This window comes from Streptomyces sp. WAC04114, assembly GCF_019733245.1.
In the GTDB taxonomy this organism is placed as follows: domain Bacteria; phylum Actinomycetota; class Actinomycetes; order Streptomycetales; family Streptomycetaceae; genus Streptomyces; species Streptomyces massasporeus_A.
The window spans coordinates 1-45,913 of the sequence record NZ_JAIGQA010000046.1 but is presented as its reverse complement, the minus strand read 5'-3'; the positions used below and the strand labels follow the sequence as shown (position 1 = coordinate 45,913).

Genomic DNA, 45,913 nt, shown 5'->3' with positions numbered 1-45,913 from the left:
CCACGCGCGCGTGCCGCCGTCGCCTCCCTCGCCCCCGGCGTGAGCGCCCCCTGGATCGCCCAGGCCGCGAGCAACGGCACCCGGGTGTTCGGCGACGTCGGCTGGGACGACACCGGGGCGTGGGACCTGGCGGCGCTGCCCGACCTGCGGCACTGCGAGGCTTTCCTGCCCAACGCACAGGAGGCGATGCGGTACACGGGCACGGACTGCCCCCGGACCGCCGCGCACGCCCTGACCGAGTACGTGCCACTCGCGGTGGTCACCCTCGGCGCGGACGGGGCCTACGCGGTGGACCGGCGCACGGGGGAGACGGCGGAGGTGCCGGCCATCGCGGTCGAGGCGCTCGACCCGACCGGGGCCGGTGACGTGTTCGTGGCCGGGTTCGTCGCCGGGACGCTGGCGGACTGGCCGCTCGCCGACCGGCTGGCCTTCGCCGGGCTCACCGCGGCGCTGTCGGTGCAGGAGTTCGGCGGATCGCTGTCGGCGCCGGGCTGGTCGGAGATCGCGGCGTGGTGGCGCAGGGTCCAGTCGGTCGAGGGGCAGTCGCCGGTGGCGCTGGAGAGATACGGGTTCCTCGCGGAGCTGGTGTCGGAGGAACTGGTCAGGCCCTGGCCGCTGCGCAGGGCCGTGCCGACGATCGGCTTCCGGCGCTCGGCGTGATCCTCCCACGGGGCCCGGGTGACAACCCGGCCCCCAAAACCCCTACGGCGTTGTCACTCCCCCGTCGTACCCTGGGAGTCGCGAGGCCGCCCTCAGCTGTGCGGCCGTGACGAGGAGGAACCGCAGGCCTTAAGCGCCGGCCCATGACTCAATCATCGACAGCTCACACCCCCGCGCAGGAGCAGGCGAGAGCGCGGCTCACCGTCCCCGCCCAGCACCCCATGGTGACCGTGCTGGGGTCCGGCGACTCCCTCCTGCGCGTGATCGAGAAGGCCTTCCCGGCGGCCGACATCCACGTCCGGGGCAACGAGATCAGCGCGGTCGGCGACCCGAACGACGTCGCCCTCATTTCGCGCGTGTTCGACGAGATGATGCTGGTGCTCCGCACCGGGCAGCCGATGACGGAGGACGCAGTGGAACGCTCGATCGCCATGCTGAAGGCGAGCGACAACGGCGAGAGCGACGGCCAGGAGACCCCGGCCGAGGTACTCACGCAGAACATCCTGTCCTCGCGCGGCCGCACGATCCGCCCCAAGACGCTCAACCAGAAGCGCTACGTCGACGCCATCGACAAGCACACGATCGTCTTCGGCATCGGCCCCGCGGGCACCGGCAAGACCTACCTGGCGATGGCCAAGGCGGTGCAGGCCCTGCAGTCCAAGCAGGTCAACCGCATCATCCTGACCCGCCCCGCGGTCGAGGCCGGCGAGCGCCTCGGCTTCCTCCCGGGCACGCTCTACGAGAAGATCGACCCGTACCTGCGCCCGCTCTACGACGCGCTGCACGACATGCTCGACCCGGACTCCATCCCGCGGCTGATGGCGGCGGGCACCATCGAGGTCGCGCCGCTCGCCTACATGCGCGGCCGCACCCTCAACGACGCCTTCATCATCCTGGACGAGGCCCAGAACACGAGCCCCGAGCAGATGAAGATGTTCCTCACCCGCCTCGGCTTCGACTCGAAGATCGTGATCACGGGTGACGTGACCCAGGTCGACCTCCCGGACGGGACGAAGAGCGGCCTGCGCCAGGTGCAGGACATCCTGGACGGCGTCGAGGACGTCCACTTCTCCCGGCTGTCGTCCCAGGACGTCGTCCGGCACCGGCTGGTGGGCCGTATCGTCGACGCGTACGAGAAGTACGACACCACGCACGGCACCCAGAACGGCGCGCACAAGAGCCGCGGCAAGTCCGGGCACAAGGGGAAGTAGACACACACAGCACCATGTCGATCGACGTCAACAACGAGTCCGGCACCGAGGTAGACGAGCAGGCGATCCTCGACATCGCCCGCTACGCGCTCGCGCGGATGCGCATCCACCCGCTCTCCGAGCTCTCGGTGATCGTCGTGGACGCCGACGCCATGGAGCAGCTCCACATCCAGTGGATGGACCTCCCCGGCCCCACGGATGTCATGTCCTTCCCGATGGACGAGCTGCGCCCGCCCTCCAAGGACGACGACGAGCCGCCGCAGGGCCTGCTCGGCGACATCGTGCTGTGCCCCGAGGTCGCCGAGAAGCAGGGCAAGGACGCGGAGACGCAGCACTCCATGGACGAGGAGCTCCAACTGCTCACCGTCCACGGCGTGCTGCACCTGCTGGGCTACGACCACGAGGAACCGGACGAGAAGGCCGAGATGTTCGGCCTGCAGGCGGCCATCGTGGACGGCTGGCGCGCGGAGCGGGGCCTGACCGGCCCGTCCCCGGCGCCGACGGTCTCGTAACGCCGCCGATGAGTCCGCAACTCGTCCTGGGCGCCATCGCCCTGGTCGTCGTGGCCTGGCTCGCCGCCTGCGCGGAGGCGGGCCTCGCCCGCGTCTCCAGCTTCCGCGCCGAGGAAGCCGTACGCTCCGGCCGCCGCGGCAGCGCCAAGCTCTCCCAGGTCGCCGCCGACCCGACCCGCTACCTCAACGTGGCGCTGCTGGTCCGCGTCGCCTGCGAGATGGCCGCCGCCGCGCTGATCACCTACGGCTGCCTGCAAGAGTTCGACGGCACCACCGAGGCCCTCCTGGTCGCCATCGCGGTCATGGTCCTCGTGTCCTACGTCGCCGTCGGCGTCTCCCCGCGCACCATCGGCCGCCAGCACCCGCTGAACACCGCCACGGTCTCCGCGTACGTCCTGGTGCCGCTGGCCCGGATCATGGGCCCGATCCCGTCGCTGCTGATCCTCATCGGCAACGCGCTCACCCCCGGCAAGGGCTTCCGCCGCGGCCCCTTCGCCTCGGAGGCGGAGCTGCGCGCCCTGGTCGACCTCGCCGAGAAGGAGTCCCTCATCGAGGACGAGGAGCGCCGCATGGTGCACTCCGTCTTCGAACTGGGCGACACCCTCGTCCGCGAGGTCATGGTCCCGCGCACGGACCTGGTCGTCATCGAACGCTTCAAGACCATCCGCCAGGCCCTCACCCTCGCCCTGCGCTCCGGCTTCTCGCGCATCCCCGTGACCGGGGAGAGCGAGGACGACATCGTCGGCATCGTGTATCTGAAGGACCTGGTCCGAAGGACGCACATCAGCCGCGACGCCGAGTCCGAGCAGGTGTCCACGGCCATGCGCCCGGCGTTCTTCGTGCCCGACACCAAGAACGCCGGCGACCTGCTGCGCGAGATGCAGAAGGAACGCAACCACGTCGCCGTCGTCATCGACGAGTACGGCGGCACCGCCGGCATCGTCACCATCGAGGACATCCTCGAGGAGATCGTCGGCGAGATCACCGACGAGTACGACCGCGAACTGCCGCCGATCGAGGAGCTCGGCGACGACCGCTTCCGCGTCACGGCCCGCCTGGACATCAGCGACCTGGGCGAGCTGTACGGCCTGGAGGAGTTCGACGACGAGGACGTCGAGACCGTCGGCGGCCTGCTGGCCAAGGCGTTGGGGCGCGTCCCCATCGCGGGAGCCTCGGCCGTCGTGGACCTCCCCGACGGCCGGGAACTGCGGCTGACCGCGGAGGCCGCGGCCGGCCGCCGGAACAAGATCGTGACCGTGCTGGCGGAGCCGGTGGGCCCGGCGGACCCGCCTTCCGAGGAGGAGAAGCCGGAGTGACACCGCAGGAACTTCGCGCGTTCTGCCTGTCGTTCAACGCGGCCGTCGAGGACTTCCCGTTCAGTCCGGAGATCTCGGTCTTCAAGGTGCAGGGCAAGCTGTTCGCCCTGTCGCACCTCGACGCGCGCCCCCTCAAGGCCAACCTCAAGTGCGACCCGGACGAGGCGGTCCGCCTCCGCGGTGAGTACGAGGGCCTCATCGTCCCGGGCTGGCACATGAACAAGCGCCACTGGAACACCGTCACGGTCGACGGCGAGCTCCCGGACCAGCTGGTCCGCGAGCTCATCGAGGACTCGTACGACCTGGTCGTCGCCGGACTGCCCCGAGCGGACCGCCTCCGCCTCGACCGGCCCTGAGACGGGGCCGGGGCGGCCGCTACGTATGCTCGGATCATGACCGACAGCAGCGCGCTCGACCCCGAGGACCGCAAGATCGTCACCCTGGCCCGCTCCGCGCGGGCCCGCAACGGCGTGCCCGAGGGCGCGGCCGTACGGGACGAGACCGGACGCACCTATGTCGCGGGCACCGTGGCCCTCGACTCCCTGAAGCTCAGTGCCCTGCAGACGGCGGTGGCGATGGCGGTGGCCTCGGGCGCGACGTCCCTGGAGGCGGCGGCGGTCGTGACGGAGGCGGAGACCGCGTCCGACGCGGACCGGGCGGCCGTACGGGACCTCGGTGGTGCGGGGACTCCGGTACTGGTGGCCGGGCCCGACGGAACGGTCCGGACCACCGTCACCGCCGGATGAACTCCGCTGTAACCGGCGGTAATTAGGCCAGTTTTCAACCTTGCCGCCACCTGCCCCGCACGCATCAATGGAACCGTCCATTCCGACGGACCGTCAGGTTCGAGACTCGGCGGTGTGCCCGCATCCATGCGCCGAGCGGTCCGCCCCCCACGGAAACGGAGCCGGAATCCCATGAGACACAAGCGCATCGGAGCAGGTGCGGCACTGGCGGCCGGGGCCCTCGCGGTCACCGGGCTCGCCTTCGCCCCCGCGGCCCTCGCCGTCACCCCCCAGACGGCGACGATCAGCGCGGACTGCGGCACCTTCGGCAGCGGCGAGGCCACCCTCACGGCCACGCAGGACGGCACCGCCGCCACACTCACCGTCAAGTCCTCCGCGATCACGGCGCCCATCGCGCTGGGAGAGGACTCGATCTCGTCCACCCTCACCCTGGTGAAGGCCGACGGCGGCACCGTCGACTTCGCCGGCACCGAGAACCCGGCGATGGCCGCCGGCGCCCCCGTCGAGGTCGGCCCGCTCAGCGGCACCGTGGCCTCCGGCGACAGCCTGGAGGCCTTCGGCGGCTCGCTGAGGATGACCGTCTTCGGCATCACCATCACCTGCACGGCGACCGGGCCGCAGTCGCCGGGCCCGTTCGTGTTCGACTAGGACCTGATTCACACGACAGGCCCTGGACCGAAGCGGCGCGGCCCCGGTGTCAGAGCGCGTCGGGGCCGCGCTCGCCCGTTCGCACCCGCACGACCGTCTCGACGGGCAGTGCCCACACCTTGCCGTCGCCGATCTTGCCGGTGTGCGCGGCCTTCACGACCGCGTCGATGACGTCCTCGGCCACCGCGTCCTCGACGACGACCTCGATACGGACCTTGGGCACCAGGTCGACCTGGTACTCGGCACCGCGGTACACCTCGGTGTGGCCGCGCTGCCGGCCGTAGCCGCTGGCCTCGCTCACGGTCAGGCCGTGCACGCCGAGTTCCTGCAGGGCGTTCTTGACCTCGTCGAGGCGGTACGGCTTGACGATCGCGGTGATGAGCTTCATGCCTGGGGGGTGACCTTCTGGGCGGGGGAGACGACGGAGGAGGAGACCGGGGCGCCGTGGCCCAGGACCCCGTGATCGTAGGCCGTCTCGGCGTGCACCGTAAGGTCCAGGCCGGTCTGCTCCTGCTCCTCGGTGGCGCGCAGGCCCATCGTGGCGTCGATCAGCCTGGCGATCCCGTAGGTCACGCCGAACGCGTACACCCCGACCACGATCACGGCCAGCAGCTGCTTGCCGAGCTGGGCGAGGCCGCCGCCGTAGAGGAGGCCCTCGGCGCCGCCCGTCATCGAGTCCACGGCGAAGACGCCGATGAGGAGCGTGCCGATGACACCGCCGACCAGGTGGACGCCGACGACGTCCAGGGAGTCGTCGTAGTTCAGCTTGAACTTCCAGCTCACGGCGTACGAGCAGACGACACCGGCGGCGAGGCCGACGACCAGCGCGCCGAGCAGCGAGACGGACCCGCAGGACGGGGTGATGGCGACCAGACCGGCGACCGCGCCGGACGCGGCGCCCAGGGTCGTGGGATGGCCGTCGCGCTTCTGCTCCACGAAGAGCCAGCCGAGCAGGCCGGTGCAGCCCGCGGCCAGGGTGTTGAGGAAGGCGGCGGCCGCGAGGCCGTTGGCGCCGAGCGCCGAGCCGGCGTTGAAGCCGAACCAGCCGAACCAGAGCAGACCGGCGCCCAGCATCACCATGGGCAGGTTGTGCGGGCGCATGGCGTCCTTCTTGAAGCCCATCCGCGGGCCCAGGACCAGGCACAACGCCAGCCCCGAGGCACCGGAGACGATCTCCACGGGCAGCCCGCCCGCGAAGTCCAGGGCGCCCAGCCGCTCCAGGATCCAGCCGCCCGGCCCCCACACCCAGTGCGCGACCGGAACGTATACGAGCAGCGCCCACACCGGCACGAAGACCAGCCACGCGGCGAACTTCGCCCGGTCCGCGACGGCCCCGCTGACCAGGGCGGCGGTGATGATCGCGAAGGTGAGCTGGAAGGTGGCGAACAGGACCGTGGGGACCGTGCCCTGGACGCTGTCCGGGCCGAGGCCGCTCATACCGACGTGGTCGAGCCCGCCGATGAGTCCCCCCGCCGCGTCCTCGCCGAAGGTGAGCGAGTAACCGGCCGCCAGCCACACCACCGTCACCAGGGCGATCGACACGAAGCTCATCATCAGCATGTTGAGCACGCTCTTCGTACGGACCATGCCGCCGTAGAAGAGGGCCAGGCCCGGGGTCATCAGCAGCACGAGGGCGGTGGCGGCGAGCAGCCAGGCGGTGTCACCGGTGTCGGCGCTTGCGGCGGCGAGGGTCACGGTTGTCTCCAACGGTGCGGGGGCTCGTCAGAGATTCACCGCCCCTCGTTTCCGGTTGCGTACGGGTGTGTTTCCGTGACGTTTCGTTGCGTGAGGGTTTCGGGAAGCTCTCCGGGGACGTCCGGTACGGGGCGGCTCCGGGGATCAGGGAGAATGGGCGGCATGAGCGTTCGTACCCAGTCATCCGAAGAGCCGGCCGGAGCTGTCCACAGGGCCGGTTTCGCCTGCTTCGTGGGCCGTCCCAACGCGGGCAAGTCCACCCTCACGAATGCTCTGGTCGGCCAGAAGGTGGCGATCACGGCGAACCAGCCGCAGACGACGCGGCACACGGTGCGGGGCATCGTGCACCGCCCGGACGCCCAGCTGATCCTGGTCGACACCCCGGGGCTGCACAAGCCGCGCACGCTGCTGGGCGAGCGGCTCAACGACGTCGTGCGCACCACGTGGGCCGAGGTCGACGTGATCGGCTTCTGTCTGCCGGCGAACGAGAAGCTCGGCCCCGGAGACCGGTTCATCGCGAAGGAACTGGCGGCCATCAAGAAGACGCCGAAGATCGCGATCGTCACCAAGACCGACCTCGTGGACAGCAAGACGCTCGCCGAGCAGCTGATCGCCATCGACCAGCTCGGCAAGGAGCTGGGCTTCGAGTGGGCCGAGATCGTGCCGGTGTCGGCGGTCGGCGACCAGCAAGTGGGTCTGCTGGCCGACCTGATCGTGCCACTGCTGCCCGAGGGCCCGGCGCTCTACCCCGAGGGCGACCTGACCGACGAGCCCGAGCAGGTCATGATCGCGGAGCTGATCCGCGAGGCCGCACTGGAGGGCGTGCGCGACGAGCTGCCGCACTCCATCGCCGTCGTCGTCGAGGAGATGCTCCCCCGCGAGGACCGCCCCGCCGACAAACCGCTCCTCGACATCCATGCCTTCGTCTACATCGAGCGCCCCAGTCAGAAGGGCATCATCATCGGCCCCAAGGGCAAGCGCCTGAAAGAGGTCGGCATCAAGTCCCGCAAGCAGATCGAGGCGCTGCTGGGTACCCCGGTCTTCCTGGACCTTCACGTGAAGGTCGCGAAGGACTGGCAGCGGGATCCGAGGCAGCTGCGCAAGCTGGGGTTCTGAGGCGTCGTCGGGGTCTGTGGCTGGTCGGCTCGCGTTGTGCTGGTGGTTCGGGGCGTTGCTGGGTGCGCCGGCCGCGCGGCGGTAGCCGCATGTCGATACAGCCTTGACCTTCACGTGAAGGTCGCGAAGGACTGGCAGCGGGATCCGAGGCAGCTGCGCAAGCTGGGGTTCTGAGGTTCCGCGAGGCCGTGGCGCGAGCCTCGGCCTTCTCGAGTCCCCTCGCCGCGCTATAACGCCCGCCCCAGGCTCGCCCACACCGCGTTCCCGCCCGTCAGGGTCGAGCGGGTGATGCCCCAGTTGTCGGCCATCTCTCGGACGAGCAGCAGGCCGCGGCCCCCCTCGTCGTCGGGGCCGGGGCAGCGGTCGGGGATGCCGCGGCCCGTGAGGTCGCCGTCGTGGACCTCCAGCCGGAAGCGCGCGTCCGTCATCAGCTGGACGCCGCACAGGATCCGTTCGCTGAGCGTGTGCAGCACGGCGTTGGTGACCAGCTCGGACACGAGCAGCACGGCGTTCGCGCACGCCTCCTCGGGCACCTGCCACGAGGCCAGCCGCGCGCGCATGGCATGGCGGGCGACTCTGACGCTGGTCCGCTGTGGGGGCAGCTCCAGCCAGTCGGTGCGGTCCGGGCGCACCGCGTCCAGGAACCGGGGAGTGGATGTCGTGTGGGGGGACACGGCGATCGCCTTCCGTGGGGGGTGGGCGCAGTCAAGGAAGGGGCGAGCGGACAACGGCCCGGCCGGATGGGGGAGTTGTTGCTACCGGAACCCTGGTCACACAAGTAACTATGCTCGTAGAGCAGTTCACGCTGCAACCATCTGCCTGTCACCGACATCCCGCCGAGGTCGGCCTGCGGGCCGGGGTGGGCATCAAGCCGTAGGTGCCTGCGCCCTCAGCAGCTCCCGGTACCAGTGGTAGGACGCCTTGGGGGTGCGCTCCTGGGTGTCGAAGTCGACGTGGACCAGGCCGAAGCGGCGTGCGTAGCCCTCCGCCCATTCGAAGTTGTCGAGCAGGGACCACACGAAGTAGCCGCGCACGTCGACGCCCGCCTCCACCGCCCGGTGCAGGGCGCGGACGTGGCCGTCCAGGTAGGCGATGCGGTCCTGGTCGTCGACGCCCGGGTAGGAGCAGCCGTTCTCGGTGATGACGACCGGCGGGAGCCGGTCGCCGTAGCGGTCGCGGAAGGCGGTGAGGAGCTCGGTGAGCCCCTCGGGGACGACGGGCCAGCCGAAGTCCGTGACCGGGCGGCCCTTGATCTCGCGGACGGAGAAGGGCAGTTCGGCGGGCATGGTGATCCCGCCGAACTCGATCTCCGCGCCCTGCGGGGCTCCCACCCGGGTCGGGGCGTAGTAGTTGATCCCGTACCAGTCGAGCGGCTCGGCGATCACCTTCAGGTCCGCTTCCACGTCCCCCGGCATCAGTTCGCCGATGCCGTCGGGGTAGCGGCCCAGCAGCAGCGGGTCGGCGAACAGGCGGTTCAGCAGGAGGTCGTAGAAGTCCGCCGCCTCCACGTCCGCGGCCTGCGTGGACGCCGCCCAGGTCGGGCCGTGCGAGTTGGCGATGCCGATGTCCGACGCGCCCGAGGCGCGCAGGGCCCGGACGGCCAGGCCGTGGGCGAGCAGCTGGTGGTGGGCGGCCGGCAGCGCGTCGAACATCAGCCGCTTCCCGGGTGCGTGGGTGCCCAGGGCGTGCCCCAGCAGGGTGTGCTCGGCGGGCTCGTTCAGGGTGATCCACTTCGTCACGCGGTCGCCGAGACGGTCCGCGACCAGGGTCACGTGCTCGGCGAAGCGCTCGGCCGTGTCCCGCTCCAGCCAGTCCAGGTCCGCCGGCAGGTCCCAGTGGAACAGGGTCGGGACGGGGCGGACACCCGCCGCGCACAGGTCGTCGACCAGTCGGTCGTAGAAGTCCAGGCCCTTCTCGGAGCGCACCCGCGGCCAGGAGACGGAGAAGCGGTAGGCGTTCACGCCCAGGCCGGCCAGGAGGGCCACGTCCTCGCGGTGGCGGTGGACGTGGTCGCAGGCCACCGCCGCCGTCGAGCCGTCCTTCACCCGTCCCGGCTCGGCCGTGAAGGCGTCCCACACGGACGGCTCGCGCTCGTCCGCGGCGCCCTCGATCTGGTGCGCCGAGGTGGAGACGCCCCAGAGGAAGCCGGCCGGGAAACGGGGGATCGGGGTGCCTGCGTCAGTCGCCATGCGCTGGATCATCCGTACCGGCGGTAACGGAAGTCAACGGCCGGGCGGCAAGGAGCTGTTGCCCGGCCGGTGACGCGGACCCGTCACGCCCCTTCCTTCAGCACCCTCGAGATCAGCTTCCGCTGCCCCTCGGTCAGCCGGGGATCCGCGCAGTACACGGTTTTCCCGTCCACCGTGAGCTGGTAGGTGAACCCGTCCGGGACCCCGACCGGCGGTGTGCTCCGGCCGTCGGCCACGGCCTGCTCCGCGAGGGCGTGCCACTCGGAGGCATCGGGCCGCTCCGAGGTGTTCACCTCGGCATGCCGCTCGATGCCCGCGAACCCGCCCGTGCGCCGCACCTGAATACGCATGGCACCTGTCTAGTACGGAACTACAGGGTCCGCACCCCGACCTGCTCCCAGGCCTTCGACACGGCGTCCAGTTCCTCCCCGTCGCCGAAGCGCTCCCGGGCGGCCTTCACGGTGAGGGTGGCGAAGTCGACGAACATCGCCTGCTGCCTCAGCTCGCCGCCGGTCAGGACGTCGTACCAGACCTGTCCGGCCCGCTCCCAGGCGTGGCCGCCCAGGGCCGTGGCGGCGAGGTAGAAGGCGTGGTTCGGGATGCCCGAGTTGATGTGGACACCGCCGTTGTCGCGGCCGGTGCGCACGAAGTCGTCCATCGTCGCCGGCTGCGGGTCCTTGCCGAGGACGTCGTCGTCGTACGCCGTGCCCGGCTCCTTCATGGAGCGCAGCGCCGTGCCGGTCACGCGCGGGGCGAGCAGGCCCGCGCCGATCAGCCAGTCGGCCTCGGCGGCGGTCTGGCCGAGCGTGTACTGCTTGATCAGGGCGCCGAAGACGTCCGACAGGGACTCGTTGAGCGCGCCGGGCTGGCCAAAGTAGGTGAGGTTGGCCGTGTACTGGGTGACGCCGTGTGCGAGTTCGTGGCCGATGACGTCGATCGGGATGGTGAAGTCGAGGAAGATCTCGCCGTCCCCGTCGCCGAAGACCATCTGCTCGCCGTTCCAGAACGCGTTGTTGTAGTCGCGGTCGTAGTGCACGGTCGCGTTCAGCGGGAGGCCGTTCCCGTCGATCGAGTCGCGCTGGTAGGCCTGCAGGAACAGCTCGAAGGTGGCGCCGAGACCGGCGTAGGCGCGGTTGACGGTGGCGTCCTTGCCGGGCTTGTCGCCCTCGCCGCGGACCTTGTGCCCGGGCAGGTCGGTGCCGTGCCGGGCGTCGTGGATCGTGCGCTGCGGTTTGCCGTCGGCGACCGCGGCGACGGCGCTCGCGCCGATGACGGTGGTCAGGCGGCGCTGGGTGCGCTCGAAGGCGTCGCGCTGCAGGGTGCGGCGGGCGGGACCGGCGAGCGAGGGGTCCTCGGCCTGGGCGAGCTTGTCGAGGACATGCGGCGGAACGATGGTGCAGAAGACGGGCTCGAAGCCCCCGTGAGTCGTCATGCCCGGCACCCTTGCACTGCGTGACGAAACTGTCACTAGTCGCCACCATGATTGGTGAAATACCGGGACAACGCCCCTCACGCTCCGTGGTGAGTGGTAAGGCGAACGGGGGAAGCGGGACGGCAGGCGGGACAGCAAGCAGGACGGCAAGTGGGATGGCGCACTTTTTGTCCCGTATGCGCGCCCGGTCCCGCATACTGATACGAACCCACGCGCCGGGAGAGGCTCGGCTAGCATGCTGCGCATCATGCGTTTCGGGCTGCTTCTCCTTAGCTGCCGCGGCGAGGGCCTGTAGTCGAGGCCGACTCCCTCCCCGCGGAGCTTGGTGCTGCGTCGTCGGCCGTCCTTCCGGACACCCTCTGAGGAGCCCCCGCATCATGGCGAATCGCCAGCAGCCCAGTTCCATGCCGATCCACAAGTACGGCCGCTACGAGCAGGTCGACATCCCGGACCGCACCTGGCCGGAAGCGCGCATCACCACCGCCCCCCGCTGGCTCTCCACCGACCTGCGCGACGGCAACCAGGCCCTGATCGACCCCATGTCGCCGGCCCGTAAGCGCGCCATGTTCGACCTGCTGGTGAAGATGGGCTACAAGGAGATCGAGGTCGGCTTCCCCGCCTCCGGCCAGACCGACTTCGACTTCGTGCGCTCCATCATCGAGGAGCCCGGGGCCATCCCCGACGACGTCACCATCTCCGTACTGACCCAGGCCCGCGAGGACCTGATCGAGCGCACGGTGGAGTCCCTGAAGGGCGCCAAGCGGGCCACGGTCCACCTGTACAACGCCACGGCCCCGGTCTTCCGCCGGGTCGTCTTCCGCGGCTCCAAGGACGACATCAAGCAGATCGCCGTCGACGGCACCCGGCTGGTCATCGAGTACGCCGAGAAGCTGCTGGGCCCGGAGACCGAGTTCTGCTACCAGTACAGCCCCGAGATCTTCACCGACACCGAGCTGGACTTCGCGCTGGAGGTCTGCGAGGCGGTCATGGACGTCTGGCAGCCCGGCCCGGGCCGCGAGATCATCCTGAACCTGCCGGCCACCGTGGAGCGCTCCACGCCCTCCACGCACGCGGACCGTTTCGAGTGGATGGGCCGCAACCTCTCCCGCCGCGAGCACGTCTGCCTGTCGATCCACCCCCACAACGACCGCGGCACCGCCGTCGCCGCCGCCGAGCTGGCCCTGATGGCCGGCGCCGACCGCGTCGAGGGCTGCCTGTTCGGGCAGGGCGAGCGCACCGGCAACGTCGACCTGGTCACCCTGGGCATGAACCTGTTCTCCCAGGGCGTGGACCCGCAGATCGACTTCTCCGACATCGACGAGATCCGTCGCACGTGGGAGTACTGCAACCAGATGGAGGTCCACCCGCGCCACCCGTACGTGGGCGACCTGGTCTACACGTCCTTCTCCGGCTCCCACCAGGACGCCATCAAGAAGGGCTTCGACGCGATGGAGGCCGACGCGGCCGCCAAGGGCGTCACCGTCGACGACATCGAGTGGGCCGTCCCCTACCTGCCGATCGACCCCAAGGACGTCGGCCGCTCCTACGAGGCGGTCATCCGGGTCAACTCGCAGTCCGGCAAGGGCGGTATCGCCTACGTCCTGAAGAACGACCACAAGCTGGAACTGCCGCGCCGGATGCAGATCGAGTTCTCCAGGCTGATCCAGGCCAAGACGGACGCCGAGGGCGGCGAGGTCACGCCGAAGGACATCTGGGCCGTCTTCCAGGACGAGTACCTGCCGAACCCCGAGAACCCGTGGGGCCGCATCCAGGTCCGCAACGGGCAGTCGACGACCGACACCGACGGCGTGGACACCCTGAAGGTGGAGGCCACGGTCGACGGGCAGGACACCGTCCTGACCGGTACGGGCAACGGTCCGATCTCGGCCTTCTTCGACGCCCTGCAGTCCGTCGGCATCGACGTACGCCTGCTGGACTACCAGGAGCACACGATGAGCGAGGGCGCCTCCGCGCAGGCCGCCTCCTACATCGAGTGCGCCATCGACGACAAGGTCCTGTGGGGCATCGGGATCGACGCCAACACGACGCGGGCCTCGCTGAAGGCGGTCGTCTCCGCCGTCAACCGCGCGGCTCGCTGACCAGCCGTACGGGTTCGCGACCGCAGGCCGCCCACCGGTGCCGCAGGGGCTCCGTCCGCCGATGTCCGGCGGGTGGAGCCCCGTCGTATACCGGCCATTTGCTGTGGAGGTCACGGAAAGGTCTCCTCCGGGGTGCTGACTCCTCGTCTCTGATGTGGCTAACATCACGCAAGCGCGGCGACGTTGCCGTGCGGCGTGACGGAGGTGCGACGTGCTGCCAGGACGGGGACGAAACGGCCATGCCGCCAGGCTTTCTCGCGTCCTGGGCACCCGGACCGCGTGGACGGCCGCCGGTGACGGGGAGTTCTTCTGCCCCGGCTGCGGCGGCGACCGCAACTACCAGCGGCTGACGGGACAACGCCGCTTCACCCTGCTCGGCCTGCCCGTGCTGCCGCGCGGCGAGACCGGCCCGGTCGTGGAGTGCGCCGCCTGCCGCCGCCACTTCGGCACGGACGTCCTCGACCATCCGACCACCACCCGCTTCTCCGCGATGCTCCGCGACGCCGTGCACACCGTCGCCCTCGCGGTGCTGGCCGCGGGCGGCGCCGGGTCCCGGTCGGCCCTGGAGTCCGCCGTGCTCGCCGTGCGCGCGGCCGGCTTCGACGACTGCACCGAGGAGCAGCTGGCCGCCCTCGTCGAGGCCCTGGAGGCCGACACCGGCCGGATCGCCGGCGAACCCTGCGGCGCGGGGCTGGCCATAGAGCTGCACGAGGCCCTGGACCCGCTCGCCCCGCACCTCGCCACCGTCGGCCGCGAATCGATCCTGCTCCAGGGCGCCCGCATCGCCCTGGCGGACGGGCCGTACACCCCGGCCGAGCGGGATGTGCTGGCGACGGTGGGCGCGGCGCTCACGATCTGCTCCGACGACGTGACCCGCCTGATGGCGGCGGCGGCGCGCACCCCGTCGTAGGCCCCGCCTCCGCGCTACTCCCCGGGGAGTAACGCGCCTCCCGGACCGCCCCCCGCAGTACCCCCCGACTCGACCTCACGCCCGACGAACCGGCCCCCGTCCGGCGGGAGTCTGGAGACCGATCCAGACACCGACCGGAGGGAGCCGGACCCATGGGGGCCATAAGGACGAGTACCGGGCGGAAGCGGGCCGTGCCCTGGGTGGTGGTCGGGTTGTGGCTCGCCGCGCTCGTGCTGGTCGGGCCGCTCGCCGGCAAGTTCGCCGACATCCAGCAGAACCGCGCGGTGGACTACCTGCCCGACAGTGCCGACTCGACGCAGGTGGCGCGGATCCAGGACGAGTTGCCGGGCGGTGAGGCGACCGAGCTGGTGCTCGTCTACCACCGCGACGGCGGGCTCACCGACGCCGACCGGCGCACCGCCGACCGGCAGATCACCGAGGTGAGCGGCGCCTACGACCTGGCGGGGCAGCCGAAGGGCATCCCGTCGAAGGACGGCTCCACCCTGATGTACCCGGTCTCCAGCACCCAGCCCGGCCAGGACGAGGAGGCCCGGGACGCCTTCGTCGACGGGGTGCGCGACATCGTCGGGGGCGGCGGCGGACTGAGCGCCGAGGTCGGCGGGCCCGGCGCGCTGAACACCGACATGAACAAGGTGTTCGGGACGCTCGACGCCACCTTGTTGCTCGCCACGCTCGGCGTCGTCACCGTGCTGCTGATCCTCATCTACCGCAGCCCCTTCCTGTGGCTGGTGCCGCTCGCCGTGGCCGGCGTCGCCGCCGCCGTGGCGATGGCCGCCGGGTACGGGCTGCACGAACTGTTCGACGTCACCGTCACCGGCCAGAGCGGCGGCGTGATGACCGTGCTGGTCCTCGGCGCCGGCACCGACTACGCGCTGCTGATCGTCTCCCGCTACCGCGAGGAACTGCGGCGCCACGAGCGGCCGTACGACGCCATGCGTGCCGCGCTGCGCGGCTGCGGGCCGGCCGTCCTCGCCTCCTCGGGGACCGTCGCGGCCGGGCTGCTGTGCCTGCTCGCCGCCGACCTCAACAGCAGCCGGGGCATGGGGCCGGTCGGCATGGTCGGGGTGCTCGCCGCGCTGGTGGCCATGACGACCCTGCTGCCGGCGGTCCTGGTGCTGCTGGGACGGCGGGTCTTCTGGCCGCTGATCCCCGCGTTCGGCAGCGAGCCGAAGGCCCGGCGGTCGCTGTTCGCCGCGATGGGCAGCTCGGCGACCCGGCGGCCCGCCACCGTGCTCGTCGGCGGGGCCGCACTGCTCGGCGCCCTCGCGCTCGGCACGCTCAACCTGTCCGGCAGCCTGAAGCAGGAGGACTCCTTCACCGAGCGGCCCGAGTCCATCACGGCGATGCGGACGCTCGCCCAGGAGTACCCCGAGCGCAGCAGCCGGCCCGTCACGGTCATCGCACCCGAGGCGCGGGCCCGGGCGGTCGCGGACCGGGCCCGCACGACCGAGGGCGTCGCCGAGGTGGCCCCCGGGCGCAGCGGCTCGGGCTGGACCGAGATCGCCGTGTTCACCACCGCGGCCCCCGAGACCCCGGCCGAGACCCGGACCATCGAGGCGCTGCGGGCCGGGCTGGACCCGGTCGGCGCGTACGTCGGCGGGCCCAGTGCCCAGCAGATCGACCTGGCCGACAGCGAGTCGCGGGACCGGAAGGTCATCGTGCCGCTGGTGCTGGCCGCCGTGTTCGTCATCCTGGTCGGGCTGTTGCGCTCTCTCGTCGCGCCGCTGCTGTTGCTGGCGGCGGTGGTGGCGGTCTGGGGCGCCGCGCTCGGGATCGGCGGGCTGGTGTTCGAGCCGGTGTTCGGGTTCGCTGGGTCCGATCCGGGGCTCGGGCTGCTGTCCTTCGTGTTCCTGGTCGCCCTCGGTGTCGACTACGGCATCTTCCTGATGCACCGGATGCGGGAGGAGTCCGTGCGCGGGGCCGAGCCGGAGGCGGCGGCGCTCACCGCGCTGCGGACGACCGGCGGGGTCATCGCCTCGGCGGGGGTGGTGCTGGCGGCGACCTTCGCGGTGCTGACCACGCTGCCGATGGTGGGGCTGGTGGAGCTCGGGTTCGTCATCGCCGTGGGGGTGTTGCTGGATACGTTCCTGGTGCGTACGTACCTGGTGACGACGGCGAGTGTGCTGCTGAAGCGGCGGGTGTGGTGGCCGGGGAAGCTCTCCCGGGCACCGGAACTGCCTGTTGAGGCTGAGGGCGGGGCGTTGCGCAGCCCGGCGGAGCGGGGTGCCGCAGCGCCCACCCGTGCCGCCCCTAGCGGCACGCATGCCCGCAGCTAGGCGGAACAGTGCGGCGCCCCTCCCTCCCGGAGGGGCGCCTTCCCGGCCGAGGATGAGGACCGTGCAGGCACCCACCACCCCGCAGGCGACCTGGTCGCGGCCCGCCGAGCGGATCATGGCCGCGATCAACCGCGACCCCCTGACCGCCCCGCACGCCGCCCGCAACGACGCGCTGCTCGCCGTCGTCGCCGCGGTGTCGGCCGTCGCCCTGGCCCTGCTCGTCGACGGCGGGCGCAGGCCCGACGCGGTGGGCTGGGTACTGCTGGTCGCCTGCAACGTGCCGATCGCGTGGCGGCGCCGGCGGCCGCTGCTCGTGCTGCTCGCGGTCGTGGCCTGCGTCGCCCCGTACCACGCCCTCGACAACCCCCACTCCGCGCCGACCCCGGCCACGTACATCGCCCTGTACACCGTCGCGGTGACCGGCCGTCCGCTGCGCACCGTCCTGGTCGGGGCGGGTGTCATCGGCCTCTCGGTCAGCGTGATGCTCACCGTCAGCATGCACGAGGCGCTGGAGGTGCTGCGGATATCGGGCTGGGTCGTTGCCGTGCTGTTCTGCGGGGTCGACGTGCGCGTCTACCGCCAGTACGTCGCCTCCATCGTGGAACGCGCCGAACGGGCCGAACGCACCCGGGAGGAGGAGGCCCGGCGGCGGGTCGCCGAGGAGCGGCTGCGCATCGCCCGGGATCTGCACGACCTGCTCGCCCACAGCATCACCCTCATCGGCGTGCAGACCTCCGTCGCCGCCCATGTGCTGGCCGCCGACCCGGAGCGGCTCGACCGGGAGACGGTGGCCAAGGCCCTCGACGACATCGCCGAGACCTGCCGCAGCGCCCGCGGCGAACTCCGTACGACCCTGGAGGTGCTGCGCGAGCACGGGCCCCCGGACGTCCGCGGGCCGCTGCCCGGCCTCGACGGGCTGCCCGACCTGGCTCGGGCCGCGCGGCTGGCCGGTGCCCGGGTCGAGCAGACGGTACGCACAGCGCATGCACCGCCCGCCGTCGGTGCCGCCGCCTACCGGATCGTGCAGGAGGCCCTGACCAACGCCGTACGGCACGCGGGGCCCGAACCGGCCGTCCACGTCACCCTGGACGAGCGGGACGGTGCCCTGCACCTGTCGGTCCGCGACGACGGCACCGGACCGGCCCCGGGCGGCACCCCGGGCTTCGGACTCGTGGGGATGCGCGAGCGGGCCCGCAGCGTCGGTGGCACACTCGACGCCGGACCGCACACCGGGGGCGGGTTCGAGGTCATGGCGGTCCTGCCGCTGGCCACGACGGGGGAGAGGACCGGATGACCGTACGGGTGCTGCTCGCGGACGACCAGACGCTGGTGCGGGAGGCGTTCGCGATGCTCGTGGAGTCGGCCCGCGACATGGAGGTCGTCGGCCAGGCCGCCACCGGCCGGCAGGCCGTCGAACTGGCCGCCGCCGCCCGCCCCGACCTCGTGGTGATGGACATCCGCATGCCCGACCTGGACGGCATCGAGGCGACCCGGCTCATCGCGGCCGACGAGGACCTCACGGACGTACGGGTGCTCGTCCTCACCACCTACGACACCGACGAGAACATCGTGGACGCCCTGCGCGCCGGGGCCTCCGGGTTCCTGGTCAAGGACACCCGGCCGGCCGAACTCCTCGACGCCATCCGCACGGTCGCGGCCGGCGAGGCCCTGCTGTCGCCCGGCCCCACGGCACGGCTCATCGAGCGGTTCCTGCGCAGCCCCTCCGCCCCGCGAACCGGCGGGCCCGACTGCCTGTCCGGCCGGGAGCGTGAGGTGCTCGCGCTGGTCGCGCGCGGCCTCAACAACACGGAGATCGCCGACGCGTTGGGCCTCAGCCCGCTCACCGCGAAGACCCATGTCAGCCGCATCATGGGCAAGCTGGCGGCCCGGGACCGGGCGCAACTGGTCATCGTGGCCTACGAGTCGGGGATGGTGACCCCGGGAAGCGTCTGACGGGCGGGCCCGGCACGGTCTCTAGAGCAGACCGGCCGCCGCGAGGTACTTCCCGACCTGCTCCACCTCGTCCGGCGACAGCGGGATCTGCGGCTCCGCCGTCGCCGGGGAGTCGATCACACCCCGCAGGTGCAGCGCGGTCTTGAAGGCGCCGATCGCCGAGGAGTTCGGGCCCATCCGGGCCGGGTCGCCGACGGTCACCATGCCGAACAGGGCGCACAGCCGCTCCTGTTCGGCCCTGGCCCCCTCCCAGTCCCCGGCGCGGCACAGGCCGTCCAGTCGGACATAGCCGTGCGGGTCGACGTTGCCGAGGCCCGGCACCGTGCCGTCCGCGCCGATCGCCAGGGCCGCGTCGACGATCAGCTCGGACCCGGTCAGCACGCTGAAGCCGGTGATGCCCCGGCGCTCCCGCACACCGGTGACCACCTGGCGGAAGGTGGCCAGGTCGCCGCTGGAGTCCTTGAGCCCGGCCACCACACCGTCGGTGGCCAACTCCAGCACCACCTCGGTCGGGAGCTTCGTGTGGACGGCGACGGGAAGGTCGTAGGCGATCACCGGGACCGGGCTCGCGGCGGCGACCGCGCGGTAGTGGCGGGCGACCTCCGCGGGGTGGGTGCGGGTGTAGAACGGGGCGGTGACGACGACCGCGTCCGCGCCCGCCGCCGTCACCGCGGCGACATGGTCCAGGACCCGGGGCGTCGTCATGTCGATCGCCCCGGCCAGCACCGGGAGCTGCCCGCCCACATGGCCCGTGACCGACTCGACGACCAGCCTGCGCTGCCGGTCCGGCAGATACGCGGCCTCCGAGGTCGAGCCGAGCACGAACAGGCCGTGCACCCCGCCGGCCACCAGGTGGTCGACGAGCCTGATCAGCGAGGGGACGTCCACCTCGCCGTCCGATGTCAGGGGCGTGCAGACGGGCGGGATGACACCGGTCAGCGGGGCGAGGGTCATGGGGCCTCCATCGGGTCGCGTCGATGGACGAGGTCGCGGGTCGACTCGTCCTCCCGGACAGGATGGTGGCAGCGGAAGCGGTGCGCGGACGCCGACGCGGCGGAGAAGCCCGGCATCTCCTGCGCGCACACCCCGTCCGCCTTCCAGCAGCGGGTGCGGAACGGGCAGCCGCTCGGCGGGCGGGTCGCCGACGGCAGCGGACCGGCCAGCTCGATCGGATCGACCGGGTCGAGCAGGCCCGGCGTGGCGGAGAACAGGGCGCGGGTGTACGGGTGCCGGGACCGGTCGGTGACCAGGGCCGCCGGGGACTCCTCCACGATCCGGCCCAGGTACATGGTGATCACACGGTCGCTCATCCGCCGTACCGTCTGGATGTCGTGCGAGACGAACACCAGGGCCAGGCCCAGGCGTTCCTTGAGGTCCAGCAGCAGATTGAGGATCTGGGCGCGGACGGACACGTCCAGGGCGCTCGTCGGCTCGTCGGCCACGACCAGGTCCGGGTCCAGCGCCAGCGCCCGGGCGATCGCGACGCGCTGGCGCTGCCCGCCCGACAGCTGCGCCGGCAGGGCCCCGGCGAGGGCCCGGGGGAGGCCGACGAGGGACATCAACTCGCGGACCCTCTCCTCCCGTCGGCTCCTCGTGCCCCGGTCGTGCACGTCCAGCGGGTCCCGCAGGATCTGCTGGACGGTCAGGCGGCGGTTCAGGGCCGTCGAAGGGTCCTGGAAGATCATGCCGATGCTGCCGCCGACGGCCCTGCGGCGCTCTGCGGCCGGCATCGCCCACAGGTCCCGGCCCCGGAACGCCACCGTCCCCCGCGTCGGCGGCTGCACCCCGACCAGCACCTTCGCCAGCGTCGACTTCCCGCAGCCGGACTCGCCCACCACGCCGACGGTCTCGCCGGGCGCGATCGCCAGGTCGGCGCCGGTCAGCGCGTACACGCGGTCGCGGGTGAAGAGGCCGCCGCTGCGGGCCTTGTGGACGACGTGGGTGCCGGACAGCTCCACCAGGGCGTTCATGTCCGGGCCTCCGGCAAGGGGTTCATATCACGACCTCCGACAAGGGTTCATGTCACGACCTCCGAGGTGACCAGGTCGATCGCGGGGTGGTGGCAGGCCACCGTGTGCGTCGGCGTGCCCACCGGGTCGGGGGGCGTCGTACGGCAGGTCTCGGTGGCGAGCGGGCAGCGGCCGGTGAAGCGGCAGCCCGCCGGGAAGTCCGCCGGGGACGGCACGACGCCCTTGATCTGCGTCATCCGCTCGGCCGCCGACTCCAGCGACAGCACACTGCCGAGCAGCCCGCGCGTGTAGTGGTGCGCCGGGGCCTCCACCAGGTCGGCGGTCACGCCCGTCTCCACGATCTGCCCGCCGTACATCACCACCACCCGGTCGGTGACGTCCGCGACCAGCGCCAGGTCGTGCGAGACGAGGATCAGTGCGAAGCCCAGCTCCGCGCGCAGCCGCAGCAGCAGCTCCATGACCTGTGCCTGCACGGTCACATCCAGGGCGGTCGTCGGCTCGTCGGCGACGATCAGTTTCGGGTCGCGGGACAGGGCCATGGCGATCAGGACGCGTTGGCGCTGGCCGCCGGAGAGTTCGTGGGGATAGCTGCGCAGGGTGCGGTCGGGGTCGAGGCCGACCAGGGTGAGGAGTTCGGCGGGGGTGCGGCGGCCGCCTCGGCGTACGACCTGTTTGAGCTGGGCGCGGATCGTCATCGCGGGGTTGAGGGACGACAGCGCGTCCTGGTAGATCATCGCCATCTCGTGGCCGAGCAGCCTGCGGCGCACGCGCATCGGCTCGGCGAGCAGGTCCCGCTGGTGGAAGCGGACCTGGCCGCCGATCCGCGCCCCCTTCGGCTGGAGTCCCATGATCGCCAGTGCGGTGAGCGACTTGCCGCAGCCCGACTCGCCGACCAGGCCCAGGACTTCACCGGGGAGCACTTCGAAGCTGACGCCGTCGACGATGTCCACCCCGCCGTGCCGGTCCTCGAAGCCGACGGCGAGGTTCTCGACCGCGAGGACCGGCCGGCGCCCCTGAGGGAGGGGACGGGCCCGTGCTCGCAGCCGCCTCGCGGCCGCCGCGAGGCCCGGCAGGGGCAGCACCTCGCCGCTGCCCGGCTCCGGGGCCTGAAGCGGGTCGTCGTGCTCGCGTACGTCCACCTCCCGCGGCGCCGGAGCCGCCCAGGCGTCGGACACGCCTTCGGACAGGATGTTCAGCGAGAGCACCGTCACCAGCATCAGCAGCCCGGGGAACACCGTCGCCCACCAGCCGCCGGTCAGCACCATGTTCTTGCCGTCCGCGATGACACTGCCCCAGGACGGGTCGGGCGGCCGTACGCCCGCCCCGATGAACGACAGCGACGCCTCGAACACGACCGCCTCGGCGACCTGGACCGTGCAGAACACCAGCACCGGCGCCGAGCAGTTGACCGCCACGTGCCGCAGCACGATGTGCGGGGTCCGCGCGCCGATCACCCGTTCCGCCGTGACGTAGTCCTCGCCGTACTGGTCGAGGACGTTCGCCCGGACCACCCGCGCCACCGGTGGCGTGAACAGGAACGCGATCGCGCAGATCAGCACGGTGATGCCGCCGCCGAACACGGCCACCAGCACGGCGGCCAGCGCGATGCCCGGGAACGCCATCACCACGTCCAGACAGCGCATCAGCGTCTCGTCGACCGCCTTGCGCGAGGTCGCCGCGACCGCCCCGAGCAGCGCCCCGGCCACCAGGGCCAGCCCGGTCGCGCCGAGCCCGATCGCCAGCGACCAGCGCGCCCCGTACATCAGCCGGCTGAGGATGTCCCGGCCGAGACTGTCCTGGCCCATCCAGTGCCCGGCCGACGGATGCCCGGTGCCGTCGGCCGGCGGCTGCTGGTCGAGCGGGTCGTGCGGGGCGAGGAGCGGCGCGAGCGACGCCATCAGGACGACGACCGCCAGGAAGCAGACGGCGATCTTCGACAGCGGCGGCAGCCTGCGCCAGCCGCGCAGCCGGATGCCGGGCCGGGACAGCGCGGTCGTGAGGCTCTTGCGGGTCATCATGTGGTCGCATCCCTCAGTCGCGGGTTGACCAGCAGGTACAGGACGTCGATGACGAGGTTCACGACGACGAACCCGGCCGCCGTCGTCAGCACCACGCCCTGCACGACGGCCGGATCGCCGTTCTTCACGGCGTCGATCATCAGCTTGCCCATGCCGGGCAGCGAGAAGATCGTCTCGATGACGACCGCGCCGCCCAGCAGATAGCCGACGCGCAGCCCGAGCACCGTGAGCGGGTTGATGAGCGCGTTGCGCAGCACGTTCCGCCCGACGACCACCCGCGGCGGCAGGCCGCTCCCGATCGCCGTGCGCACGTAGTCCTTGTCCAGTTCCTCCACCACGGCCGTGCGCACGATCCGGGTGAGCTGCGCCGCCACCGGCAGCGACAGCGCCAGGGCCGGCAGGGTCATGGTCCTCAGCCAGCCGGTGAAGGAGTCGGCCGGGTTGATGTAGCCGCCGGTCGGGAACCAGCCCAGGTCGACCGCCAGATACTGGATCATCAGCAGGGCCAGCCAGAAGCCGGGCGCGGCGACCCCGGTCAGCGACACGACCCGGATGATCTGGTCGGGCAGCCGGTCCCGGTAGATGGCCGCGGTCACCCCGCCCACGAGGGACAGCACGACCGCGATGCCCAGGCCCAGGAACGTCAGCTGGAGGGTGAGCGGCAGCGCGGTGGTGACCTGGTCGATCACCGGCGCCCGGGTCAGCGCGCTGGTGCCCAGGTCGCCGTGGAGCAGGGCGCCGACGAAGTCCGCGTAGCGCACCGGCAGCGGATCCAGCAGGCCGTGCTCCTCGCGGAAGTCGTGCAGTTGCCGCGGTGTCGGGTTGGCGCCCTGGAAGAACGCGGACGCCGGGTCGACGTCGGAGAACCGCATCACCAGGAACACGAACAGCACGATCCCGAGCATCAGCGGCACGAGCAGGGCGACACGGCGGAGCAGGATCCGCAGGACGGCCGTCATGGGGCTAGGCCCACCTGGCCGTCAGGAGATTGATGCCCGGGTACGGCTGTGCCCTTATGCCGCTGAGCCGCGCCGGGTTCCAGGCGGTCATCAGCTCGTTGTGGACGACCGGGTAGAGCACGGCCTGTTCGGCGACGACGTCGATGTAGTCCTGGACGATCGCCTTCTTCCTGGCCGGGTCGGGCTCCCGGGTGGCCCGGTCCATGTCCTTGAAGAGCTGCTTGGCGACGGGGTCGGCGGCCCAGCGGGTGTACTGCATCCAGAGGTTCTCGGGGCCGTAGTTGTAGTGCATGATCAGGTCGGCGTCGAGGCCGAACTGGTTGGGGTTCGAGGCGGCGGCGACGACCTGGTAGTCCTGCTTCTGGTCCATCTTGGTGAACACGGCCGTGGTCTCCTGCGGGGACAGCGTCGTGCGCACGCCGATCGCGTCCCAGGAGGCCTTGACGGTCGGCAGGCAGTCCACGATCCAGCTGACGTTCACGGCCAGGATCTCGATGCTCAGCCCCTTGACCCCGGCCGCCTTCAGCAGCGCCTTCGCCTTGTCCGGGTCGTGGTCGTAGACCGTCTTCGCCCGGCGGTAGGACGGGTTGGCCTCGTCGAGGAAGGAACTGGCCGGTTTGCCGTGGCCCTTGAGCGCGACCTCCACCATCTTCTCGGTGTCGATGGCGTAGTGCAGGGCCTGGCGCACCCGTACGTCGTCGAACGGCTTGTGCTCGGTGTTGAACATCAGGAACAGGTTGTTCATCCCGGCCCCGCCGGCGACGGTGAGACCGCCGCTCTCCAACTGGCCGATGTTGGCGTACGGGATGTTGTCCGCGATCTGCGCCCCCGCGCTCGACCCGGAGATCTTCGCGACGCGGGGCGCCGCGTCCACGATCGTCAGCCAGTTCATCTTGCGGAAGGCGGGCTTGCGCGGCCCGTTGTAGTCGGCGAACGCCTCGAAGGTCGTGTTCGACTTCGGATGGTGAGCGGTCTGCCGGTACGGCCCCGAGCCGATCGCCTTGCCCTTGATGGCGTCGTCCCAGGCGCCGGGCCGGGAGAACACGTGCTTCGGCATGATCTTCGCGAGCGTCAGCCGCGACAGCCCGTCCGGGAACGGGAACTTCAGCACCAGCTCCACGTGCTGCGCGTCGATCTTCCGGACCTCCTTCAGCCAGCTCGCGAAGAAGCCCTTGGCGAGGGTCTGGGTGTCCGGGTCGAGGATCCGCCGGAACACGAAGACCACGTCGTCGGCGGTGACCGGCTTGCCGTCGTGGAACTTCGCACCCGCCCGCAGAGCGAACGTCCACGACGTGCCGGCCGGGTCCTTCGGCACCTCGGTCGCCAGGGCCGGATACGGCTCACGGGAGATCGGGTCCGTGTCCAGCAGGCCCTCGTAGATGTGGTTGTTGGCGGCCATGCAGAACGCGGACGCCGTCTGGGTGGGGTCCCAGCTGCCGTCGTTGCCGTAGCCGATCACCGCGGTGAGGGTCCGGTCCCGGCCACTGCCCGTACCGGTGTCGTTGGTGGACTCCGGCCCGGACGAACAGGCCGACAGCGACGCGGAGACGGCGGCGGCCGCGCCCAGGGCGCCGGTGTACTTCAGGAACGACCGGCGGTGCAGCGCCGGCACGTCGGGGGTCTCGTCGCGCACGGGTCCTCCAGCGAGTTCTGGGGGGAAGGGCTGACAGAGGAGATACGACGTCCTACGTCCTGCGGTCAGCGCGACCATAGGAGGGGGCTCGGGGGCGGTCAAGGGATCGCACACGAATGGCGCATCTGCCATAGGTGGAACCAATGGCGCTGTGTGCGTAAACAGTTGACGCCCTATCAGAACAGGTCCGGGGTCCGGTACCGCCAGAGGTGGGACGTGGGACGTCCGGGGCGCGTACGATGCGGCGCATGTCCGAGGAGCCCAGGACCAGCCGGATACAGCGCCAGGTCGTCCAGCTCATCCTCGACCGCAGACTCACCGCCGGGGCACCGCTGCCCACGGAGGCCGCACTGATGGAGGACCTCGGCGTCAGCCGCAACTCCGTCCGCGAGGCGCTCAAGGCCCTCCAGGCCCTCGACATCGTCGAGGTCAGACACGGCTACGGCACCTACGTCGGCCGGGCCTCCCTCACCCCGCTCGTCGACGGCCTGACCTTCCGCGCCCTGGCCCGCCACGACGACGACACCGCCGCCCTCGCCGAGATCCTCCAGGTGCGGGAGGTGCTGGAGGAGGGCCTGATCCGCCGGGTCGCCACGACCGCCACCGAGGCGGAACTGGACCGGCTGGAGGACGTGGTGGCCCGCATGGAGTCCGCCCTCGGCCCGGGCGGCTCCTTCCCCGAACTCGACCGCGAGTTCCACGACGTGCTGTACGCGTCTTTGGGCAACGACCTCGTCCGCCAGCTCCTCGCCGCGTTCTGGACGGTCTTCCGCCGGGTGTCCGGGGCCCGCGGCCTGCCCGGCGACCCGCCCCCCGAGATCACGGCCCGCCGCCACCGCGACATCGTCACGGCGCTGCGGGCCCGCGATGTGGAGGGAGCGCAGCGGGCGATGGCGGTGCACTTCCGGGGGATCGAGGCGCAGACGGGGCGGGAATCGCGAGGGGTGGGCCGATTCCGCCCCCCGGCAAGCGAACGCGGCGCATGATGAGGCCGTGAGCGAGCTGTGGAGCGAGAGCGACATAGGCGTCCTGCGCCTGCCCTCCGGCCGGCTGGTGCGAGGGCGGGGGCTGCGCCACCCCCTGGCCCCCGGCTCGCCCCTTCCCTCCTACGCCCTCTACCTCCTCGGCGGACAACCCCCCGCCGTCCCCTGGGAGTCGGACTGGATCCGCTGGCCGGACTTCCGTCTCCCGTCGGACCGGGCGGCCGCCCGCGCGGCGTTGGCGGACGCGTGGGAACGGGCCGCCGGGGAACGGGTGGAGATCGCCTGCGGCGGAGGGCGCGGCCGTACGGGCACGGCGCTGGCCTGCCTGGCGGTGCTGGACGGGGTGCCGGGGGAGGAGGCGGTGGCGTACGTCCGGCGGCACTACGACCGGCATGCCGTGGAAACGCCCTGGCAGCGGCGGTACGTGCGCCGGTTCGGGCAGGGATGAGCCTCTCCTTCGGCACGGTGCCTCATCCCTTGGTCGCACGGCCGTAGACCGACGGCCGACAGCGGAGCCGGTGCCGCGCTCGGCACAGTGGGCGTTCCGCGCGGTGGCCCGCCGCTACGGGGCGGCGGGCCACCGCACCGCTCAGCCGCAGTAGAGGTCGGAGGCGGGCCGTTCGCCGGTGGCCAGGAAACGGGAGACCGCCCGGTCGCCGCAGGCGTTGCCGTTGGCCAGATAGGCGTCATGGCCCGTGGAGTTCACGGTGACCATGACGGCCCGGTCGCCGAGGGCCCGGCGCAGCTTCAGGGCTCCGGCGAGCGGGGTGGCGACGTCCCGCCGGTTCTGCACGAGCAGGATGGTGGAGGGGCCGCGGTCGGTGATCCGCACGGCCGGCTCCTTCGGCGCGTACGGCCAGGCCGCGCACACCATCGGCCCGCGCGGCATGCCCGCGGTCAGCGGGTACGCGGCCCGGCTCGCGGCGACAGCCTTCTGGTACGCGGCGGCCGAGTCGGGCCAGTCGACGTCGTTGCAGATGGTGCCGACGCCGACCGCGGTGACGTTCTGCAGGACCGACTCGGGCGGCGCCTCGGGCGCCGGCGGCACGGTGCCCTCGCGAACGGCCCGGATGGTGTTGGCCAGGGTCGGGTAGTCGTCGGGGTCGTAGAGGCTGGACAGCATGGTCTGACGCAGCGCGTTGCCGTCCAGCCGCGGGGGGTTGGCGCCCGGCCAGGGCAGGGGCTCGCGGTCCAGCCGGGCGGCGAGCCGCAGGAAGCCGGACCGTACCTCCGCGGGCGTACGGGCGACCCGGTACGGATTGCCGGGGCGGGAGGCCCACTTGGCGAACTCGGGGAAGTTGTCCTCGACACCGACCTCGAAGGCGGCGAGCCAGTTGCGGGTCACGCGCGTGTGGTCGGGATTGTTGTTGCTGTCCAGCACGATGCGGTCGGTGCGGTGCGGGAACAGCTGGCTGTAGACGGCTCCGACGTAGGTGCCGTACGAGACGCCCCATGCGGAGATCTTCTCCTCTCCGAGGGCGGCCCGCAGGCGGTCCAGGTCGCGGGCCTCGTTGGCGGTGCTGATGTGCCGGATCAGCTCACCGCCGTTGCGGGCACAGGCCTCGGCCGTACGCCGGGCGGTGGCCATGCTCTCGTCGACGGAGCCGTCCGGGGCGGGCCAGGGCAGGCGCTTCGTCATGCTGATGTCGGCCGGGTCGAGCGCGCAGTCGACGGCGGTGGACGGTGCCATGCCGCGCGGCGCGAACCCGACGAGGTCGTAGGCGTTGCGCACGCCCTGCGGCAGCTTCTGCCCCTTGCCCGAGGGGTCGGCGAGACTGTCCCCGCCGGGGCCGCCCGGGATGAGCAGCAGGGCGCCCCGCCGGGCGGACGGCTTCTCACTCGGGATCCGGGAAACGGCGATCTGGATCTTTGCGCTGTCCGGGTCGGAGTAGTCCATCGGGACGTCGAGGGTGGCGCACTGCTGCCTGGGGTCGAGACCAGGGCCGCTGCACCGGCCCCAGTCGAGGGAGCCGGGCCCGGCGGCGGTCGCCCCACCGGGCCCGGCGAACGCGAGCACCGCACCGGTGGCGGCGACCAGCGCCGCGCATTTCGTGATCCGCTTCATGTCCAGCAGCGTGACCGACCGGGGCAGAAGGACACATCCGGGTAACTGCCCTATGTCTCTGGGGGATTACCCCAGGTTTTCCGGCGTCGCGGGTCTCTGCGCGAAGTAGCTGTCGTGTCGCACCCGGAACTCCCGCGGCGCCTCGCCGTGGTTCCTGGCCGCCGGCCCCGGCCGCCGCAGCATGAAGACGTCGACCGCGTCCTGTGTCTCCACCGTGAAGCCGTGGCGCTCGTAGAGCCGGCGGGCCGGGCTGCCCCGGAGGACGTTCAGCCGGACGAGGTCGCCGGAGGCGTCCGTCCTGGTCAGCAGGGCCCGCAGGACCGCCGACCCCAGGCCCCGGCCCTGGAGCGCCGGAGTGAGGTAGAAGTGCTCCAGCCAGAGGCCGCTGTCGGACGGGCGCAGGGTGACGCTGCCCGCGAAGGTGCCCTCCGACGTGATGATCGACGTGTGCCGCGGGGAGAAGCCGTCCCGCAGGCGCTGTCTGACCCGGTGCCCGTCGTAGCGGCCCAGCCGCTCCAGGTCCGGGCGCATCACCACGGCCCGCAGTTCCGCTATCGCCTCGACATCCGCCGGCCGCGCGGGGCGGATGTCCCATTCCGGTTCCGGGTGACCCTCTGACGTTTCCACGGCCGGATTGTTTCAACGCTCGCGGTGCCCTCTCGTCCGCGGTCCCCAATACGCCCGGCGGCGTGCCGATTTCCGTCAATCGGCCGCCCGGCCGACCGCTGGAAAGTACCCCCGGTCTGCGACACCCCGTGCCGAACCCCTTTGTGTCGCCCCGCAGTTGTAGGACACAGCCCCCCTTCGAAGTGCAGTCGCGGAGTGTGACAACGAAGATGCGAAGAGTGAAACCGTGAAAGGAGGGGGAGCACGGTGGAGGCACGACAGTCGGCGCTCTGCGCCGAAGAAGCGGAGGACGCGGTGAAAGAATTGCGGGCAGAACTCGCCAAGGCCGGAATTATCCTGCTCTCGACGGGACTTGGCGGAACCGCCCGGCGTCTCACGGCGGTGCCGCGATGAAGCCTCCCGTCGGCGCCTATGTCGTGGACACCCGCAGCGGACGCATCGGCATCGTCATGGGGCATGAGGGGCCCTACGTGCAGTTGCGGCCGTACGGCGGCGGCAGGGAGTGGGACGCCGACCCCGGGGCCGTCCGGCACGCCACCCCGGCCGAGCGGCTGCGCGTGGCCACCGCGTACGCCAACGCCCGCAGCAGGGGTGAGGTCCCTTGACGTGACGGCCCTGCCAGAATGGCTCCATGAGTCTGTTCCGCGACGACGGCATCGTGCTGCGCACCCAGAAGCTGGGTGAGGCGGACCGGATCATCACACTGCTCACGCGCGGTCACGGCCGGGTACGCGCGGTGGCCCGGGGTGTGCGCCGGACGAAGTCGAAGTTCGGTGCGCGCCTGGAGCCGTTCTCCCATGTCGACGTGCAGTTCTTCGCCAAGGGGAGCGAGCTGGTCGGGCGGGGGCTGCCGCTGTGCACCCAGAGCGAGACCATCGCGCCGTACGGCGGCGGGATCGTCACCGACTACGCCCGGTACACGGCCGGGACCGTCATGCTGGAGACCGCCGAGCGGTTCACCGACCACGAGGGGGAGCCGGCCGTGCAGCAGTACCTGCTGCTGGTCGGCGGGCTGCGGACCCTCGCCCGGGGCGAGCACGCACCGCACCTCGTGCTCGACGCGTTCCTGCTCCGCTCCCTCGCCGTCAACGGGTACGCCCCGAGCTTCACCGACTGCGCGAAGTGCGGGATGCCCGGACCCAACCGGTTCTTCTCGGTCGCCTCGGGCGGATCCGTCTGCGTGGACTGCCGCGTACCCGGCAGCGTCGTACCCTCGCCCCAGGCCCTGGAACTCCTCGGCGCCCTGCTTACGGGAGACTGGGAGACCGCGGACGCGTGCGAGGCGCGCTACGTGCGGGAGGGCAGCGGGCTGGTGTCCGCGTATCTGCACTGGCACATGGAGCGCGGGCTGCGCTCCCTGCGCTACGTCGAGAAGTAGCGCGGCGGCGGAACAGAGCAGCACAGAAGCAAGCGAGCACGAGGAGACGAGAAACACATGGCCGTACGCGGGATCCTGGGGCGCCAGCGCCGGGAGTACAGGACGCCGGAGCCGCACCCGTCCGGCGCGCGGCCCCCGAAGATCCCCGGGGAGTTCGTACCGCAGCATGTGGCGATCGTCATGGACGGCAACGGCCGCTGGGCCAAGGACCGGGGGCTGCCGCGCACCGAGGGGCACAAGGTCGGCGCCGAGCGCGTGCTGGACGTGCTCCAGGGGGCCGTCGAGATGGGCGTGGGCGCCATCTCCCTCTACGCCTTCTCCACCGAGAACTGGAAGCGCTCGCCCGACGAGGTGCGCTTCCTGATGAACTTCAACCGGGATTTCATCCGCAAGACCCGCGACCAGCTCGACGAGCTGGGCATCCGCGTGCGCTGGGTCGGCCGGATGCCCAAGCTGTGGCGCTCGGTCGCCAAGGAGCTCCAGATCGCCCAGGAGCAGACCAAGGACAACGACCGGCTGACCCTGTACTTCTGCATGAACTACGGCGGCCGGGCCGAGATCGCCGACGCGGCCAAGGCCATGGCGGAGGACGTCAAGAGCGGGAAGCTCGACCCCTCCAAGGTCAATGAGAAGACCTTCGCGAAGTACATGTACTACCCGGACATGCCGGACGTGGACCTGTTCCTGCGGCCCAGCGGCGAGCAGCGCACCTCCAACTATCTGATCTGGCAGAGCGCCTACGCCGAGATGGTCTTCCAGGACGTGCTGTGGCCGGACTTCGACCGGCGCGACCTGTGGCGGGCCTGCCTGGAGTTCGCCTCCCGGGACCGGCGCTTCGGCGGGGCCGTCCCGAACGAGGAGCTGCTGGCCATGGAGGGCGAGCAGCAGTAGCACACCGGGCCCGCCGGCCTCACCTGTCGCAGCCGACGCCGCGGCCCGCCGGCCTCACCCGTCGCAGCCGACCGCCGCGGCCCGGCAGCCCCTCCGGTGGCAGCCGGGCCGTGGCGGCGGTGTCCTGGTGGCATGGGTTCGACCGCCGTCGGCGCACCCCGGCGGACCACGAGACGGGCCGGGGTCTTCATCGCGGCCTCGCTGGCCCTGTTCTGCATCCAGCTGGACTTCTTCGCGCTCAACCTGGCCATCCCCGGGATCGCCGACGAGCTGGACACGACCGTCTCCGCGGCGCAGTGGACGCTGTCCGCGTACATGCTCGCCGTCGGCTGTCTGTTCATCGTCGGCGGACGGCTGGGTGATCTCCTCGGCCGGCGTCCGGTCCTGCTGGCCGGGACCGGGCTGTTCGCCGCCGCCTCCGTCGGCTGCGCCCTCGCGCCGAGCCTCGGAGTGCTCGTCGTGGCCCGGGTCGTGCAGGGCGCGGGTGCGGCGCTGATCTTCCCCGTGTCGGTCTCCGTGATCACCAACGCCTTCCCCGAGGAGACCCGGGCCCGGGCGCTCGGGGCGATGTTCGGGATCGCCAACGTCGGCACCGCTCTCGGACCGTTCGTCGGCGGGGGCTTCACCGACGGGCCCGGCTGGCGGTGGATCTTCTGGCTGCTGGCCCCGCTCAGCGCCCTCTCCCTGCTGATCGCCCTGTGGTACGTCCCCGACTCGCGGGACGAGAGCGCCCCGCGCCAGATCGACCTGCCGGGCTGTCTGGCCGTCGTGACGAGCCTGGCCGCCCTGACCCTGGCCGTGGAGCGGGGGAGCGCCTGGGGCTGGGACCACGCCCGCACGCTCGCCCTGTTCGGGATCGCCGTGGTGGCCGGTGCCCTCTTCGTGCTGCGGGAGCGGACCTGCCGGCATCCGCTGGTCGACTTCCGGCTCTTCCGCAACATCCGCTTCGACCTCGTCACCGTGATGGGGTCGGTCGCCAACATGGGCTACGCCGTCACCGTGTTCCTCGCCACGCTCCAGTTGCAGCAGGTGCGCGGCCTGTCGGCGATCCTGTCCGGCACGGTCTTCCTCGCCCCGGCCGTGATGGTCGCCTGCTCGGGGCCCATCGGCGCCTGGCTGTCCGGCCGGATGCGCGCCACCAGCGTCATGGCCCTGGCCGGGACCATCGCCGGGACCGGCATGATCGGGCTGAGCTTCGCCTGGTCCTGGTGGGTCTATCTGCCCGTCTTCACCTGGTGCGCGCTCGGGCTGGGCCTCGGCTGGACCTTCGCGAGCGTCGCCACCCAGCAGGTCGTCCAGCCCGCCCGCGCCGGAGAGGCCTCGGGCGTCGTCCTCACCGCCCTCGTCACGCTCGGCGCCATCGGCCTGGCGGCCGTCGCGGCGGCCATCACCTCACTCACCCCCGAGACCGGCCCGGAACGCGCCTACGACCTCATCCTGCGCGTCGGCGGCACCGTGATCCTGGCCTCCACGGCCCTCTCGCTGCTCGTCCGGCGCGCACTGAGCGCCCGGGGCGCGTGACGGCTCAGGGGCGCGGGGAACTGCGCGACAAGCCCCAACGCACCCGCAGACGGCGACCGGACGCCACCCTCACGGCGATCAACCGCTCAACCGCCGGAGGCCCCCGCGCAATCCGCACAGGTCCCGAAAATCTCCACCGTATGAGCCACGTTCACATACCCGTGCTCCGCGGCGATGGACTCGGCCCACTTCTCCACCGCCGGCCCCTCCACCTCCACGGCCTTGCCGCACCCGCGGCACACCAGGTGGTGGTGATGGTCGTCGGTGGAGCAGCGCCGGTACACCGACTCACCGTCGGCCGTGCGCAGGACGTCGACCTCACCGGCATCGGCGAGGGACTGCAGCGTGCGGTAGACCGTGGTGAGCCCGACCGAGTCACCCTTGTGCTTGAGCATGTCGTGCAGTTCCTGCGCGCTGCGGAACTCGTCGACCTCCTGCAGGGCCGCCGCCACAGCGGCCCGCTGCTTGGTGGCGCGGCCCTTCACGGACGGTCCAGCGGTCGTCACCGTTGCCTCCTCACGTCTGCCTTGCCCGGGCCATTGTGCCAGCCCGAGGTGGGGGCGGTCAGACGCCGACTTCGTCTGTCGCCGCGCGGCTGCCCGGGATGGCGCACTCGGCGGGGTCGGCCGTCGCGTCCGGGGCCGCCGCCGCGCGGGCGCGGCGCCGGGCCAGCGGGGCCGCGAGCGCCGTCAGCACGATGAACGCGCCGATGGTCAGCAGCACGATCGTCGCGCCGGGCGGCACGTCCTGGTAGTACGAGGTGACCGTGCCGCCGATCGTCACGCTCACGCCGATGGCGACGGCGATCGCGAACGTGGCGGCGAAGCTGCGGGTGATCTGCTGGGCGGCCGCGACCGGCACCACCATCAGCGCACTGACCAGCAGCAGCCCGACCACCCGCATCGCCACGGTCACCGTGACGGCCGCGGTGATCGCCGTCAGCAGGTTCAGGACCCGCACCGGCAGGCCCGTCACCCGGGCGAACTCCTCGTCCTGACTGACCGCGAACAGCTGCCGCCGCAGACCGAGGGTGACCAGGACGACGAACGCGGCCAGGACGCAGATCGCGGTGACGTCCGACTGGGACACCGTCGACAGGGAGCCGAACAGGTACGACGTCAGGTTGGCGTTGGAGCCCGTCGGCGCGAGGTTGATGAACATCACACCGCCGGCCATGCCGCCGTAGAACAGCATCGCGAGGGCGATGTCGCCGCGGGTCTTGCCGTACCAGCGGATCAGCTCCATGAGGACCGCGCCGAGGACGGAGACCAGGGTCGCCATCCACACCGGTGACCAGGACAGCAGGAAGCCGAGGCCGACGCCGGTCATCGCCACGTGACCGATGCCGTCGCCCATCAGGGCCTGGCGGCGCTGGACCAGGTAGATCCCCACCGCGGGGGCGGTGATGCCGACCAGGACGGCGGCGAGCAGGGCCCGCTGCATGAAGGCGTAGTCGAGGAAGTCCATCAGCTCAGCAGTCCCGTGCGGATCGGTTCGGCGCCCGCGGGTGCGTGCGGGTGCACGTGGTCGTGGCCGGGCAGGGCGTGCTGGCCAACGGCCTTCGGGGGCGGCCCGTCGTGGACGACGCAGCCGTCGCGCAGGACGACCGCCCGGTCGATGAGGGGCTCCAGGGGGCCCAGTTCGTGCAGCACGAGCAGCACGGTCGTGCCCTGGGAGACCTGCTCGGCGAGGGTGTGCGCGAGGACCTCCTGGCTGGCCAGGTCGACGCCGGCCATCGGCTCGTCCATGATCAGCAGCTCGGGTTCGGAGGCGAGCGCGCGGGCGATCAGGACGCGCTGGTGCTGGCCGCCGGAGAGGGCGTCGACCGAGTCCTTGGCCCGGTCCGCCATGCCGACGAGCTCCAGCGCCTGCCGTACGGCCTTGCGGTCGGCCTTGCGCAGGACGCCGAAGCGGGCCCGGGACAGGCGGCCGGAGGAGACCACCTCGGTCACCGTGGCGGGCACGCCGCCGGCGGCCGTGGTGCGCTGCGGGACGTAGCCCACGCGGTGCCAGTCGCGGAACCGCCCGTGGTCCGTGCCGAACAGCTCGATGGCACCGGCGCCGGTCTGCACCTGGCCGATGATGCTGCGCACGGCCGTGGACTTGCCCGAGCCGTTCGCGCCGAGCAGCGCGACGACCTCGCCGCGGTGCACGGTGAGGTCGATGCCGCGCAGCACGGGGCGCGAGCCCAGGTCCGCGCGGACGCCGCGCAGGGATACGACGGGCTCGGTCATGCCGTCCTCCGGTGGGTCGATCACTTGGCTCCCAGGGCCGTCCGCAGGGCCTTGAGGTTGGCTTCCATGACCTGGAAGTAGTCGTCGCCGCGGGACTTGCCGGTGATGCCCTCGAGCGGGTCGAGGACGTCCGTCTTGAGCTTCGCGTCCTTGGCGAGGGTCTTCGCGGTCTTGTCGGAGACCAGTGTCTCGTAGAAGACGGTGGTGACGCCGTCGGCCTTGGCCTCCTGCTGGAGTTCCCTGACCCGGGCGCCGCTGGGCTCGCTCTCGGGGTCGAGGCCGGAGATGGCCTCCTGGGTGAGGCCGTAGCGCTCGGCGAGGTAGCCGAAGGCGGCGTGGTTGGTGAAGAAGACCTTGGTCTTGGTGTCCTTCAGGCCGTTCTCGAAGTCGCCGTTCAGCTCGTTCAGCTTCTTGACCAGGGCCGCGGTGTTCTTCTTGTAGTCGGCCGCGTGGTCCGGGTCGGCCTTCTCGAAGGCCTTGCCGACGCCCTGGGCGACCTCGGCGTACTTCACCGGGTCGAGCCAGACGTGCGGGTCGCGGGCGTGCTCCTCCTCCTCGGAGTGGGCCTCCTCGGAGTGGCCTTCCTCGGAGTGGCCTTCCTCTTCCTCGTGGCTGTGGCCGCCGGTGCCGTGGTCCTCGAGGTGGGTCAGGGTGGCCGCGTCGATCTTGGTCTTGATGCCGGTCTGCGAGACGGCCTCGTCGACGGCGGGCTGGAGGCCCTTGAGGTAGAGCGCCGCGTCGGCCTCCTCCAGCTGCGCGCGCTGCTGGGTGCTGATCTCCAGGTCGTGCGGCTCCTGGCCGGGCTCGGTCAGGCTGGTGACGTTCGTGTGGTCGCCGCCGATCTGCTCGGCGAGGAAGGCCATCGGGTAGAACGACGCGACGACGTCGAACTTGTCCGTGTTGCCCGTGGCCGCGCTGTCGCTGGAGCAGGCGGTCAGGGCGCCGAGGCCGAGAGCGGAGGCCAGGGCGGCGGGTATGAGGTGTCGTCGTACGTTCATGACAGTCATTTTCAACAAATATGGAAACCGTTGTCAACAAAGAGTCTGAGCAGGGCCTTGAGGTCCACGGAGGGGGAGCGATTTGATTGAGAGGGCGTCCCCGCCGGTAACCTGAGTCATTCGCTGGAAGCAACTCGCTTCGTCGCCCGTCGTCGTAATGAAGAGAGCACCGTGGCCGCCGACAAGATCGACACCATCGTCAGCCTGAGCAAGCGCCGTGGCTTCGTATTCCCCTGTAGTGAGATCTACGGCGGCCAGCGCGCCGCTTGGGACTACGGCCCCCTGGGTGTCGAGCTCAAGGAGAACCTCAAGCGCCAGTGGTGGCGCTACATGGTGACGTCGCGCGAGGACGTCGTGGGGATCGACTCGTCCGTGATCCTGGCCCCCGAGGTCTGGGTCGCCTCCGGTCACGTCGCCACCTTCACGGACCCGCTGACCGAGTGCACCTCCTGCCACAAGCGGTTCCGCGCGGACCACCTGGAGGAGGCCTACGAGGCCAAGCACAAGCGCCTGCCGGAGAACGGCCTGGCCGACGTCAACTGCCCCAACTGCGGCAACAAGGGCCAGTTCACCGAGCCCAAGCAGTTCTCGGGCCTGCTGTCCACCCACCTCGGCCCGACCCAGGACTCCGGCTCCGTCGCCTACCTGCGGCCCGAGACCGCGCAGGGCATCTTCACCAACTTCTCCCAGGTGCAGACCACCTCGCGCCGCAAGCCGCCGTTCGGCATCGCCCAGATGGGCAAGTCCTTCCGCAACGAGATCACGCCCGGCAACTTCATCTTCCGCACCCGCGAGTTCGAGCAGATGGAGATGGAGTTCTTCGTCAAGCCGGGCGAGGACGAGAAGTGGCAGGAGTACTGGATGGAGCAGCGCTGGAACTGGTACACCGGTCTCGGCCTGCGCGAGGAGAACATGCGGTGGTACGAGCACCCGAAGGAGAAGCTCTCCCACTACTCCAAGCGCACCGCCGACATCGAGTACCGCTTCCAGTTCGGCGGCAGCGAGTGGGGTGAGCTGGAGGGCGTGGCCAACCGCACCGACTACGACCTCGGTGCCCACTCCAAGGCCTCCGGCCAGGACCTCACCTACTTCGACCAGGAGGCCGGCGAGCGCTGGACTCCGTACGTCATCGAGCCCGCGGCCGGTGTCGGCCGCGCGATGCTGGCGTTCCTGCTGGACGCCTACATCGAGGACGAGGCCCCCAACGCCAAGGGCAAGATGGAGAAGCGCACCGTGCTGCGCCTCGACCACCGCCTCGCCCCGGTGAAGGTCGCGGTGCTGCCGCTGTCCCGCAACCCGGAGCTGTCCCCGAAGGCCAAGGGTCTCGCCCAGGCGCTCCGGCAGCACTGGAACATCGAGTTCGACGACGCCGGCGCCATCGGCCGCCGCTACCGCCGCCAGGACGAGATCGGTACGCCGTTCTGCGTGACCGTCGACTTCGACACGCTCGAGGACAATGCGGTGACCGTCCGCGAGCGCGACACGATGAAGCAGGAGCGGGTGTCGCTGGACCAGATCGAGGGGTACCTCGCGGCGCGTCTCGTCGGGTGCTAGTTGATTGACGGGTCAGCGTCCGCCCGGCTTGTGTGATTCGCCGGGTGCGGATCCGTCGTGGTTTGTCGCGCCCACGCGGCGGAGCCGCATATCGATACAGCCCCGCGCCTCTGTCGGACCCCGCTGCCCCTACGGGACGCGGGGTCCGACCCGTTACAGGTCCAGGTCGGCGTTGAGGGCCGCGTGGTCGGAGGCTGCGGTGGTCCTCGACTTCACGCTGTTGAAGGACTTGATGCCCTCGGCGAAGATTCCGCGGGTCTCCAGGCCGACGTGCTGCACCTGGCTCCACAGCGACGGGGACAGCAGCAGGTAGTCGATCTTCTGCCGTGACGAGTCGCACTCCCCGAACGTGCCGGGCAGCCCTTTGTAGCTCGGGTGGCTCATCACGTCCTGCAGGCCGGTGGCCAGGAGGGCGCTGACCGGTTTGCTGCCGGGGGAATCGTTCATGTCTCCGGCGACCAGCACGCGCGAAGAGCGTGTGAGGGCGGCCCGGTAGATCTCCGCGACCCGCTTGGCCTGGTTCTCCCGCAGCTTCGGGTTGTCGTTGGACTTGCTCTTGAGGTGGTTGCCCAGGAGCCACAGGGGCTCCTCCCCGGGACCGGTTCTGATCTCGATCTCGAACTCGGGGCAGTCGCGGCTGAACAGCGGATTCCCGGATTCGTCCGGATCGGCGTCGAAGATGTGCGACCGCACGGACCTGATCGGGAAGCGGCTGAGGATGCCGATGTCGATGCCGCGGATGTCGTTGCCGTCGATCAGCATGTTGTAGGGATACGGCTTCCCTTCGGCCGGGCCGCCCACGATCTGCTCGTTGAAGCGGTCCAGGGTGAGGCGGTCCTCGACCTCGACCGTGAGCAGGATGTCGGCGTTGACCTCGGTGACCACCTTGCCGGTGTTCCGCACGGCGTCCCCGTCGAGGTCCTCCCGCACGAGTTCGGCCCAACCGGACCAGTTTCTCCGGCCGCCTGCGAGGATCCGCACCTCGAAGTCGGCCGACCCCGGCCGCCCGGACGTCTGGAAGAGACTGGCTCCCCCACGGGTCTGGTTGATGAAGATCGGCGGAGGGTCGTCGGGGTCCGTCGAATAGGCCCTGTACTTCTTGATGAGCTCGGCGATCCGGAGCTTCTCGTCCCGCTCATAGGTCGCCAGGTCGAGCAGGGAGACCAACTCGGCGAAGTCGGCCAGGATCCGCCGGCGCCGCTCGACGTCCTGGAGGCCGAGGACCGCGGGGCGGCGGAAGAGATTCTCCATGTTGAAGGTGGCGATACGGACGGTCATGGCGCGCTCCCTCGGGCGGCGCAGAGTTCCGCGCGACCGGTGGGCGGGCGCCGCCGGGGAGACCGCTCACCGGCACTTTCCATTGTCCGAGCGGGTGTGAAACGTGTCGAACGGTGGGGCCCTTGAGGACGCTGAGGTGCGGGGGATTGGCCCCGCATCCCCCGGGCCGATTGGTCCTGTTCCCGCGCGGCGGGGGCGCGCCAGGGTGAGCGCATGAGCATCGCGTTCCTGCTGACCACCCTTGTCGTCGTCGCCACGCCGGGCACCGGCGTCGTCTACACCCTGGCCGCCGCGCTCTCCCGGGGGCGCCGCGCGAGTGTCGTCGCGGCCGTCGGCTGCACGCTCGGGATCGTGCCGCACCTGCTGGCCACGGTCACCGGCGTCGCCGCGCTGCTGCACGCGAGCGCGACCGCCTTCCAGCTGCTGAAGTACGCGGGCGTCGCCTACCTGCTGTACATGGCGTGGGCGACGGTGCGGGGCAAGGAGGCACTCATGGTCGAGGAGCGGGACGCGGCCCCGGAGGTGTCGGCGCGCCGGGTGATCGTGCGCGGCGTGCTGGTCAACATCCTCAACCCGAAGCTGACGATCTTCTTCTTCGCGTTCCTGCCGCAGTTCGTGAGCCCCGGGGAGCCGCACGCGGTGCTGCGCATGGCCGGGCTGGGCGGGGTCTTCATGCTGGCGACTTTCGTGGTGTTCGCCGCGTACGGGGTGCTGGCCGCGTCGGTGCGCCGGCACATCGTGGGCCGCCCCCGGGTGATGGCCTGGCTGCGGCGGGGCTTCGCGGGCTCGTTCGTGGCCCTGGGGGCGAAGCTCGCGCTCACGGCGCGGTAGCCGCAGGCTCTCCGGGGGACGGCGACGCAATGCCCTTCCGGGTGACGGTGGCCCGAGCGGCGCGTGCTCTCACGCCGCCGTCGGGTCCACCGTGGCCTGGTGGGCCTCCGCCAGGTGTTCCTCCGCCTTCAGCCAGGGCAGGAACTGGGCGCTTCTGTGCCAGCCGCAGGTGTCGCATCTGATCCTGCGCTGGACGCCCGTCCGGTGCACCCGCACCACGTGCTCCCGGCCGTGCTGGTCCCACCGGCTGACCTTGCTCGTGTCGATCTGCGTCATGGCCCCTCCCGCGTCGAGAAATCCGGCGTTCCGGTCTGCTCGCAGCAAGGAGTGTGCAGCAAGACCGACATCAACAGGGTTTCCCCGGAGATGAGTTATCAGGCCGTGAGAGACCTCAGGCGACGGTGCGGGGCAGGCGCAGGCTCAGCAGGCCGGTGAGTACGACGCCGCCCAGCTGCACCAGCAGGGTCGTGACCAGGGCGTCCCGCATGCCCATTCCCGGAACCAGGGACAGGAACAGCGTGCCCAGGGTCGCCACGCCGAGGGCCAGCGCCGACTGCTGGGTGGTGATCATCACCCCGCTGCCGACACCGGCCCGGGCGGGCGGCACCTCGGAGAGGATCACCCGGTAGACGACGGGGAGTTGCAGCGCCTGGCCCGCACCGGCGACCGCCGCGCCCGGGAGCAGCTCGACGAAGCCGAGGTGCGGCCAGAACCGCCAGGCGGCCAGCGCCATCAGGGCCAGGCCCACGCCCTGGAGGGCGGCACCGGCCGTCACCACGCGGGTGCCGTACCGGGCGACCAGCCGCGGGCCCAGCAGCGAGAACACGAAGAACACCACCGCCAGGGGCAGGAGCGCCAGGCCCGCCGCGACCGGCGAGAGCCCGGCGCCCTGTTGCAACGCCACCGCGATCACGAACATGAAGCCGCTGAAGCCGATGGAGAACGGCAGCACCAGCAGCAGCCCGCGCCGCAGCGAGGTGAGCGCGAACAGGCTCGGCGGCACCAGCGGCGTACGGCCCTCGCGGTCGGCCCGGCGCTCCACCGCGCCGCTCCGGGCGATGGCGCTGAGCAGGGAGACGAACCCTCAGCCTGTCTCCCGGTAGTTCATGAACCAGTGGGTGTCGAAGTAGCGGGCCATGGTGAACCGGTGGTGCGGTTCGGTGAGGATGCGGCAGACGAACTCCGCGGTCCGGTAGGCGAAGGGGACGTCCTCGCCGTCGAAGGACCGCACCACGACGGGCCACCGGTCGGGGTCGTCGCCGTCGGTCCGCCAGCAGTACAGGTCCTCGTGCTCCGTGCCCGCCCAGATGAGCAGGCCCTCGTCCCGGAGTTGCGTCCACGGCTCCTGGTTCAGGTCCAGGTAGCCGTCGAAGGCGCCCTCGCCGAACGTCTCCACCATGCGCTTGTAGTCGCCGGGCAGGGGGGTGCCCAGGCGTGACTCCGTCTCCGTCCAGTCCACGTCGGGCCGCCGGGCGGGCTCGCTCCAGCCCGTGATGCGGGTGAGCCGCTCCATCCAGTCGACGCCGATGCCGGCGTCCTCGTCCCGGGCGGGCACCGGGGGGTGGGGCACCTCCCGGTGGGCGACGGCCAGCACCGGCCGCTCGATCCCCTCGCCGTCCCGCGCCGTGCCCGCGCCGCCCCACCGGTCCCCGTAGGCCCACGCCCGCAGGGTCACGGCCCGGTCCGCGAAGGGGGCGAGGAGGGCCGCGCCCCGGGACTCGTCGGCCGTCGGGTCGGTGAAGCCGTCGAGGACGAGCGTGCGCGGCGTGCCGTAGCGGCCGTCGAGCAGATCGATCAGGGCCTGCGGGTCGAGGTCGGCCGGCAGGTAGAGGTGGCCGCTCGCAGGTCCGAGCCGGTCCAGCAGGTCGTTGACGGTGGCTTGGGTGAGCTCCATGGCGGACAGTGAAGCGCACGGCACCGACAATCAGCGGTCCGCGGTCACCACCACGTCCCGCACCTCCGGCGACTCCAGGCGGCGCGCGGCCCGCTCGGCGGTCCCCCGGGCCCACCGCCCGTTCGTCACCGCCCCCAGCGCCAGCACCGCGAACCCGCACACGGCGAGGATCCACCACCCGGGCCGGGCCGCGGACACGAACACCTCCCGGTAGGAGGCGGAGCCGACGCCCGAGGCGAGGACCGCGCCCACCACGGCCACGCCCAGTGTCTGTCCGAGCTGCCGGCTCGTGGAGGCGACCGCCGCTGCCACGCCCGCCTGGGCGCGTGGCATGCCGGACACCGCCGTGTTGGTGATGGGCGCGTTGACGAAGCCGAAGCCGATGCCGAACAGGACGTAGCCGGCGAAGAGCGTGACGTCGGAGGTCTCGGCCTCGAACGCGGCGAACAGGACACCGCTCGTCGTCATCGCCAAGCCCGCGATCAGCAGCGGCAGGCGCGGGCCGCGCGAGCCCACCAGCCGGCCCGAGAGCGGCGCGCACAGGAAGGTCGGGACCGCCATCGGCAGCATCCACAGGCCCGCCTCCAGGGCGGTCAGACCGCGGACGTTCTGCAGGTACAGCGTCGACAGGAACAGGAAGCCGCCGAGCGCGGCGAAGGCGCTGATCGCGATCACCGTGGCCCCGCTGAACGGCGCCGACCGGAAGAACCGCAGGTCGATCAGCGGCTCCTTGCGACGCGGCTCGTAGAGGAGCAGCCCCACCAGGGCGGCGAGGGCGACGGCGGCCAGCGGCGCGATCGACCCGAACGGGGTGCTCGGCGCCTCGATGATCGCGTACGTGAGCGAGCCGAACAGTGCGATCACCAGCACCTGCCCGACGGGGTCGGGTCGGCGGGCGCGCGGCGCGCGGGACTCGGGGACGAAGCGCAGGGTGAGCAGCAGGGCCGCGAGGCCCACCGGCAGATTGATCCAGAAGATGGAGCGCCAGCCGACGGAGTCGACCAGGAGCCCGCCGACCAGCGGGCCGGCGGCCATCGATATGCCGACGACCGCGCCCCAGACGCCGATGGCCCGGGCCCGCTCGCGCGGGTCGGTGAAGGTGTTGGTGATGATCGACATGGCGACCGGGTTCAGCATCGAGCCGCCCACCGCCTGCACCATCCGGAACGCGATCAGCGCCTCCAGGCTCGGTGCGAGGGAGCACAGCACCGAGCCGAGGGTGAAGACGACCAGGCCCGCCATGAAAACCCGCTTGCGGCCGATCCGGTCGGCCGTGGAACCCGCGAGCATCAGCAGCGAGGCCAGGACCAGCGTGTACGCGTCGATCGTCCACTGCAGACCCGACGTGCTGGCGTGCAGGTCCTGCTGCATGGAGGGCAGGGCCACGTTCAGGACCGTGTTGTCGAGGCTCACGATCAGCAGGCTCATGCAGCAGATCGCGAGCACCAGCATGCGGCGGCGGTGACTGAGCTCGGGCATGCGCTTCATCGTACGCCGATTTCGATAGTGTGGCTAACTAATGAATTTTGCCATCTCATTGCACGGCACAATGGAGGCATGTCCACGCCCCTCCAGATCGGTCCGCACACCGTCCAGCCGCCCGTCGTCCTGGCCCCCATGGCCGGGATCACCAACGCGCCCTTCCGCACCCTGTGCAGGGAATTCAGCGCAGGTAAGGGCCTGTTCGTCAGCGAGATGATCACCACCCGGGCGCTGGTCGAGCGCAACGAGAAGACCATGCAGCTGATCCACTTCGACGCGACGGAGACGCCGCGCTCGATCCAGCTCTACGGCGTGGACCCCGCGACCGTCGGCAAGGCCGTCCGCATGATCGCGGAGGAGGACCTCGCCGACCACATCGACCTCAACTTCGGCTGCCCCGTGCCGAAGGTCACCCGCAAGGGCGGCGGCTCCGCGCTGCCGTACAAGCGGAACCTGCTGCGGGCCATCCTGCGCGAGGCCGTCAGCGGCGCCGGCGACCTGCCCGTGACGATGAAGATGCGCAAGGGCATCGACGACGACCACATCACCTTCCTCGACGCCGGACGGATCGCCGTCGAGGAGGGCGTCACCGCCATCGCCCTGCACGGCCGCACCGCCGCCCAGCACTACGGCGGCACCGCCGACTGGGACGCCGTCGCCCGGCTGAAGGAGCACGTGCCGGAGATCCCGGTGCTCGGCAACGGCGACATCTGGTCGGCCGAGGACGCCCTGCGAATGGTCCGCGAGACCGGCTGCGACGGCGTGGTCGTCGGCCGCGGCTGCCTCGGGCGGCCCTGGCTCTTCTCCGACCTGGTCGCCGCCTTCGAGGGCCGCACCGAGGACATCGCCCGCCCCGCCCTGCGCGAGGTCGCCGACGTCATGGTCCGGCACGCCACGCTGCTCGGGGAGTGGATCGGCGACGAGGCCCGGGGCGTGATCGACTTCCGCAAGCACGTCGCCTGGTACCTGAAGGGCTTCGCGGTCGGCTCCGAGATGCGCAAACGCCTCGCGATCACCTCGTCCCTGGAGGAGCTGCGCTCCGGCCTGGACGAGCTGGACCTCGACCAGCCCTGGCCGTCCGGCGCCGACGGGCCCCGGGGCCGTACCTCCGGCAACAACCGTGTGGTGCTGCCGGACGGCTGGCTGAAGGACCCCTACGACTGCGCCGGGGTCGGCGAGGACGCCGAGCTCGACACCTCGGGCGGCTGATCAGTCCTTGGAGGGGTGCGGTGTGGAGCCGAACGCCTTCAGGAAGCGGTCGCGGAAGGAGCTCATCTTCCACACGGGCGCGTCGCGCTCGGGCTTGAGGCCCTCCGTCCAGTTCCAGTCGGCGACCTTGTCCAGGACCTTCGGGTCCTTCGCGACGATCGACACCGGCACGTCCCGGGAGGCGTGGTTCCCGCTGACCCGGGCGATGGGCTGGTGGTCGCCGAGGAAGACCAGGACGGTGTCGTCGGTGCCGTAGCGCTCCAGCCACTGGGTGAGGCTGGTGACCGAGTACTGGATGGACTTGCCGTACTCCTCGCGGGACTTGGTGGTGTCGGTGATGACGTCCGAGGCCTTGTTGCCGGCCTTATGGATCGCGTCGAAGACCGAGCCGTCGCCGAGCTCGTCCCAGCCGACCATCTTCGGGAGGGGCGCCCAGGGCTGGTGGCTGGAGGTCAGGATGACGAACGACATCAGCGGCTTGTCCCGCTTCTTCCCGTGCACCCGCTTCTGGAACGCCTCCAGCGCGTACTGGTCGGGCATGGTCGACCAGCTGAACTTCGGCCCCCGGTAGCCCAGGTCGAAGGCGTCGTAGAGCTTGTCCAAGCCGTACCACTTCTCCTCCGGCCAGCCCTTCTGGACGCCCGGCATGACGCCGACCGTGTCCCAGGCGCCGGTCTTCTGGAAGGCCTTGGTGAGGGTGAGGTGGTCGCCGGCGCTGACCGTGCGGTAGCGCCGCTGGTTGTCGATCCACAGGCCGGACATGGTCGTGGAGTGGCCGAGCCAGCTGCTGCCGCCGTACGTCGCCGAGGTCAGCCAGCCGCTGCGGGCGGCGAAGCCGGCCTTCTCCAGGGCGGCGGTGCTCGCGTCCAGGGTGCGGCCGACGCCGGGTGCCATGACCGGGTCCTCGATGGCGCTGCGGCCATAGCTCTCGATGAACGTGAAGATCACGTCCTTGCCGCGCAGGTCCGGCAGCAGTTCGCCGGGCGGGGTGTTGCCGAAGGAGTCGGCCTTCGACTGCTTCACGAACGCGGCCTCGTCCCGCAGGGACTCCACCGTCCGCTGCGCGTGCACCCGGAGGGCACCGGCCCCGCGCTCGGAGGCGATCGGCAAGCCGAACAGCGTCAGACCGAGCGCGGAGCAGGTGACCCAGACAGTTCCGGCGACCAGGGCGCCCTTGGTCGCCCGCACCCGGTGGCGGGCCAGCACGGTCGCGAGCCGGATCGTCGCCGCGACCATGACCGCCGCCACGAGCAGCACCAGCACTACCGCGCCGACGGTGACGGCCGTCGCGACGCCCCCGCCCAGGGTGTCCTCGACGTACGCCTGCGCGTCGGGCAGCAGGTCCCAGTCGAGCGCGGCGTTGAAGCCCCGGCCGAGGTACTCGTTGAACCCCATGTCGAGCAGGTTCACCGTGGTCAGGGCGGTGAGGCCGAGCCCGTACAGGACCGCCGCCACCAGCCGCGGCCGGCGCGGCAGCGCCAGCACGACCACGGCCCCGATGACCGCCTCGGCCGGGATCCGCGCGAAGCTGACCGCCTTGAGGGCGGGGAGGGTGTTGGGGAGGAGCAGGGCCCCGAGGACCAGGACGGCGGAAAGGGTGGTGG

General features: G+C 71.3%; 43 protein-coding genes and 2 pseudogenes. 22 read left to right on the top strand and 23 right to left on the bottom strand.

Going from position 1 to position 45,913, the window contains the following annotated elements:
* The 7 genes from K4G64_RS15315 to K4G64_RS15285 form a co-directional block, all read left to right on the top strand.
* A partial coding sequence (locus K4G64_RS15315) for a carbohydrate kinase family protein (RefSeq protein WP_260460472.1) occupies window positions 1-660 on the top strand: 660 nt, incomplete at its 5' end.
* 143 nt (window positions 661-803) lie between these two features.
* Window positions 804-1,871, top strand: a complete 1,068-nt coding sequence (locus tag K4G64_RS15310) for a PhoH family protein (protein WP_221756594.1) — start codon at window positions 804-806, stop codon at window positions 1,869-1,871.
* A gap of 14 nt (window positions 1,872-1,885) precedes the next feature.
* The gene (ybeY, locus tag K4G64_RS15305) at window positions 1,886-2,383 is read left to right on the top strand and encodes an rRNA maturation RNase YbeY (RefSeq protein ID WP_190898580.1); all 498 of its coding nucleotides are present in this window, start codon (window positions 1,886-1,888) and stop codon (window positions 2,381-2,383) included.
* 8 nt (window positions 2,384-2,391) lie between these two features.
* A complete protein-coding gene (locus tag K4G64_RS15300) occupies window positions 2,392-3,699 on the top strand; it encodes a hemolysin family protein (RefSeq protein WP_221756593.1) in 1,308 nt (435 codons plus the stop codon).
* Window positions 3,696-4,055 carry an MmcQ/YjbR family DNA-binding protein gene (locus K4G64_RS15295; protein WP_031106289.1) on the top strand — a complete coding sequence of 120 codons (360 nt, stop codon included), beginning with the start codon at window positions 3,696-3,698 and terminating at the stop codon, window positions 4,053-4,055. Before K4G64_RS15300 ends, K4G64_RS15295 begins: the two co-directional genes overlap by 4 nt.
* Window positions 4,056-4,091: 36 nt before the next feature.
* Window positions 4,092-4,445, top strand: a complete 354-nt coding sequence (locus K4G64_RS15290; protein ID WP_030836448.1) for a cytidine deaminase — start codon at window positions 4,092-4,094, stop codon at window positions 4,443-4,445.
* A gap of 171 nt (window positions 4,446-4,616) precedes the next feature.
* The gene (locus K4G64_RS15285; RefSeq protein WP_221756592.1) at window positions 4,617-5,093 is read left to right on the top strand and encodes a hypothetical protein; all 477 of its coding nucleotides are present in this window, start codon (window positions 4,617-4,619) and stop codon (window positions 5,091-5,093) included.
* Window positions 5,094-5,142: 49 nt separating this feature from the next.
* Here the strand turns inward: K4G64_RS15285 and K4G64_RS15280 are convergent, their stop codons facing one another.
* Both K4G64_RS15280 and K4G64_RS15275 read right to left on the bottom strand, forming a co-directional pair.
* On the bottom strand, window positions 5,143-5,481 hold the full coding sequence (locus K4G64_RS15280) for a P-II family nitrogen regulator (RefSeq protein ID WP_221756591.1): 339 nt from the start codon (window positions 5,479-5,481) through the stop codon (window positions 5,143-5,145).
* Window positions 5,478-6,788, bottom strand: a complete 1,311-nt coding sequence (locus K4G64_RS15275; protein WP_221756590.1) for an ammonium transporter — start codon at window positions 6,786-6,788, stop codon at window positions 5,478-5,480. Before K4G64_RS15275 ends, K4G64_RS15280 begins: the two co-directional genes overlap by 4 nt.
* A 153-nt stretch (window positions 6,789-6,941) precedes the next feature.
* On the opposite strand from K4G64_RS15275, the gene era reads away from it, so the two are divergent.
* Complete coding sequence (era, locus tag K4G64_RS15270; protein ID WP_221756589.1) at window positions 6,942-7,904, top strand: GTPase Era; 963 nt, start codon at window positions 6,942-6,944, stop codon at window positions 7,902-7,904.
* A 227-nt stretch (window positions 7,905-8,131) separates the two neighbouring features.
* On the opposite strand, the gene K4G64_RS15265 is transcribed toward era, so the two are convergent.
* The 4 genes from K4G64_RS15265 to K4G64_RS15250 all read right to left on the bottom strand — a co-directional run bounded on the left by K4G64_RS15265 (window position 8,132) and on the right by K4G64_RS15250 (window position 11,525).
* Window positions 8,132-8,578, bottom strand: a complete 447-nt coding sequence (locus tag K4G64_RS15265; RefSeq protein WP_221756588.1) for an ATP-binding protein — start codon at window positions 8,576-8,578, stop codon at window positions 8,132-8,134.
* A gap of 192 nt (window positions 8,579-8,770) precedes the next feature.
* On the bottom strand, window positions 8,771-10,093 hold the full coding sequence (locus tag K4G64_RS15260) for a GH1 family beta-glucosidase (RefSeq protein ID WP_260460471.1): 1,323 nt from the start codon (window positions 10,091-10,093) through the stop codon (window positions 8,771-8,773).
* Between the two features lie 83 nt (window positions 10,094-10,176).
* Window positions 10,177-10,443: a protealysin inhibitor emfourin gene (locus tag K4G64_RS15255; protein WP_221756586.1), complete on the bottom strand. Its 267-nt coding sequence runs from the start codon at window positions 10,441-10,443 to the stop codon at window positions 10,177-10,179.
* Between the two features lie 20 nt (window positions 10,444-10,463).
* The gene (locus tag K4G64_RS15250) at window positions 10,464-11,525 is read right to left on the bottom strand and encodes a M4 family metallopeptidase (RefSeq protein ID WP_190898563.1); all 1,062 of its coding nucleotides are present in this window, start codon (window positions 11,523-11,525) and stop codon (window positions 10,464-10,466) included.
* A 377-nt stretch (window positions 11,526-11,902) separates the two neighbouring features.
* On the opposite strand from K4G64_RS15250, the gene leuA reads away from it, so the two are divergent.
* From leuA to K4G64_RS15225, 5 genes are all read left to right on the top strand, one after another.
* Window positions 11,903-13,624, top strand: coding sequence for a 2-isopropylmalate synthase (leuA, locus tag K4G64_RS15245; protein ID WP_221756585.1), 1,722 nt, complete (start codon window positions 11,903-11,905; stop codon window positions 13,622-13,624).
* A gap of 211 nt (window positions 13,625-13,835) precedes the next feature.
* The gene (locus tag K4G64_RS15240) at window positions 13,836-14,534 is read left to right on the top strand and encodes a TerB family tellurite resistance protein (protein WP_221756584.1); all 699 of its coding nucleotides are present in this window, start codon (window positions 13,836-13,838) and stop codon (window positions 14,532-14,534) included.
* 152 nt (window positions 14,535-14,686) lie between these two features.
* A complete protein-coding gene (locus K4G64_RS15235; protein ID WP_260460470.1) occupies window positions 14,687-16,831 on the top strand; it encodes an MMPL family transporter in 2,145 nt (714 codons plus the stop codon).
* Between the two features lie 52 nt (window positions 16,832-16,883).
* Entirely contained in the window at window positions 16,884-18,125 is a 1,242-nt protein-coding gene (locus K4G64_RS15230) for a sensor histidine kinase (RefSeq protein ID WP_260460469.1), read from the top strand.
* Window positions 18,122-18,784 (top strand): response regulator transcription factor, encoded by a 663-nt coding sequence (locus K4G64_RS15225; RefSeq protein WP_221756582.1) that lies wholly within the window; start codon window positions 18,122-18,124, stop codon window positions 18,782-18,784. Before K4G64_RS15230 ends, K4G64_RS15225 begins: the two co-directional genes overlap by 4 nt.
* A gap of 21 nt (window positions 18,785-18,805) precedes the next feature.
* Here the strand turns inward: K4G64_RS15225 and K4G64_RS15220 are convergent, their stop codons facing one another.
* The 5 genes from K4G64_RS15220 to K4G64_RS15200 are packed head-to-tail and all read right to left on the bottom strand — an operon-like array spanning window position 18,806 to window position 25,364.
* Complete coding sequence (locus K4G64_RS15220; RefSeq protein WP_221756581.1) at window positions 18,806-19,738, bottom strand: dihydrodipicolinate synthase family protein; 933 nt, start codon at window positions 19,736-19,738, stop codon at window positions 18,806-18,808.
* Window positions 19,735-20,754, bottom strand: coding sequence for an ABC transporter ATP-binding protein (locus K4G64_RS15215; RefSeq protein WP_221756580.1), 1,020 nt, complete (start codon window positions 20,752-20,754; stop codon window positions 19,735-19,737). Before K4G64_RS15215 ends, K4G64_RS15220 begins: the two co-directional genes overlap by 4 nt.
* Before the next feature lie 47 nt (window positions 20,755-20,801).
* The gene (locus K4G64_RS15210; protein WP_221756579.1) at window positions 20,802-22,772 is read right to left on the bottom strand and encodes a dipeptide/oligopeptide/nickel ABC transporter permease/ATP-binding protein; all 1,971 of its coding nucleotides are present in this window, start codon (window positions 22,770-22,772) and stop codon (window positions 20,802-20,804) included.
* Window positions 22,769-23,731, bottom strand: a complete 963-nt coding sequence (locus tag K4G64_RS15205) for an ABC transporter permease (RefSeq protein ID WP_221756578.1) — start codon at window positions 23,729-23,731, stop codon at window positions 22,769-22,771. The genes K4G64_RS15210 and K4G64_RS15205 overlap by 4 nt, the downstream gene beginning before the upstream one ends.
* Before the next feature lie 4 nt (window positions 23,732-23,735).
* Window positions 23,736-25,364: an ABC transporter substrate-binding protein gene (locus K4G64_RS15200; RefSeq protein WP_221756577.1), complete on the bottom strand. Its 1,629-nt coding sequence runs from the start codon at window positions 25,362-25,364 to the stop codon at window positions 23,736-23,738.
* Window positions 25,365-25,603: 239 nt separating this feature from the next.
* Here K4G64_RS15200 and K4G64_RS15195 point away from each other — a divergent pair, with 239 nt between their 5' ends.
* Together K4G64_RS15195 and K4G64_RS15190 are read left to right on the top strand one after the other, a co-directional pair.
* Window positions 25,604-26,350, top strand: a complete 747-nt coding sequence (locus tag K4G64_RS15195) for a FadR/GntR family transcriptional regulator (RefSeq protein ID WP_221756576.1) — start codon at window positions 25,604-25,606, stop codon at window positions 26,348-26,350.
* A 7-nt stretch (window positions 26,351-26,357) separates the two neighbouring features.
* Window positions 26,358-26,795 carry a protein phosphatase gene (locus tag K4G64_RS15190; RefSeq protein WP_221756575.1) on the top strand — a complete coding sequence of 146 codons (438 nt, stop codon included), beginning with the start codon at window positions 26,358-26,360 and terminating at the stop codon, window positions 26,793-26,795.
* Window positions 26,796-26,936: 141 nt separating this feature from the next.
* Here K4G64_RS15190 and K4G64_RS15185 read toward each other — a convergent pair whose 3' ends face one another.
* Entirely contained in the window at window positions 26,937-28,412 is a 1,476-nt protein-coding gene (locus K4G64_RS15185; protein WP_221756574.1) for an alpha/beta hydrolase, read from the bottom strand.
* Window positions 28,413-28,574: 162 nt separating this feature from the next.
* A pseudogene (locus tag K4G64_RS15180) lies at window positions 28,575-29,000 on the bottom strand (N-acetyltransferase family protein); the annotation flags it as partial.
* Between the two features lie 428 nt (window positions 29,001-29,428).
* Here K4G64_RS15180 and K4G64_RS15175 point away from each other — a divergent pair.
* The 4 genes from K4G64_RS15175 (at window position 29,429) to K4G64_RS15160 (ending at window position 32,829) form a co-directional block, all read left to right on the top strand.
* On the top strand, window positions 29,429-29,644 hold the full coding sequence (locus tag K4G64_RS15175) for a hypothetical protein (protein WP_221756573.1): 216 nt from the start codon (window positions 29,429-29,431) through the stop codon (window positions 29,642-29,644).
* 26 nt (window positions 29,645-29,670) lie between these two features.
* The gene (gene recO, locus K4G64_RS15170) at window positions 29,671-30,417 is read left to right on the top strand and encodes a DNA repair protein RecO (protein WP_031107514.1); all 747 of its coding nucleotides are present in this window, start codon (window positions 29,671-29,673) and stop codon (window positions 30,415-30,417) included.
* A gap of 57 nt (window positions 30,418-30,474) precedes the next feature.
* Window positions 30,475-31,308, top strand: a complete 834-nt coding sequence (locus K4G64_RS15165) for an isoprenyl transferase (protein WP_221756572.1) — start codon at window positions 30,475-30,477, stop codon at window positions 31,306-31,308.
* Between the two features lie 132 nt (window positions 31,309-31,440).
* Entirely contained in the window at window positions 31,441-32,829 is a 1,389-nt protein-coding gene (locus K4G64_RS15160) for an MFS transporter (RefSeq protein WP_221756571.1), read from the top strand.
* An 86-nt stretch (window positions 32,830-32,915) separates the two neighbouring features.
* Here the strand turns inward: K4G64_RS15160 and K4G64_RS15155 are convergent, their stop codons facing one another.
* From K4G64_RS15155 to K4G64_RS15140, 4 genes are read right to left on the bottom strand one after another with little or no spacing between them, the layout of a single operon-like run.
* Window positions 32,916-33,335: a Fur family transcriptional regulator gene (locus K4G64_RS15155; protein ID WP_030836532.1), complete on the bottom strand. Its 420-nt coding sequence runs from the start codon at window positions 33,333-33,335 to the stop codon at window positions 32,916-32,918.
* Between the two features lie 58 nt (window positions 33,336-33,393).
* Complete coding sequence (locus tag K4G64_RS15150) at window positions 33,394-34,296, bottom strand: metal ABC transporter permease (protein WP_221756570.1); 903 nt, start codon at window positions 34,294-34,296, stop codon at window positions 33,394-33,396.
* Window positions 34,296-35,063, bottom strand: a complete 768-nt coding sequence (locus K4G64_RS15145) for a metal ABC transporter ATP-binding protein (protein ID WP_221756569.1) — start codon at window positions 35,061-35,063, stop codon at window positions 34,296-34,298. The genes K4G64_RS15150 and K4G64_RS15145 overlap by 1 nt, the downstream gene beginning before the upstream one ends.
* A gap of 20 nt (window positions 35,064-35,083) precedes the next feature.
* Window positions 35,084-36,061 carry a metal ABC transporter solute-binding protein, Zn/Mn family gene (locus K4G64_RS15140; protein ID WP_221756568.1) on the bottom strand — a complete coding sequence of 326 codons (978 nt, stop codon included), beginning with the start codon at window positions 36,059-36,061 and terminating at the stop codon, window positions 35,084-35,086.
* 171 nt (window positions 36,062-36,232) lie between these two features.
* Here K4G64_RS15140 and K4G64_RS15135 point away from each other — a divergent pair, with 171 nt between their 5' ends.
* Window positions 36,233-37,615, top strand: coding sequence for a glycine--tRNA ligase (locus K4G64_RS15135; RefSeq protein ID WP_221756567.1), 1,383 nt, complete (start codon window positions 36,233-36,235; stop codon window positions 37,613-37,615).
* A 153-nt stretch (window positions 37,616-37,768) separates the two neighbouring features.
* Here the strand turns inward: K4G64_RS15135 and K4G64_RS15130 are convergent, their stop codons facing one another.
* Window positions 37,769-38,893, bottom strand: a complete 1,125-nt coding sequence (locus tag K4G64_RS15130; protein WP_221756566.1) for an endonuclease/exonuclease/phosphatase family protein — start codon at window positions 38,891-38,893, stop codon at window positions 37,769-37,771.
* 213 nt (window positions 38,894-39,106) lie between these two features.
* Between K4G64_RS15130 and K4G64_RS15125 the strand changes: the two genes are divergently transcribed.
* Complete coding sequence (locus tag K4G64_RS15125) at window positions 39,107-39,724, top strand: LysE family translocator (protein WP_221756565.1); 618 nt, start codon at window positions 39,107-39,109, stop codon at window positions 39,722-39,724.
* Window positions 39,725-39,793: 69 nt separating this feature from the next.
* On the opposite strand, the gene K4G64_RS15120 is transcribed toward K4G64_RS15125, so the two are convergent.
* The 4 genes and pseudogenes from K4G64_RS15120 to K4G64_RS15105 all read right to left on the bottom strand — a co-directional run bounded on the left by K4G64_RS15120 (window position 39,794) and on the right by K4G64_RS15105 (window position 43,097).
* Complete coding sequence (locus tag K4G64_RS15120) at window positions 39,794-40,000, bottom strand: hypothetical protein (protein WP_221756564.1); 207 nt, start codon at window positions 39,998-40,000, stop codon at window positions 39,794-39,796.
* A gap of 115 nt (window positions 40,001-40,115) precedes the next feature.
* Window positions 40,116-40,772: pseudogene (locus K4G64_RS15115) on the bottom strand (MFS transporter); the annotation flags it as partial.
* Window positions 40,773-40,808: 36 nt separating this feature from the next.
* Window positions 40,809-41,618: a hypothetical protein gene (locus K4G64_RS15110; RefSeq protein WP_221756563.1), complete on the bottom strand. Its 810-nt coding sequence runs from the start codon at window positions 41,616-41,618 to the stop codon at window positions 40,809-40,811.
* Window positions 41,619-41,648: 30 nt separating this feature from the next.
* Window positions 41,649-43,097, bottom strand: coding sequence for an MFS transporter (locus tag K4G64_RS15105; RefSeq protein ID WP_221756562.1), 1,449 nt, complete (start codon window positions 43,095-43,097; stop codon window positions 41,649-41,651).
* A 78-nt stretch (window positions 43,098-43,175) separates the two neighbouring features.
* On the opposite strand from K4G64_RS15105, the gene dusB reads away from it, so the two are divergent.
* Complete coding sequence (gene dusB, locus K4G64_RS15100; RefSeq protein ID WP_221756561.1) at window positions 43,176-44,309, top strand: tRNA dihydrouridine synthase DusB; 1,134 nt, start codon at window positions 43,176-43,178, stop codon at window positions 44,307-44,309.
* Here dusB and K4G64_RS15095 read toward each other — a convergent pair.
* The coding region (locus tag K4G64_RS15095) for a CDP-alcohol phosphatidyltransferase (protein WP_221756560.1) at window positions 44,310-45,913 on the bottom strand (1,604 nt) is incomplete at its 5' end.

What these genes read in the sequence shown, in the direction of transcription:
- K4G64_RS15310 (WP_221756594.1), top strand. Translation starts at nt 804, where the DNA reads ATGACTCAATCATCGACAGCTCACACCCCCGCGCAGGAGCAGGCGAGA.
- ybeY (WP_190898580.1), top strand. Translation starts at nt 1,886, where the DNA reads ATGTCGATCGACGTCAACAACGAGTCCGGCACCGAGGTAGACGAGCAG.
- K4G64_RS15300 (WP_221756593.1), top strand. Translation starts at nt 2,392, where the DNA reads ATGAGTCCGCAACTCGTCCTGGGCGCCATCGCCCTGGTCGTCGTGGCC.
- K4G64_RS15290 (WP_030836448.1), top strand. Translation starts at nt 4,092, where the DNA reads ATGACCGACAGCAGCGCGCTCGACCCCGAGGACCGCAAGATCGTCACC.
- K4G64_RS15285 (WP_221756592.1), top strand. Translation starts at nt 4,617, where the DNA reads ATGAGACACAAGCGCATCGGAGCAGGTGCGGCACTGGCGGCCGGGGCC.
- K4G64_RS15280 (WP_221756591.1), bottom strand. Translation starts at nt 5,481, where the DNA reads ATGAAGCTCATCACCGCGATCGTCAAGCCGTACCGCCTCGACGAGGTC.
- era (WP_221756589.1), top strand. Translation starts at nt 6,942, where the DNA reads ATGGGCGGCATGAGCGTTCGTACCCAGTCATCCGAAGAGCCGGCCGGA.
- K4G64_RS15260 (WP_260460471.1), bottom strand. Translation starts at nt 10,093, where the DNA reads ATGGCGACTGACGCAGGCACCCCGATCCCCCGTTTCCCGGCCGGCTTC.
- K4G64_RS15255 (WP_221756586.1), bottom strand. Translation starts at nt 10,443, where the DNA reads ATGCGTATTCAGGTGCGGCGCACGGGCGGGTTCGCGGGCATCGAGCGG.
- K4G64_RS15250 (WP_190898563.1), bottom strand. Translation starts at nt 11,525, where the DNA reads ATGACGACTCACGGGGGCTTCGAGCCCGTCTTCTGCACCATCGTTCCG.
- leuA (WP_221756585.1), top strand. Translation starts at nt 11,903, where the DNA reads ATGGCGAATCGCCAGCAGCCCAGTTCCATGCCGATCCACAAGTACGGC.
- K4G64_RS15235 (WP_260460470.1), top strand. Translation starts at nt 14,687, where the DNA reads ATGGGGGCCATAAGGACGAGTACCGGGCGGAAGCGGGCCGTGCCCTGG.
- K4G64_RS15230 (WP_260460469.1), top strand. Translation starts at nt 16,884, where the DNA reads ATGAGGACCGTGCAGGCACCCACCACCCCGCAGGCGACCTGGTCGCGG.
- K4G64_RS15225 (WP_221756582.1), top strand. Translation starts at nt 18,122, where the DNA reads ATGACCGTACGGGTGCTGCTCGCGGACGACCAGACGCTGGTGCGGGAG.
- K4G64_RS15220 (WP_221756581.1), bottom strand. Translation starts at nt 19,738, where the DNA reads ATGACCCTCGCCCCGCTGACCGGTGTCATCCCGCCCGTCTGCACGCCC.
- K4G64_RS15215 (WP_221756580.1), bottom strand. Translation starts at nt 20,754, where the DNA reads ATGAACGCCCTGGTGGAGCTGTCCGGCACCCACGTCGTCCACAAGGCC.
- K4G64_RS15210 (WP_221756579.1), bottom strand. Translation starts at nt 22,772, where the DNA reads ATGATGACCCGCAAGAGCCTCACGACCGCGCTGTCCCGGCCCGGCATC.
- K4G64_RS15205 (WP_221756578.1), bottom strand. Translation starts at nt 23,731, where the DNA reads ATGACGGCCGTCCTGCGGATCCTGCTCCGCCGTGTCGCCCTGCTCGTG.
- K4G64_RS15195 (WP_221756576.1), top strand. Translation starts at nt 25,604, where the DNA reads ATGCGGCGCATGTCCGAGGAGCCCAGGACCAGCCGGATACAGCGCCAG.
- K4G64_RS15185 (WP_221756574.1), bottom strand. Translation starts at nt 28,412, where the DNA reads ATGAAGCGGATCACGAAATGCGCGGCGCTGGTCGCCGCCACCGGTGCG.
- K4G64_RS15175 (WP_221756573.1), top strand. Translation starts at nt 29,429, where the DNA reads ATGAAGCCTCCCGTCGGCGCCTATGTCGTGGACACCCGCAGCGGACGC.
- recO (WP_031107514.1), top strand. Translation starts at nt 29,671, where the DNA reads ATGAGTCTGTTCCGCGACGACGGCATCGTGCTGCGCACCCAGAAGCTG.
- K4G64_RS15165 (WP_221756572.1), top strand. Translation starts at nt 30,475, where the DNA reads ATGGCCGTACGCGGGATCCTGGGGCGCCAGCGCCGGGAGTACAGGACG.
- K4G64_RS15160 (WP_221756571.1), top strand. Translation starts at nt 31,441, where the DNA reads ATGGGTTCGACCGCCGTCGGCGCACCCCGGCGGACCACGAGACGGGCC.
- K4G64_RS15150 (WP_221756570.1), bottom strand. Translation starts at nt 34,296, where the DNA reads ATGGACTTCCTCGACTACGCCTTCATGCAGCGGGCCCTGCTCGCCGCC.
- K4G64_RS15145 (WP_221756569.1), bottom strand. Translation starts at nt 35,063, where the DNA reads ATGACCGAGCCCGTCGTATCCCTGCGCGGCGTCCGCGCGGACCTGGGC.
- K4G64_RS15140 (WP_221756568.1), bottom strand. Translation starts at nt 36,061, where the DNA reads ATGAACGTACGACGACACCTCATACCCGCCGCCCTGGCCTCCGCTCTC.
- K4G64_RS15130 (WP_221756566.1), bottom strand. Translation starts at nt 38,893, where the DNA reads ATGACCGTCCGTATCGCCACCTTCAACATGGAGAATCTCTTCCGCCGC.
- K4G64_RS15125 (WP_221756565.1), top strand. Translation starts at nt 39,107, where the DNA reads ATGAGCATCGCGTTCCTGCTGACCACCCTTGTCGTCGTCGCCACGCCG.
- K4G64_RS15120 (WP_221756564.1), bottom strand. Translation starts at nt 40,000, where the DNA reads ATGACGCAGATCGACACGAGCAAGGTCAGCCGGTGGGACCAGCACGGC.
- K4G64_RS15110 (WP_221756563.1), bottom strand. Translation starts at nt 41,618, where the DNA reads ATGGAGCTCACCCAAGCCACCGTCAACGACCTGCTGGACCGGCTCGGA.
- K4G64_RS15105 (WP_221756562.1), bottom strand. Translation starts at nt 43,097, where the DNA reads ATGCCCGAGCTCAGTCACCGCCGCCGCATGCTGGTGCTCGCGATCTGC.
- dusB (WP_221756561.1), top strand. Translation starts at nt 43,176, where the DNA reads ATGTCCACGCCCCTCCAGATCGGTCCGCACACCGTCCAGCCGCCCGTC.